The 56,230-nt window shown below is 60.1% G+C and carries 52 protein-coding genes and 2 pseudogenes (2 of these 54 cut by a window edge); 23 read left to right on the forward strand and 31 right to left on the reverse strand.

All coding sequences use genetic code 11. The features are described 5' to 3' along the window. The 5 genes from ACZ9DP_RS19020 to ACZ9DP_RS19040 all read right to left on the reverse strand — a co-directional run. Positions 1-1,774: the 5' portion of an adenylate/guanylate cyclase domain-containing protein gene (locus ACZ9DP_RS19020; RefSeq protein WP_476203265.1), read on the reverse strand. The gene continues 137 nt to the left of window position 1, outside the view; only the first 1,774 of its 1,911 coding nucleotides appear in the window; the start codon lies at positions 1,772-1,774; the stop codon falls past the left edge of the window. Between the two features lie 190 nt (positions 1,775-1,964). Further along, positions 1,965-2,738, reverse strand: a complete 774-nt coding sequence (locus ACZ9DP_RS19025) for a FadR/GntR family transcriptional regulator (protein WP_476203266.1) — start codon at positions 2,736-2,738, stop codon at positions 1,965-1,967. A 9-nt stretch (positions 2,739-2,747) separates the two neighbouring features. Further along, positions 2,748-4,028 (reverse strand): TRAP transporter large permease, encoded by a 1,281-nt coding sequence (locus tag ACZ9DP_RS19030; protein WP_074069371.1) that lies wholly within the window; start codon positions 4,026-4,028, stop codon positions 2,748-2,750. A gap of 4 nt (positions 4,029-4,032) precedes the next feature. Further along, positions 4,033-4,611 carry a TRAP transporter small permease gene (locus tag ACZ9DP_RS19035; RefSeq protein WP_476203267.1) on the reverse strand — a complete coding sequence of 193 codons (579 nt, stop codon included), beginning with the start codon at positions 4,609-4,611 and terminating at the stop codon, positions 4,033-4,035. A 150-nt stretch (positions 4,612-4,761) separates the two neighbouring features. Next, entirely contained in the window at positions 4,762-5,739 is a 978-nt protein-coding gene (locus ACZ9DP_RS19040; RefSeq protein WP_476203268.1) for a TRAP transporter substrate-binding protein, read from the reverse strand. Positions 5,740-6,274: 535 nt separating this feature from the next. On the opposite strand from ACZ9DP_RS19040, the gene ACZ9DP_RS19045 reads away from it, so the two are divergent. From ACZ9DP_RS19045 to ACZ9DP_RS19060, 4 genes are all read left to right on the forward strand, one after another. Then, the gene (locus ACZ9DP_RS19045) at positions 6,275-7,294 is read left to right on the forward strand and encodes a Gfo/Idh/MocA family protein (protein ID WP_476203269.1); all 1,020 of its coding nucleotides are present in this window, start codon (positions 6,275-6,277) and stop codon (positions 7,292-7,294) included. Positions 7,295-7,407: 113 nt separating this feature from the next. Then, on the forward strand, positions 7,408-7,599 hold the full coding sequence (locus tag ACZ9DP_RS19050; protein WP_022716877.1) for a DUF3008 family protein: 192 nt from the start codon (positions 7,408-7,410) through the stop codon (positions 7,597-7,599). A gap of 621 nt (positions 7,600-8,220) precedes the next feature. Next, entirely contained in the window at positions 8,221-8,517 is a 297-nt protein-coding gene (locus ACZ9DP_RS19055; protein ID WP_239597681.1) for a type II toxin-antitoxin system RelE/ParE family toxin, read from the forward strand. An 8-nt stretch (positions 8,518-8,525) separates the two neighbouring features. Beyond that, positions 8,526-8,834, forward strand: coding sequence for a HigA family addiction module antitoxin (locus ACZ9DP_RS19060; protein WP_476203270.1), 309 nt, complete (start codon positions 8,526-8,528; stop codon positions 8,832-8,834). Between the two features lie 383 nt (positions 8,835-9,217). On the opposite strand, the gene ACZ9DP_RS19065 is transcribed toward ACZ9DP_RS19060, so the two are convergent. From ACZ9DP_RS19065 to ACZ9DP_RS19080, 4 genes are all read right to left on the reverse strand, one after another. Continuing rightward, positions 9,218-9,673, reverse strand: coding sequence for a hypothetical protein (locus tag ACZ9DP_RS19065; RefSeq protein ID WP_476203271.1), 456 nt, complete (start codon positions 9,671-9,673; stop codon positions 9,218-9,220). Then, a complete protein-coding gene (locus ACZ9DP_RS19070; RefSeq protein ID WP_476203272.1) occupies positions 9,630-10,409 on the reverse strand; it encodes an alpha/beta fold hydrolase in 780 nt (259 codons plus the stop codon). The genes ACZ9DP_RS19065 and ACZ9DP_RS19070 overlap by 44 nt, the downstream gene beginning before the upstream one ends. A gap of 61 nt (positions 10,410-10,470) precedes the next feature. After that, complete coding sequence (locus ACZ9DP_RS19075; protein WP_476203273.1) at positions 10,471-11,238, reverse strand: SDR family NAD(P)-dependent oxidoreductase; 768 nt, start codon at positions 11,236-11,238, stop codon at positions 10,471-10,473. A 269-nt stretch (positions 11,239-11,507) separates the two neighbouring features. Beyond that, positions 11,508-12,575 (reverse strand): IS110 family RNA-guided transposase, encoded by a 1,068-nt coding sequence (locus ACZ9DP_RS19080; protein ID WP_476199890.1) that lies wholly within the window; start codon positions 12,573-12,575, stop codon positions 11,508-11,510. A gap of 261 nt (positions 12,576-12,836) precedes the next feature. Between ACZ9DP_RS19080 and ACZ9DP_RS19085 the strand changes: the two genes are divergently transcribed. Both ACZ9DP_RS19085 and ACZ9DP_RS19090 read left to right on the forward strand, forming a co-directional pair. Then, on the forward strand, positions 12,837-13,472 hold the full coding sequence (locus ACZ9DP_RS19085) for an AraC family transcriptional regulator (protein WP_476203274.1): 636 nt from the start codon (positions 12,837-12,839) through the stop codon (positions 13,470-13,472). A 55-nt stretch (positions 13,473-13,527) separates the two neighbouring features. After that, positions 13,528-13,728 carry a helix-turn-helix domain-containing protein gene (locus ACZ9DP_RS19090; RefSeq protein WP_476205409.1) on the forward strand — a complete coding sequence of 67 codons (201 nt, stop codon included), beginning with the start codon at positions 13,528-13,530 and terminating at the stop codon, positions 13,726-13,728. A gap of 434 nt (positions 13,729-14,162) precedes the next feature. On the opposite strand, the pseudogene ACZ9DP_RS19095 reads toward ACZ9DP_RS19090, so the two are convergent. Both ACZ9DP_RS19095 and ACZ9DP_RS19100 read right to left on the reverse strand, forming a co-directional pair. Then, positions 14,163-14,338: pseudogene (locus ACZ9DP_RS19095) on the reverse strand (ISAzo13-like element transposase-related protein); the annotation flags it as partial. Positions 14,339-14,341: 3 nt separating this feature from the next. Further along, positions 14,342-17,584 carry an AAA family ATPase gene (locus ACZ9DP_RS19100; protein ID WP_476205411.1) on the reverse strand — a complete coding sequence of 1,081 codons (3,243 nt, stop codon included), beginning with the start codon at positions 17,582-17,584 and terminating at the stop codon, positions 14,342-14,344. A 412-nt stretch (positions 17,585-17,996) separates the two neighbouring features. Between ACZ9DP_RS19100 and ACZ9DP_RS19105 the strand changes: the two genes are divergently transcribed. Beyond that, complete coding sequence (locus ACZ9DP_RS19105; RefSeq protein ID WP_476203275.1) at positions 17,997-18,566, forward strand: nuclear transport factor 2 family protein; 570 nt, start codon at positions 17,997-17,999, stop codon at positions 18,564-18,566. 83 nt (positions 18,567-18,649) lie between these two features. Then, on the forward strand, positions 18,650-20,485 hold the full coding sequence (locus ACZ9DP_RS19110) for a hypothetical protein (RefSeq protein ID WP_476203276.1): 1,836 nt from the start codon (positions 18,650-18,652) through the stop codon (positions 20,483-20,485). 34 nt (positions 20,486-20,519) lie between these two features. Here the strand turns inward: ACZ9DP_RS19110 and ACZ9DP_RS19115 are convergent, their stop codons facing one another. Continuing rightward, the gene (locus ACZ9DP_RS19115; protein WP_476203277.1) at positions 20,520-21,959 is read right to left on the reverse strand and encodes an MFS transporter; all 1,440 of its coding nucleotides are present in this window, start codon (positions 21,957-21,959) and stop codon (positions 20,520-20,522) included. A gap of 97 nt (positions 21,960-22,056) precedes the next feature. Between ACZ9DP_RS19115 and ACZ9DP_RS19120 the strand changes: the two genes are divergently transcribed. The 7 genes from ACZ9DP_RS19120 (at position 22,057) to ACZ9DP_RS19150 (ending at position 28,536) form a co-directional block, all read left to right on the forward strand. Further along, the gene (locus ACZ9DP_RS19120) at positions 22,057-22,488 is read left to right on the forward strand and encodes a winged helix-turn-helix transcriptional regulator (RefSeq protein ID WP_039845766.1); all 432 of its coding nucleotides are present in this window, start codon (positions 22,057-22,059) and stop codon (positions 22,486-22,488) included. A gap of 14 nt (positions 22,489-22,502) precedes the next feature. Next, entirely contained in the window at positions 22,503-23,579 is a 1,077-nt protein-coding gene (locus ACZ9DP_RS19125) for an Ldh family oxidoreductase (protein ID WP_476203278.1), read from the forward strand. Between the two features lie 113 nt (positions 23,580-23,692). After that, positions 23,693-24,445: a FadR/GntR family transcriptional regulator gene (locus tag ACZ9DP_RS19130; protein WP_476203279.1), complete on the forward strand. Its 753-nt coding sequence runs from the start codon at positions 23,693-23,695 to the stop codon at positions 24,443-24,445. A gap of 23 nt (positions 24,446-24,468) precedes the next feature. Beyond that, entirely contained in the window at positions 24,469-25,443 is a 975-nt protein-coding gene (locus ACZ9DP_RS19135) for a sialic acid TRAP transporter substrate-binding protein SiaP (protein WP_476203280.1), read from the forward strand. A 63-nt stretch (positions 25,444-25,506) separates the two neighbouring features. Next, complete coding sequence (locus tag ACZ9DP_RS19140; RefSeq protein WP_476203281.1) at positions 25,507-26,079, forward strand: TRAP transporter small permease; 573 nt, start codon at positions 25,507-25,509, stop codon at positions 26,077-26,079. Positions 26,080-26,083: 4 nt separating this feature from the next. Next, the gene (locus ACZ9DP_RS19145; RefSeq protein WP_476203282.1) at positions 26,084-27,490 is read left to right on the forward strand and encodes a TRAP transporter large permease; all 1,407 of its coding nucleotides are present in this window, start codon (positions 26,084-26,086) and stop codon (positions 27,488-27,490) included. Between the two features lie 14 nt (positions 27,491-27,504). Further along, entirely contained in the window at positions 27,505-28,536 is a 1,032-nt protein-coding gene (locus ACZ9DP_RS19150) for an L-idonate 5-dehydrogenase (protein WP_476203283.1), read from the forward strand. Here ACZ9DP_RS19150 and ACZ9DP_RS19155 read toward each other — a convergent pair. The 8 genes from ACZ9DP_RS19155 to ACZ9DP_RS19190 are packed head-to-tail and all read right to left on the reverse strand — an operon-like array spanning position 28,533 to position 36,616. After that, a complete protein-coding gene (locus ACZ9DP_RS19155; RefSeq protein WP_476203284.1) occupies positions 28,533-29,471 on the reverse strand; it encodes a dihydrodipicolinate synthase family protein in 939 nt (312 codons plus the stop codon). The genes ACZ9DP_RS19150 and ACZ9DP_RS19155 overlap by 4 nt on opposite strands. A gap of 19 nt (positions 29,472-29,490) precedes the next feature. Continuing rightward, positions 29,491-30,444 carry an ABC transporter ATP-binding protein gene (locus ACZ9DP_RS19160; protein WP_476203285.1) on the reverse strand — a complete coding sequence of 318 codons (954 nt, stop codon included), beginning with the start codon at positions 30,442-30,444 and terminating at the stop codon, positions 29,491-29,493. Beyond that, positions 30,445-31,461, reverse strand: a complete 1,017-nt coding sequence (locus tag ACZ9DP_RS19165; RefSeq protein ID WP_283069061.1) for an ABC transporter ATP-binding protein — start codon at positions 31,459-31,461, stop codon at positions 30,445-30,447. 8 nt (positions 31,462-31,469) lie between these two features. Continuing rightward, positions 31,470-32,387, reverse strand: coding sequence for a dihydrodipicolinate synthase family protein (locus ACZ9DP_RS19170; protein WP_074069355.1), 918 nt, complete (start codon positions 32,385-32,387; stop codon positions 31,470-31,472). Between the two features lie 19 nt (positions 32,388-32,406). Continuing rightward, a complete protein-coding gene (locus ACZ9DP_RS19175; protein WP_092586343.1) occupies positions 32,407-33,282 on the reverse strand; it encodes an ABC transporter permease in 876 nt (291 codons plus the stop codon). Between the two features lie 3 nt (positions 33,283-33,285). After that, complete coding sequence (locus ACZ9DP_RS19180) at positions 33,286-34,245, reverse strand: ABC transporter permease (protein WP_476203286.1); 960 nt, start codon at positions 34,243-34,245, stop codon at positions 33,286-33,288. Positions 34,246-34,304: 59 nt separating this feature from the next. Further along, positions 34,305-35,888 carry an ABC transporter substrate-binding protein gene (locus tag ACZ9DP_RS19185; protein ID WP_476203287.1) on the reverse strand — a complete coding sequence of 528 codons (1,584 nt, stop codon included), beginning with the start codon at positions 35,886-35,888 and terminating at the stop codon, positions 34,305-34,307. Next, a complete protein-coding gene (locus tag ACZ9DP_RS19190; protein ID WP_039845753.1) occupies positions 35,885-36,616 on the reverse strand; it encodes a FadR/GntR family transcriptional regulator in 732 nt (243 codons plus the stop codon). The genes ACZ9DP_RS19185 and ACZ9DP_RS19190 overlap by 4 nt, the downstream gene beginning before the upstream one ends. Positions 36,617-36,942: 326 nt before the next feature. Here ACZ9DP_RS19190 and ACZ9DP_RS19195 point away from each other — a divergent pair, with 326 nt between their 5' ends. Then, positions 36,943-37,410, forward strand: a complete 468-nt coding sequence (locus ACZ9DP_RS19195; protein WP_476203288.1) for an RrF2 family transcriptional regulator — start codon at positions 36,943-36,945, stop codon at positions 37,408-37,410. Between the two features lies 1 nt (position 37,411). On the opposite strand, the gene ACZ9DP_RS19200 is transcribed toward ACZ9DP_RS19195, so the two are convergent. Further along, positions 37,412-38,488 carry an acyl-CoA dehydrogenase family protein gene (locus tag ACZ9DP_RS19200; protein ID WP_476203289.1) on the reverse strand — a complete coding sequence of 359 codons (1,077 nt, stop codon included), beginning with the start codon at positions 38,486-38,488 and terminating at the stop codon, positions 37,412-37,414. Positions 38,489-38,712: 224 nt separating this feature from the next. Here ACZ9DP_RS19200 and ACZ9DP_RS19205 point away from each other — a divergent pair, with 224 nt between their 5' ends. Next, positions 38,713-39,450, forward strand: coding sequence for a metallophosphoesterase (locus tag ACZ9DP_RS19205; RefSeq protein WP_476205413.1), 738 nt, complete (start codon positions 38,713-38,715; stop codon positions 39,448-39,450). On the opposite strand, the gene ACZ9DP_RS19210 is transcribed toward ACZ9DP_RS19205, so the two are convergent. The 7 genes and pseudogenes from ACZ9DP_RS19210 to ACZ9DP_RS19240 all read right to left on the reverse strand — a co-directional run bounded on the left by ACZ9DP_RS19210 (position 39,451) and on the right by ACZ9DP_RS19240 (position 47,888). Then, the gene (locus tag ACZ9DP_RS19210) at positions 39,451-41,799 is read right to left on the reverse strand and encodes a polysaccharide biosynthesis tyrosine autokinase (protein WP_476203290.1); all 2,349 of its coding nucleotides are present in this window, start codon (positions 41,797-41,799) and stop codon (positions 39,451-39,453) included. Between the two features lie 4 nt (positions 41,800-41,803). Beyond that, positions 41,804-42,811 carry a glycosyltransferase family 2 protein gene (locus ACZ9DP_RS19215; RefSeq protein WP_476203291.1) on the reverse strand — a complete coding sequence of 336 codons (1,008 nt, stop codon included), beginning with the start codon at positions 42,809-42,811 and terminating at the stop codon, positions 41,804-41,806. After that, positions 42,808-43,734, reverse strand: coding sequence for a glycosyltransferase family 2 protein (locus tag ACZ9DP_RS19220; protein WP_476203292.1), 927 nt, complete (start codon positions 43,732-43,734; stop codon positions 42,808-42,810). The genes ACZ9DP_RS19215 and ACZ9DP_RS19220 overlap by 4 nt, the downstream gene beginning before the upstream one ends. Further along, the gene (locus ACZ9DP_RS19225; protein ID WP_476205415.1) at positions 43,734-44,729 is read right to left on the reverse strand and encodes a glycosyltransferase family 2 protein; all 996 of its coding nucleotides are present in this window, start codon (positions 44,727-44,729) and stop codon (positions 43,734-43,736) included. The genes ACZ9DP_RS19220 and ACZ9DP_RS19225 overlap by 1 nt, the downstream gene beginning before the upstream one ends. 60 nt (positions 44,730-44,789) lie before the next feature. Beyond that, positions 44,790-45,932 (reverse strand): annotated as a pseudogene (locus tag ACZ9DP_RS19230) (glycosyltransferase); the annotation flags it as partial. An 81-nt stretch (positions 45,933-46,013) separates the two neighbouring features. Beyond that, the gene (gene exoK / locus ACZ9DP_RS19235) at positions 46,014-46,805 is read right to left on the reverse strand and encodes an endo-1,3-1,4-beta-glycanase ExoK (RefSeq protein ID WP_476203293.1); all 792 of its coding nucleotides are present in this window, start codon (positions 46,803-46,805) and stop codon (positions 46,014-46,016) included. Positions 46,806-46,808: 3 nt separating this feature from the next. Next, on the reverse strand, positions 46,809-47,888 hold the full coding sequence (locus tag ACZ9DP_RS19240; protein WP_476203294.1) for an acyltransferase family protein: 1,080 nt from the start codon (positions 47,886-47,888) through the stop codon (positions 46,809-46,811). Between ACZ9DP_RS19240 and ACZ9DP_RS19245 the strand changes: the two genes are divergently transcribed. Together ACZ9DP_RS19245 and ACZ9DP_RS19250 are read left to right on the forward strand one after the other, a co-directional pair. Beyond that, positions 47,872-48,327, forward strand: coding sequence for a hypothetical protein (locus tag ACZ9DP_RS19245; protein ID WP_194730276.1), 456 nt, complete (start codon positions 47,872-47,874; stop codon positions 48,325-48,327). The two genes, ACZ9DP_RS19240 and ACZ9DP_RS19245, sit on opposite strands and share 17 nt — an antisense overlap. 123 nt (positions 48,328-48,450) lie before the next feature. Next, positions 48,451-49,410: a glycosyltransferase family 2 protein gene (locus tag ACZ9DP_RS19250; protein ID WP_476203295.1), complete on the forward strand. Its 960-nt coding sequence runs from the start codon at positions 48,451-48,453 to the stop codon at positions 49,408-49,410. 6 nt (positions 49,411-49,416) lie between these two features. On the opposite strand, the gene ACZ9DP_RS19255 is transcribed toward ACZ9DP_RS19250, so the two are convergent. Together ACZ9DP_RS19255 and ACZ9DP_RS19260 are read right to left on the reverse strand one after the other, a co-directional pair. Then, positions 49,417-50,418 (reverse strand): glycosyltransferase family 2 protein, encoded by a 1,002-nt coding sequence (locus ACZ9DP_RS19255; protein ID WP_476205416.1) that lies wholly within the window; start codon positions 50,416-50,418, stop codon positions 49,417-49,419. A gap of 134 nt (positions 50,419-50,552) precedes the next feature. Further along, positions 50,553-50,840, reverse strand: a complete 288-nt coding sequence (locus ACZ9DP_RS19260; protein ID WP_074069343.1) for an exopolysaccharide production repressor protein — start codon at positions 50,838-50,840, stop codon at positions 50,553-50,555. A gap of 772 nt (positions 50,841-51,612) precedes the next feature. Here ACZ9DP_RS19260 and ACZ9DP_RS19265 point away from each other — a divergent pair. From ACZ9DP_RS19265 to ACZ9DP_RS19280, 4 genes are all read left to right on the forward strand, one after another. After that, complete coding sequence (locus tag ACZ9DP_RS19265) at positions 51,613-52,293, forward strand: sugar transferase (protein WP_022716912.1); 681 nt, start codon at positions 51,613-51,615, stop codon at positions 52,291-52,293. A gap of 76 nt (positions 52,294-52,369) precedes the next feature. Next, positions 52,370-53,635, forward strand: a complete 1,266-nt coding sequence (locus tag ACZ9DP_RS19270) for a polysaccharide biosynthesis/export family protein (RefSeq protein ID WP_194727838.1) — start codon at positions 52,370-52,372, stop codon at positions 53,633-53,635. 11 nt (positions 53,636-53,646) lie between these two features. After that, complete coding sequence (locus ACZ9DP_RS19275) at positions 53,647-54,912, forward strand: O-antigen ligase family protein (RefSeq protein ID WP_476203296.1); 1,266 nt, start codon at positions 53,647-53,649, stop codon at positions 54,910-54,912. A gap of 44 nt (positions 54,913-54,956) precedes the next feature. Next, positions 54,957-55,964 carry an acyltransferase family protein gene (locus tag ACZ9DP_RS19280; RefSeq protein ID WP_476203297.1) on the forward strand — a complete coding sequence of 336 codons (1,008 nt, stop codon included), beginning with the start codon at positions 54,957-54,959 and terminating at the stop codon, positions 55,962-55,964. Positions 55,965-55,967: 3 nt separating this feature from the next. Here ACZ9DP_RS19280 and ACZ9DP_RS19285 read toward each other — a convergent pair whose 3' ends face one another. After that, positions 55,968-56,230, reverse strand: the 3' end of a protein-coding gene (locus tag ACZ9DP_RS19285; RefSeq protein WP_476203298.1) for an efflux RND transporter permease subunit. Its footprint extends 2,911 nt past the window's final position; only the last 263 of its 3,174 coding nucleotides appear in the window; the start codon falls outside the window, past its right edge; the stop codon is at positions 55,968-55,970.

The following is a 56,230-nucleotide window of genomic DNA, read 5'->3' on the forward strand; positions in this document are numbered from 1 at the left end:
ACTCGGGTTTGGTTTGCACCAATCGCGCCATTGCAACCTGGGCTTCCGCCACATCCCCGCGACCTGCCAACAATGCGGTTCGGATCAGCAGGCAATCGGCGTCCTGCGGCGCACGGATCAGGCACTCTCCAATGACGCTGTCTGCCTCTTCCAGACGACCAGCGGCATAAAGTGCCTGGCCGTGGACATAGGTGTAGTATTCCGGCGCCATAGGGTGTAGGCGCCGCGCGCGCTCGGCATTGCTGACTGCCTCGCGGTAAGCTCCGAAACGGACCTGCGCCTTTGCCAAGGCCATCAGGCTGTCAGGGTCGTTGGGGTTGAATTCCACCGCGCGACGCGCGGCCTGCATGGCGCCGGGATAATCACCGCTGGCTGCAAGACCGAAGCTCAACACCTGGTAACCAATGGCAAGGTTGGGATCGAGACGGATCGCCTGTCGCGCCTCGCTCAAGCCCGTTTCCACGTCCGCCATCGTGGCTCGCCCGCTTACGGCTTGCGTCATGTCGATGATGTAGGTCATGCCGAGGTAGGCTCGTGCCAACGCATATCCCGGATCCAGTTCCAACGCGCGATGATAGAGTGCTCGCGCGGCAAGAAGCGCTTCTTTGTCTTTCGACCCATGTTTGTAACGGTCGCGCGCCTGGAGGACGAGATCATAGGCCTGCAGGTTTTCGGTTGGCCGCTTTGAGGCGTCGGCAACTTCAGATTCGCGAACATACGATACGAGGTGCGAAACAATCTCGGTCGTGAGTTCCGTCTGTACGGCAAAGACGTCTTCAACGCGGCGATCATAGCTTTTCGACCACAGATGGGCGCCGCTGCGCGTATCAATCAGCTGCGCGACGACGCGAAGCTGATCACCCACTCGCCGCGCGCTGCCTTCCACGATATAGCCGGCATCCAACTTTTCGCCGACTTCGCGAATATCGGCCGCCTCTCCACGCAATGCGAATGTGGAATTGCGAGCGATCACCTGAAGCTCGGGATTGCGTGCCAGTTCCGTGATGATGTCTTCCGTGAGTCCATCGGCAAAATAGTTCTGTCCCGTATCGCCACTCATATTGTCGAAGGGAAGTACGGCAACTGAGGGACGCCGATCCATGTCTCCGACGCCGGACAGCCAAGTAACCCTGTCGGCGATCGTTTCTGTCATCGCTTTCAATCCAAGAACCTGGCTTGCTGCGATGAAAAGCAGGAGGACGCTTAGGCCAATCGCATAGGGCACCGCCCCGCGCGACCGGTGCAGGGCACGCGTGAGCCACCTGGATCCGCTACCGCTGGCGCCGTCTAACCTGACCGCATATACCTCAAGTTGCTCCGGGATGTTCTTGACTTGCCGTAATCCGATTCTGTGGAAAAGGTCACTACGACCGCGGTCGGCGCTCCGCACGACCGCAGCGCTCACAAATATGCTGCCTGGCTCGGCCATGGCTTCAAGCCGCGACGCGACGTTGACGCCATCACCAAACATGTCGCCATCATCCTCGATGACATCTCCAAGATTTATACCGAGACGCAGATTGAAAGGACTTTCGGCAAAGCCGAGCTGGATGCCGATAGCCGCATCAAGGGCCTCATTCACGCTTGGAAATGCGGCAAGGAACCCGTCGCCGGCGCTCTTGAAAATTCGGCCACCGTGGCGCTCGACCGACGGCTTGATTATATCGTCGAAAACGGAACGCAGCTCGGCATAGGTCGTCGCCTCATCCTCGGCCATGAGGCGGCTATATCCGGCGATGTCGCCGGCCATGATTGCAGCGAGCTTTCGTTCCACGTTCACTCCTCGTTACTCCGGCTGAAGATTACAGCATGGTCGCGATTTCAGCCATTCACAGTTGAGTGCGCACAAGGTTTCAGCCGTGGATGCGATCTGCATGGCCCTTTGAAACAGACGCCAGATTTTGAGCTCGGTGTGAGCGTGGCTCTGCCAACACCGGCTGCCTTCGGGTTGGAAGAAAAGGATATCAGCCCTTGCGCTTTGCCGTTCCTGAAATCCATTTTGCCTGCTGACCGCTCATGAGCGCGCGATAGCGTTCCTGGCTGGCGGTCAGGTGGGCGCGCATGGCGGCGCGGGCAGCTTCCGGGTCGCTTGTGGAAATCGCCTTCAGGATTGCCAGATGCTCGCGCTGCAGACCTTCCTGGTAGTTGCGCGATAGCGTGCTGTCGGTACCCCAGGGCGAAGCGACGTCACAGGGGATTGCCCGCATGCCGAGTGCATCGAGAACCTCGACATAATAGGAGTTGTTCGTGGCAGCTGCAATTGCGCGGTGGAAAGCGAAATCGCTCTTGCCCGTTGCCTCGCCACGCTCAAGCAGCCGGTCGAATTCGAAGAAAGCTTCGTGGATCTGTGCCTCCTGGGCGGCATTGCGCCGGAGCGCAGCAAGCCCCGCACTTTCGATCTCGAGCCCCATGCGCACCTCGATCATGTTAAGCGCATGGGAGATCTTGTTGCCGACGTCAAGCGTGATCGAACCGAAGGCAAGCGTCGGGTGGTCCTTGACGAAGACCCCAGCGCCTTGCCGCGCCTCGACGAGTCCATCGGCGGCAAGGGTCGCAATCGCCTCGCGGACAACGGTGCGGCTGACGCCGAAGAGCTCGCCCATCCGGCTCTCCGTCGGCAGCTTCTGGCCGGGCGCGTATTCCCCAGACAAGACCTGCGCGCGGATGGCCGAAACCACGCTTTCGGAGAGTTTCGGCCTGCGCTCGATCCTCAAATCAACGACTGCATCGGCCGCCATGTCGCTCTCCTACTTGAACGCAGCCGGCAGCCACAGCGAAATGGCCGGGATGTAGGTGACCAGTCCGAGCACCACGAGGCCTGCACCGTAGAACGGCCAGATCGAGCGCATAGCCTCCCAGACGGAAATCTTGCCGACCGCACAAGCCACGAATTGCACCGCGCCGACTGGAGGCGTGTTCAGCCCGATGCCGAAATTCAGGATCATGATCACGCCGAAATGCACCGGATCGACGCCGTAGGCCTGCGCCACCGGCAGGAAGATCGGCGTGCAGATGATGATCGTCGGTCCCATGTCCATGAAGGTGCCGAGCACAAGCATCAAAACATTGAGCAGGAGCAGCACAGTCAGTGGATCGTCGGCTACGGCCTTCATCCAGACCACCAGCGACGCAGGCACCTTAAGAAAGGCCATCAGCCAGGAGAAAGCGGCGGCGGTGCCGATGATCAAAAGCACCATTGCCGTTGTGCGCACGGCGCCTTGCGTGGCGTGGACGAAGTCTTTCCAGCTCATCTGGCGGTAGACGAAGACGGTTACCAGCAGCGCGTAGAGCACAGCGATGCACGAGCTTTCCGTCGCCGTGAAGATGCCGGACCTCACCCCGCCGAAGATGATGGCGATCAAAAGGAGCCCGGGCAACGCGACAGCGAGCAGATGCGCCACCATGGTAAAGCCGGGGAACGGCTCCGTCGGATAGCCGCGCGAGCGCGCGACGATGTAGGCAGTCACCATGAGTGCAGCTGCAAGCAAAAGGCCTGGCAGGATGCCGGCGGTGAACAGGTCGGCGATGGATATCTTGCCGCCGGCAGAGATCGAATAGATGATCATGTTGTGGGAGGGTGGCAGAAGCAGCGCGATCAGCGCCGCCATCGAAGTGACGTTGACGGCGTAGTCGGCGCCATAGCCGCGCTGCTTCATCTGCGGGATCATCAGGCCACCGACAGCTGCGGCCTCCGCCACCGCCGAACCGGAAATGCCGCCGAACAAGGTCGCAGTGACGATGTTCACTTGGCCGAGGCCGCCGCGCACGTGGCCGACGAGGGAAGCAGCGAAGGAGACGATGCGGCTCGCGATGCCACCGCGCACCATGAGGTCGCCGGCGTAGATGAAGAAGGGGATGGCGAGCAGCGAAAACACGCTCATGCCGGAATTGAGCCGCTGGAAGACGACCAGCGGCGGCAGTCCCATGTAGACTACCGTGGCGAAGCTGGCGACCCCGAGGCAAAAAGCGATCGGCGTGCCTATCAGCATCAGAGTGGTGAAGACACCGAACAGGATCCAGAGTTCCATCGTACTACACTTTCAAATTCACGTTCGGGTCGGCATTGATGTTTTCGATCTCGACGGCGATCTCGGCCGGCAAAACCTCGTCCAGCGCATCGTCGATCGGTTCGCCGGCGAGGCGGAGCACGATGCGCTCCAGCGAGAAGATCACGGCCAGCACACCGCCGCCGGCGAGCGGCAGATAGTCGAACGCGCCGGAAATACCCAAGGACGGCAAGGTGGTGTTCCAGGTCAGGCTCATGAGCGCACCGCCGTACCAGATCATGCCGGCGCCGAAGGCGAGAATGACCACGTCCGAGATCATGCGCAGGACGCGCTTGCCGGATTTCGGCAGCACGTAGAGCAATACGTCGAAACCAAGGTGGTTGTTCTCCCGGATACCGACGGCAGCGCCGAGGAAGATGAACCAACTCATCAGCATGACGGAGCCCGGCTCCGTCCAACTCGGCGAGTCGTTCAGCACGTAGCGGCAAAATACCTGCCAGGCGACGAAGGCCGTCATCAACACCAGGCCGCCGCCGGCGAGCCACAGGGCGGCGTTGCTCAGACGGGCCAGGAAGTTGACGGCGGGTGTCAGGCTATTCGACATAAAGAACCTCGTCGAATTGGGTGTTTACTCTCCCTTATCGGGAGCATCGATGAAGATATGCGGGAAACGGCGGATGATCCGGGGTGGAGATCACTACCCACCCCGGGAGCTTACGTCGCCTTCCCGCAAACAAAGGAAGGCAAGGTGCGGCTACTGCACCGCCTTTACATCCTCGACCATCTTCTTCAGCACGTCGTCTTTGACGTGCTTTTCGTAAACCGGGGCCATGGCGTCGATGAAGCCCTGCTTGTCCGGCGTTGTGATCTGGGCGCCGAGCTTTTCGACATTGGCGCGCGATTCAGCGACTTTGGCTGCCCAAAGCTCGCGCTGCTTGGCGACGCTGTCTTTGCCTGCCTGCTTGAAGATCTCCTGATCCTCCGGCGTCAGCTTGTCGAACGCGACCTTGTTCATGACGAACACCTCCGGCAGGATCGTGTGTTCGTCAAGCGAGTAGTTCTTCGCCACTTCGGCGTGCTTGGCGGTGTCGTAGCTCGGGAAGTTGTTTTCCGCGCCGTCGATGACGCCCGTTTCGATCGCCGAGTACACTTCGCCATAGGGCATCGGCGTGGCGTTGGCGCCCAGCGCCGCCACCATGTCAACGAAGATGTCGGACTGGATAACGCGGAACTTTAAGCCTTTCATGTCGGCAACCGTGCTGATCGGCTTCGTCTTGTTATAGAACGACCGCGCGCCGGCGTCATAATATGCCAGTACCACGAGGCCGGCCGGTTCGAACGCCTTCTTGATCTGGTCGCCGATCGCGCCGTCCATGACCTTGTGCATGTGGTCTTCCGAACGGAAGACATAGGGCAGCGCCGGAACGATGGTTTCCTTCACCGTCCCGTTGAACGGCGCCATCGAGATGCGGTTCAGCTCAATCACGCCCGAACGCACCTGCTCGATCGTGTCCTTCTCCTCGCCGAGCTGGGCGGAATGATAAACTTCGACCGAATAGCGGCCCTTTGTGCGCTCCTTCACCAGCTCGCCGAAATATTTGACGCCCTCGACGGTCGGATAGCCGTCCGGATGCGTATCGGACGACTTCAGCACCGTTTGAGCTCTGGCCGCGCTGCTCATGAATGAGGCGGCAACCATAAGACCCGCTGCCAGTTTAACTAAGTTTTTCATGCTTTCCTCCCGTTTTGCATGACGCTTTAAAGTTTTAAAGCCGGTACGCCTTCTTTGGCGCCTAAGGAAGGCCGTCGCAAAGCTTTCGTCCTCCTTCCGGCGATCTCCCGCGATCGGACGCCGGTGGTCCGCCACGATTGAGAAGCTGCGCGGAATTAGAAAAGGGCTCATCGAGGACCTGCCGACATATCTCGGTGCCCATCGGGCTCACGATGGCGCGCACTGCATACCTCTGCATAGAGGCGCGTGCGTTCTTCTCCTGGATACAGAAGATTTGGATCGAAAAGCCCCCTCATTCTTGCCGCTCCTCCAACCGGCTCATTATGGCTAGAACCAGCAAGGTGTAATGTCAACATACAAAACCTACGCACTTGTATGATGAATTTTTGCGCCGCCGCGCCGGGCTCTCGTCGTCAAGGCGCGGGACAACTCAGGCAGGGGAAGATGGAGACCGGCCACATCGAGGACGTTGACAAGCAGCTGAATGCGGGCATTCCTGTATCGACCGACTGAACGAGCTGACGGAGAGACTGAGATGGCAAAATTGCGCATCGGGCTGATCGGTCTCGGCATGGCAGCGGCGCCGCATGCCAAAGGGCTGCTCGATCTTAAAGATAAGGTGGAGGTCGCTGCCGCCTTCAGCCCGACGCCTGCGAAGCGGCAAGTATTTTCAGAAACTTACGGTTTTGCGACTTGCGAGGAGGCCGAGACAATATTTGCCGACCCGTCGATAGCCGCGGTCATGATCCTGACGCCGCCCAATACGCATCTTGAGCTGGTGAGGCGGGCAGCCGAAGCAAACAAGCATGTGCTTCTCGAAAAGCCGCTGGAGATCACACAGGAGCGGGCGAGGGCGCTGGTCGAGGTAACGGAGCAGGCCGGCATAAAGCTTGGCATCGTGCTTCAGCATCGCTTTCGCCCGGTCAGTATTGCACTTGCCGCACTGATCCATGAAGGGCGCCTCGGCGAGATCGTCAGCGCTTCGGCGCGTCTCCACAACTGGCGGCCGCAAAGCTACTATGAGCAGCCGGGACGCGGCACGCGGGCTCGCGATGGTGGCGGGGTGCTTCTGACCCAGGCCATCCATACACTTGACCTTCTGGTTGCGCTCGCCGGCCTTCCGGAGGAGGTCAGAGCCTATACGACAACCAGCAAGGTGCACCGCATGGAAACGGAAGATCTGGCGATGGCGGCCATTCGCTTTAAAAGCGGAGCAATTGGCGCGGTAAGCGCTACCACCTGTGCCTACCCCGGTTATCCGGACGAGATCGACGTCATCGGCACGCGCGGCATGGCCCGCCTTGACGGGCGCTGTCTTGCCGCTTCCTTCCACGATGGAACCGAAATCTCAATCGAAGACGAAGCAGCAGGCGGTGCCGGCGCCGATCCCATGGCCTTCCCGCACGACCATCATCGCTCCGTGCTTGCCGATTTTCTCGATGCCGTTGAGGATGGACGCGAGCCGTGCGTCAGCGGGCGCGAGGCACTGAAGGTTCACCGCCTCATTGACGCCATTCTCGCCGCCGCCCAAAGCGGCCAGCCGGAACGTCCGTAAAGCGTTTCCGGAAGCACCCAGCCGGCATCGGCAAGCCCCGTCTGGTGCTCCTTAACACTGGCTCAGGAACTATCCTTCTTCGCCGGAGTTGAGCGTGGAAAGGAGAAACCGACATGCCAGCAAAATCCAAGGCACAGCAGAAGGCGGCTGGAGCAGCCCTTTCCGCAAAGCGAGGCGAAACGCCGAAAAGCGAACTCAAGGGGGCTTCCAAGCAGATGGTCAAATCCATGAGCGAAAAACAGCTCGAGGAGTTTGCCGCGACCAAGACCAAAGGAAAGCCAGAACACGCCTCCCGGAAGGGGTAGGAAAACTGCGTCAAAGACGACCATCGGTCAGAACGCAAACGAGGCTCTATTTTCGTCCCTGGGCCATGTTTCTGCGCTTCGGCTGCCGGTGTTCCGGTCGAGCAGTGCCGGTGGCCTTCATCCCCGGCATCTCCGGCGAGCTGTTCCGCTAGTTCGCCGTGTCGGTAGCCATCGTCGGCTGGCCTGCTTGACGGCCAGGTGAAGTCGAACCGCCTTGCTCGTGATGACACTCGAGCCTTTGCGGAGCGCACGACGTCCGAGCTTCCCGTAGATGGCCTGTGCGGCAAGGTTGGAATGTCCGTTTGGGCGCAAAGTAGAAACGTCACATCCAGCGTCTTCATCCATTAGAATGCGACACTCGACCTCTCCGCTTGCGCTGACGAAAGCCCCCGACCTGAGCGGCTGGGCCGGGTTGCAAGGGAAGGGCGGGTGAGACGCGCCACTGCTTCAAGTTTTGAGGGTGTCAGATCAGTCGCTCATTCCCCTGCATCAGGCGAGAGGGGGCAACTGCGAAGTTCAGATCAGTGACCTTCAGTAAGACCAGCAAAGGGTACACGATTATTTCCCGCGCTTGCAGAATGAGGCATAGAGTGGTACATTCACTCGAAATCGGAGATATGAATGATCGTCGGTTTTCGGGACGAATGGTTGCGGGCCTACTTTGTGGAGGATGTCCACTCCCGGAACATTCCAGCCGACCTCGAAAGCCGGTTGTTCCGCAAACTCCAAATGATCGACGACGCGACGACCGATCAGGACTTGCGTGTGCCGCCCAGTAACCATTTCGAGAAACTACGCGGCAATCTCGAGGGTTTGCATTCAATCCGCGTCAACAGGCAATGGCGGGTTGTCTTTCGATGGGATGGCAGTCGTGGCGAGGCGTCCGAGGTCTATCTTGACGACCATAGCTATCGATGAGGTGACAGATGCTGATGACCAAGCGTAAGCCGGCGACGGTCGGCGAAATCCTGATGGAAGAATTCATGCAGCCGCTCGACTTGACGCAGGCGGCCTTGGCCGAGGCAATGGGCGTCCAGCGCAAGCATGTGAACGAATTGTGCAACGACCGGCGTAACGTGACGGCGGCAACCGCCCTGATCCTGGCGCGCGTGTTTGGTAACAGCCCGGACTTCTGGCTCAACGTGCAGCGGCGCAGCGACTTATGGGATGCCATGCATAGCCCCAAGGAACTGGCGCGGATCGAGCGCGCGAAGCCGCTGGCGACAGCGGCATAGCCCGAAAGCACCTCTAGGCTTTGTGCTTGAGGGAATCCGCCGTGGCAGCGCATCACTCGGCGGGCGAGAGAGCGCCTTCTCCCGTTTTGCAATGACATCAGGATCATTAACGAGATCAGTCTTCCCGCCCGGCTTGCGACCCCGCGGCTTGTAACCATTCTTCTCTCTGTTGATCTTGACCTTGGGCGTCGGTAGCTGCTCCTGTCGCTCCTTGATGTAGAGCGGAACATCGGAAAGCCACTTGTTCTTGCCACAAGGACCGTTCCTTCGTCCGTGGTTTGTGTGCTCATCGAAGAAGGTTACCTTGACGACACCTAGAGCTGACATTGGTTGACATGCTGCAAATGTTCTCTTGAGGTTACTTTACGGCACATAAGGAGCTTTCAAGGTATCATGGAAAAGCGCATTACATTGCCGATGTCGCCCTGCTTTTGGCATATGGCCTTACGGAACACCTCCCGCACGTTGCCGATCCCGAAACAGATCAGGAAGGGAAAGCTTTCGAAAGGGCACGAACACCTCAGCGGCAGGTCAGCACGACAGAAAGAACATTGGATGACAATTTCTAAAGACGGTCCGATGAACGGTGCGTTCTGGGCTAGGTATTCCTCGATGCCGATCTCGTTTGTCGACTCCAACTCTAGCTTCAGGCTTTGATATCCGCGCCGCAATTCGTCATCCTTCGCGGCCATCCGGGCCGGCGTTTTTCCGAGTGCCTCGGCGATCTCCCCGTTGGCCTTGCCGGCAGCGGTCAGGCTCGGAATATCGGCTCGCCCGGCGTCAGGGGATCCAATGTCATGATTGCCCGGCAGCTTCCAGAATGAGCTTGGTGATCTCATTCGGATGCGAAATGAGCGACAGATGGCTGGATTTGAGTTCGATGGCTTTAGCGCCCATGCGTCTGGCCATGAAACGCTGCAGGTCTGGATTTATCGTCCCATCTTGCGTCGAAACGGCGTAGTAGCTTGGCTTGGAGCGCCAAGCAGCGTTTGAGGTTTTGCCGGTGAGCAACGCCTTTCGGAATGGTTGTTGAACGGCATAGAGAACCCTCGCCCTGGCCTCGGGAAGGTCGCCCCCGAAATCGCGCAGGAACGCTTCTTCCGTCAGCCGTCCTTCGTCGCCGTCGAAGACAATGCCCGCGGTTGCGGGTGGTGTCGGGTAGGTTTTTGCCAAAGCTGCATAGTCCTCACCTGCATCCGGTGCTCGGGCAGCGACATAAACCAGTGAAGAGACGTTCGGATGTACGCCTGCTTCGGTGAGGATCATCCCCGAAAAGGAGTGGCCGACAAAGACAGTCGGACCGTCCTGCCGGTCGAGGATGCGCCGGGCGGCCGCCACGGCATCGGGCAGCGTGGTGAGCGGGTTCTGGACCGCCGTGCAGTTTAGGCCCTTCGCTTGCAGCCGGGCGATAACCTCGGTCCAGCATGATCCGTCGGCGAAAAGTCCATGCACGAGAACGACATTGCGCGCCTTTGGAGGCGTGTGTGTGGCGGCCAGGCCGGCATGCGTCGCAACAAATGACGTGGCAGCACCGACGAGCAAAGTTTTCGAAAATGTGCGTCTGTTCATCATCATGATCGAATCTCCATCGTTTGCGAAGCGGTAGGATTATTTCAACTCGGTCCGGAGCGGCATCTCAGATTGACATGCCGCCAGAGACCTCGATGCGTTGGGCATTGACCCAGCGGTTGTCCTCAGAGAGCAGCGAGGCAATCATCGGACCGACATCGTCGGGCAGGCCGGCGCGGCCCAGCGCCGTCATTTCGGCGACACGCTGGTTCAGATCTGGATTGTCGCGGACCATACCGCCGCTAAAGTCGGTCTGGATGGCGCCGGGCGCGACGACATTGACGGCGATGCGACGCGGTCCCAGCTCCTTTGCCATGTATCGGGTCAGCACCTCGACCGCTCCCTTCATCGCACCGTAAGGAGCGCTGCCAGGAACGATGATGCGAGTCAGGCCGCTCGACAGGTTGACGATCCGGCCGCCGTCATTGATCAGCGGCAAAAGCTTCTGCGTCAAGAAGAAAACGCCCTTGAAGTGCACATTGTAAAGCATGTCCAGTTCATCTTCCGTCGTCGCCTCGATGCTGTTGTGGTGCGAGGTTCCGGCATTGTTGACGAGGTAGTCGAAGCGCTCGGCGCCCAGATCGGCAAGCGCCCGCTTTACGGCGTCGACGAAAGGGTCGAAACCGTGGGCGTCGCCGGTGTCGAGCTTGAGGGCAATGGCTTTGGCGCCGGCTTCAGCAACCAGGGCCACGACCTTTTCGGCTTCCGCCCTGCTGGAATTGTAGGTGAGGATCGAGTCGACACCGCGTCTGGCAAGGTTGAGCACGGTGTTGCGGCCCAGCCCGCGGCTGCCGCCGGTGACGATTGCGATTTTGCGTTCGGAATTCTGTGTCATCGCCGTTCTCCAATGAAAGAACACAAGGGGCAAAAAGCCTTCAACTGGCGGCTTTCCTTGGGTTCGGTTAGGTTTTGACCGGCTTTCTTCGCCGATCGGCTAAGTCTCTTCCTTCCGCTGGACAGAGTATTGCCGTCCGTCGGTTCTCGTACCAATCTCCAATGCGTGACCTAATGCGTTAGCTTCGGTCACAGAGTGACGTTCGGCTCCCGGTTTCCCATTCTCCTTCAGGAGCGCAGCCCAGTCCTGCCGGGCTCGCTAAACGGCCATCAGGACAACCGGGATATCGTCGACGCGCTTTCCATGGGGCTGTCACCGCGCCGCTCGTAAGCGCGCTGGTCACGCAGAATCTGGAAGGCGATCGTCAAAAGCTTGCGCGCGATGGCAACACGCGCCTTGTTCACTCCTCTGAACTTCAATTGCTCATACTGGGCGCGCAGCTGCGCATCGCTGGCGATGGCCGGGGCGACCGCCTCGACGAAAGCCCAGCGTAGCCACTTGTTGCCCTGCTTGATGATCTTGCCGTGAAAGGTCTTGCCGCCGGAGGAATAGGTCGACGGCACCAGTCCGGCATAGGCGGCAAGCTTCTTCGGGTTGCGAAACCGCGCTAGGTCGTCGATCTCGGCGTCGATCAGCCGGGCGAAGAACTCGCCAATGCCAGGGATCGTCTTCAACAGCCTCACATTGGTATTGGCCTTGGTCATTGCCCGGATCGTTGCTTCCGACTGCTTGATCCGCACGTCGATGTCGCCGATGAAGTCGAGGCCACGGTCGATCTGGATGCGGTCGATCTCCGAGACCTTCACCTGCGCCAGCTGAATGCGGCCGGCCTTGCCGAACAGGTCGCCGAGCTTCTTCAACTGTGCCGTCTGCTCCGGATAGCGATCAAACACCGTGACGATACGGTTCTTCGTCATCGTCCGCAGCCGCACGTAAAACATCCGCTCACGAAGGGCGACGCGCAGCTCGCGGGCTCGCTCTCCAGGAGCCCAGGCCTCCGGCACCAGGTCGGCTCTGAGCAGATGCGCCAGCACCGTCGCATCGATCTTGTCGGTCTTGATCTTGGCGTCGGCGATCGCCTTGACCTTCCAGGGATGGGCGAGAACGACATCATCACAAATGTCGTCGAGCCAATCGTAGATCACCATCCAGTTGCGGGTGGCCTCGACAACCGCATGCGAATTCTCCCGGTAGCGTTCCAGAAACCCACCCAGAGACTGGCGGTCGTTCTTCACCCGGCCGGATCTCAGCGTCTTGCCATTGCTGTCCTGCACCACCAGGTGGCTATAGGATTTGTGGTAGTCGACGCCGATATGGTAATTATAAGAGGCAGTCATGCTTCCAACTCCTTTATTGAGATCTTGCGAACCCCAACAAGGTAAGCCGAAAGGCTCGAAGCGTGACTGTCCCTCGACCATCACCTGCATCTCAGTGATCCGTTCTATCGGTGAAGGCGGCCTCTTTCATGTCACCTCCTTTGATTGATGACGGTGAACATAAGAGGGCGAAGCACGGGCGAACATGCCGGAACCGGCTTCTTTCTTGCCTGATCCTGCCTCCGGCGTTAATTTGGAATTCCAGATTTGCGGGGAATCCGATTGAGCACTCTTTCGATGTTGCATGATGCCGTCGTCGCCGCGTTTGCGGCTCATGGAAACGGGAGCCCCTATTTCACCGCGATCGACGGACTGGCCTTGCTCCGATCCTTCTCCGAGCGGCATCCGAACCACCTGATCCACCGGCCGGCGCTCTGCATCGTGGTGCAGGGCGCGAAATGGACGACGTTCGGCGAACGGAGGCTCCATTATCGCACCAGCCAGGCCATGGTCGTCAGCGTCGAGATGCCGGGTGCAAGCCAGGTGGTGCACGGCGCGCCGGATGCGCCCTATCTCAGCGCCGTCATCGAACTCGACCAGGCAATCCTACGCGAAGTCTATGAAAGCATGGAGGCACCGCCCACTCCGGCCTCCGACGAGCATGCCGCCGCCTTCGTTATGGAGCTCAACGAGGCGATCCTCGGCTGCGCCGCGCGTGCCGTCAGCCTGCTTGGCGAGCCGCAGGCAATCCCGCTGCTCTATCCCGGCGTCAAGCGCGAACTCTGCTACCGCCTGCTGGCCGGGCCACATGGCGCTGTCTTCGCCCGCATGGTCGTCGGCGCGGAGCGAAACCGGCGTTTGGTCGAAGCGATCCACGCATTGCGGGGCAATTTCGACAAGCAGGTGGCGCGTCGATGATCTTGCCGCGCTCGCCGGCCTGAGCCCAACCGCCTTCCATCGTCAGTTCAAGGCAATGACCGCGATGACACCGGTGCAGTTTCAAAAGCAGATCCGCCTGATGGAGGCGCGCCGGCTGATGCTTTCGCGCGAAATGTCGGCGGAAACGGTCGCCTTTGAGGTGGGCTATGCCAGCCCCTCACAGTTCAGCCGGGAATATTCCCGGCTGTTCGGGGCTCCGCCACGCCGAGACATCGGAAAGCTTCTGTCGGCCTGACTGTTTCAGCGCGCACGCTGAAACAGCGGCTGACAAATCTTTCCGTCGTTCGAACGCCGACGGTCCGGCCGAATATATGCCCTCGAAAGCACTGTGGGTCTCGCCCGGCTACACCGCCGGGTTTTGCCTAGTCGCCAATAATGCCGCCCGCATCAGCATCTTTGCAAAGTCCGGTATTGGCCGCGAAGCAGCCGTCCCGTTATGGCGGCAATCCTCGAAACTACCTAAAGCATCTTGGTCAAGGTGCGACCGGGACACCGCTTACGACGGTCCTTCGGATTGCTTTGTTTATAAGCCTTCCACAAAAGTCCAAGCCGGTAACCGCTGGCCGCTTTTCGCTAAAGCAGGATCGGCGAGGCACAAACGTGGGGCAGTTTGTCTACGGTCGGAGCTATCGGGAAAACCCGGAATCCGTTGAGATTGACCCTGCTGAACTTGGTGTTGACCGAGATCGCCGGCTCAGCTACCGCCAGCGCCTCTTTCACCCGATCGTTGATGTAGCCAAACTGCGCATCGCGGGCGGGATGGTTTATTCCCTCGCGGGCCTTGCGGTTGGCCCGCAGAATGTAACCCATCTGCCGCAACAGATAGCCACCACGTTGTGGCCGAGGGATTACATCCTTGCCGTTTTGTTCTGCCCTTCGAACCATCCGGTAATGGCGTCGAGGCGCCGTTCCACTCTCGTTTTGCGGCCCGTCGAGCGGTGGAGCTCGGCAAGGCTTTGCGTGGCCTTCAGTTCCCAGGTCTTTGCGCCCTGTTTTTGAGCGAAGGCGGCCGACTTGCGGAACGCGCGCTCGGCGAAGTGAGCATCGCCTTTAAGGTAGAGGCCGGCCACGCCTCCGAGGCGGAGCAGCTCCGCTGTAAAATAATGCTCACCTGTCTTCTTGGTCAGCGCCAGCGCCTCATCGATGACGCGGGCGGCAGCTTCGAATTCGCCAAGCGCGAGGTTTGCTTCTGCCAGCAGGCCGAGATAGCAGGGCTTGTCTATCTGCTGTTCGCCGAGGTTGTCGCAGGTGCCGCGCATCTGCTGCAAGCCCCGGCCGTCGTGATGCGCATGAACCATCGCCCAGCCCTGAAAGAATGATGCCAGGTTCGCCCATAGCTGAAAGCCGTTCGCCTTGGCGAGCGGGCCCAACTCGTCCACCATTGCCTGCAAGGCGGCCACGTCCTTGCGCAGAGCCATCAGAACGCAGCCGTTTCCAAGCCAGCCCGCCAACTGGTAATCGGATTGCTGGCGCGCGCCCTGCTCGGCCTCGTGATAAAGCATGATGGCGCGCTCGTGATGTCCAAGCAGATGCAGTGTCCATGACAGATAGATCATCGTCATGTTCGGAAAATCGCTGCCGACCTCATCGGCCTTCGCGCGATAATCGAGAGCCTCCTCCAGATATTGCCGGGCCTCTTCGAGCTTGCCCTGCGAAAAGAGGCACATGCCCTTGAATTGCATGCCGAGGACGAGCGCTTTCAAATTCTGTTGCTGACGCCCCATATCGAGCAGCTGGTCGCTTGCCCATTCCGCATCGGCGAACCGCGCTGAATTCAAGGCGGTACCAAACAGCCCGTCCAGGGCGCGGATACCCGCTTCCGGATCGCCGAGACTTTCGCTCAAAGACATGACATTGCGATAGGCCGCGCTCCCTTCGGGCGTGACGTGGCCGAACGTGGCATAAAGGACATCGCCGCGTTCGAGCTCGAGCTTGAGGCATTTCCGGTCGCGTTCCCGCGATGGCGGCAATTTTTGAAGGCACTCCAGCCCGTTTGCGAACATATTGGCGGCCTCGACCTTCGCCCAGGTGGCGCCCGTCTTGAGGCCGGCGGTGAGCCAGCAATCGGCTGCCCGTTGGTAAAGCCCGGCCGCAGCGAGATGTTGCGCAAGGACTTCCGGATGCTCGGCCGCCTGTCTTGGATAGAGCTTTTCGATCCCTTCGGCGACAAGATGGTGCAATTGTCGGCGGCGCTCGCGTAGGAGGGTTGCCTGGGCCGCCTCTTGCAGGAGGGCATGGGTAAAACTGTAGCTCGGCCAGTTGATCGCCGGTTGCGGCGCGATCAGTCCGGCTTGGATCAGGCGATCCAGGATCGAAACGAGAGCCTCTTCGGACAGACCGGAAAGATGCGCAAGCAGCCCGATGTTGAACACTCTGCCGATGACCGCCGCCATTTGCGCGATCATCTTGCCGTTCCCCAGCTTGTCGAGGCGCGAGAGCAGGAAAGACTGCAACGTCACCGGTATGCCCGCCGCCGTATCCGGTCCTTCCTTCAATATGCTGGCAGCATGGCCGTCGGCGACCGCGCGGCACAGTTCCTCGACGTAGAGCGGCACTCCTTCGGCCCTGGCGAGAACGAAATCGTTGGCGTCATCGGTCATAGCGCTGCCGGCTGCCAGCACGCGGCAAAGCGTCTGGGCTTCGAAGCGGGTCAGCCGCTTTAGCCGGAGCCCGTGCAGCGATGGATTTTTCACAGGCGCCTGCAGCGTTGCCTCACGCGAGGTGACGACGACCAGCATGGGCGCGAACCGCACTTCATCGATCAGCATTTTCAGCACGTCGCCGGAGGAGGGGTCGATCCACTGTTCGTCCTCGATCGTCAGCCACAGCGGGTTGGTCTGCGACATGCCCTGCAGCCATTCGACGAAAAAGCGGCGCACGATCGTCTGCTGCTCTTTCGATGTCAGGTCCGGCAAGGAATAGTCCGTTTGCTCGATTGCCAGCAGTCGCGAAAACACGGGCAGCGTTTGGGAAAGCGGAATATCGCTGGAGGCCAGGATCGTCTCCAACAGTTCCGCATTCGCCTTTGCCGGCGCGGCATCGTTGATCCCCGCATGACGCTTCAGCAGATCCAGAAACGGATACAAGGCGCTGTTGGAATAGGCAGGCGCGCATTGAAGCGTCAAAGCTGTAAAGTGCGAAGCGCGTGAGCGCGCCTCGAAAATCAGCCGCGATTTGCCGATGCCCGCTTCGCCCGAGATCAGGATCGCCCGTCCGCTCTTTTCAGCCCCAATCCCATCTGCAAGTTCACGCAGGCGGTCGAGTTCGGCGCGCCTGCCGACAAGCTTCGTCAAGTGGGTTCTTTTTGCGAACCGGTTTTCCAGCGTTCGCGCCTTGTCGACACGCCAGATTCGCACCGGATCGCCGAACCCCTTCAACGACTTCGCACCAAGATCGACAAAATCGAAGGCTCCGTTGGCGGCGTCGCGGGTCTTCTGGTCGGCAAGAATTGTCTGAGCGGCGGCCAATGTCTGCAGCCGCTGGGCGAGGTTTGGCACAGGTCCAAAGGCGACAGTCGACACGCCGGCGGGCGCTCCAGCGAAATCGCCGACAACCACAAGCCCGCTTGCAATCCCGATGCGGATCTGCAACCGGGATCCGTCAGGCGTTTCAATCTGCGGCATCGCCTGTATGAGGCTGAAGCCGAGCCTGATTGCGCGTTCCGCGTCATCCTCTTCCGCTGTCGGATAGCCGAACAATGCCTGCAGCGCGTCGCCGATATAGTTGGCGGTGAACCCGCCGTGCGCATGCACGAGTGCGGCGCATCGGTTGAGATAGGTTTGTGTCAGCTTGCTGAAGTCTTCGGGATCGAGGCGCGCGGCATATTCTGTCGAACCGACGAGGTCGCAGAACAGGATGGTCAGCGGCCTTCGTTCCACGGGCACCATCGGCCGCTGACGCGGTTCGTGCGCATCGTCCAGCTGTGCGATGGCGGAGAGGATTTTTCGGCGCGGACCGAGAGGGATTCCAAGCTCTTTGAGGTCATCGTCGGACAAGAGACGAAGCGTGTCGAAATCGATCTGCGCCTGCGCAAAAGCTTCCCCAAGCCGACTAAGGCCGAGCGTGTTCAACCATTTTGAAACCTCGTCCATCGTATTCCCTGCGAGAAATCCGTTCTTCGGCATTCACGGTGATCTGCTGAGGTCAATCGCAATCACGCCGCCGGTGTCGTCGTCCCGCGGCGTCCGAACCATGTTACATGGAGCACTGAGTAAAGCGGAACATGCAGCTCTTCTAAATTTAGCAATTTCTTTCTTACTATTTCAATATAATGTATTCTACCGTCAGTTGGGGACTTCATCAAACAGTGCGTCGCGACTGCGGCGGCTTCGATTTCAGTCGAACGACTATGCTGATCCGGAGAGAAAAGCCGTTCGGCAATAATCTCGCAAAGTCCGGTGCCCAAGGCATCTGCCGATCTTCAATCGAGGCGCGATCAACAGGAGGGAAACGTGGCTATTCTTCGAATAAGAGAAATGGGCGACAAATATACCTGCTGCATTCATGCTGGCGGCCGCTGCGGCGATCTGGCTGATATCCGATCGACCGGCGTTGGCAGTGGACCCAGTATGTGACGATCCCACCGCCAGGAACTGGAAATACCCGATTACGAATCCCGAACCGGCCGAACGGCAAGCGATTATGGATCTGATCCACCGCTACTATTGGGCACTGGACGAAAAGAATGCATCGGCCATTGTCGAGATGTTTACCCGCGATGCGGAGTATCAGGTCTGCAGCGGAGGCGGAGGGCTCAAACGCGAGAAGAGTGACGATCCTGAGCAATTGGAGAACTATTTCAAAGGCCTTTTTCTCGATCTCAATGATGCGCAATCGCGTATCCGCCACTTTGAAAGCAATACGCTCCTGAACATTGTCGATCCGAATGCCCCGGGGACGGTCGAAGCAAAGTCTGCCATGCTGGCAGTCATCCAGCGGGCTGACAACGAAGTGCCCACGCTCGACTATGCTGCGGTTTTAAGGGCGGTTTTCTTCAAGGAGAACGGTGCCTGGAAGTTCAAAATGCTGACGCTGATTACTGACGAGCCGAAGGTTATGACGCGGGCGCGGTGAAGGTCAGGTTTCTGACGGTTTTAGATTTTGCGTGTTCAGGCGCCGGCCAACCGGGCGAAGCATCTGTGCCGGAGGAGTGCGGAATGGGTGTGAAGGGTATCGGCTTCGCATTCATGATCGGGGCTTTAGCGCTTGCCTCGGCGAATGCCCTGGATCGGCCGAAGGCGGATGACGTTTTCAATCCAGAGTCGGCCGACGAAAAGTTCGCCGAAACCGTTGATCGGTGGAACGGCGCCTTCCTCTGGGAGCCGGCATCTGCCAGCACCAACATCACGACCCGGTTCGGTGACGAGGCCCGTGCGGTTTTCGGTCCGATCCCGGACGCAGATTGCGCCGGCGGGGGTGCGAAAACGATCCCGCTTGAAGTCGACGGCAATATCGTCGACCTGCAACCAAACCCCAGCAAAGCGGGCAATCCGCTGGAATTCGAACACCGGGATGCGGACGGCGCCGTGGTCAAGTGGACGGCAAGCATTCCAAAATGCGATAAGCCGTCGCTTGCCGGCAACGTCACTTATTGCGGCCTGAACTCGCGTCTGAACCGCGTCGTGAAAGGCAATGTGGAATGGCTCTTCCTGTGCCGCAAGTCCAATGCCAGCCTGGAGCTTGAGCCTGATCCTTATTGGCAGCGGTCAAATCCGAAGTTCTCGCGCTTCGGCTCGATCGGGTTCAACAGGGGCACCGGCGAGATCGTGTTCTTCGACGGCCGCAAGGACCAGGAGGTGTTCGACTGGTCGAAGCCGTTCGTTCCGCCGGGCGGTCGGTCATATTCCGACACAGCCGGGCGGGCGGCGGCAGAAGTGCTTTACGATCCGACGTTTCAAATTCAATGTTCGGCATGCCACGACAACAAGAATCCCTACGTCATCAATCCGCATATCGGACAGGCAAGAATTGGCTATCCAGACGGCAGAAATGATCCGAGAGCCCGGGCCTTCAGCCTCGGCGCCTATCTCCCGAGACTACCCCGCAATGAGAGGACGCCCTTTCGCGTCATCGGGTCCGGCTATACCAGCACCTACGCGGCCGAACTGAAGAACGCGAGCACGGTACGAGATCCGAACGGCGACTGCACGGAGTGCCACACGCTGACGACGCAGACGACCGGGCAGCGTCTCGCGCCTGACGCGGTTGGGCGTGAGCCGTTCATTTCCAATCCCAGCTGGGCACAGCTTCTGGAGCTTCGCGCCGAGACGGAAAACTTCCGGCAGGTGGATATGCACCGGACGGAATGGGCACGGCGCTCCGGCGGCGGCAGGATTCACCCCTGGATGGTTCCGGCAAACGGTAACGATGTATCCGGGCACTCATCGCAGATCAGCCTTGACGCGTGGCGCGAGCTCAGCGATTGCCTATGGGGCGGTGGCGGACCGGAATGCGGCTACCGCCCGCTCTACACGCCCTGTCCCGCTCCGGCAAAAGGGGCGGGCGGTGACGGATCGGCTCCGGGCGATCTCGCCGTCACCGTTTTGCCGCCGGACCCCGACGCGCCCGCGGAGCGGCGTATTCGTGTGAGCTGGAAGTACCTCAACAGCTACGGCGAGGTCCCCGGCAGAGACGATGTGCGATTCAACATGGCCGTCAGGGAGAGCCTCATTCCTGCGGCAGGCGAGGAACCGCATGCGAAGGACTATCCAATTTTGGATGAAGCTATGGGCAACGATTTCCGGGCGCTTCGCCCGAAGGTCGGGTTGTCCGGTTCGGCACGGCTGATGCAGAACGCCTCCTATTTCGGACACGCACAATATTCCGAGGCGTCGAGTTCAATGGAACGCCGGGAATACCGGCTGGACTTTCCCGGCACCTGCAATCGCCGATATGCGATCCGCATCCTTCCGAAGAGATTTTGCTTCGACCAAAGCGATGTTGCCTATGGCTCGGAGGACTATCTGCTTTTAGCGGATGTCCGATGCGATTGATGGCCGCGACTGGAGCCGCGGCCATCTCTTGGGTTCAGGATGGCATGACCTGATCGCAGGGCAGATCGCGGCAGCGCCTGATGCCCATGGCAGTGATCAGCGCGCCAGCCACAGCGGCTGCGACCGGGACGATCAGCGCCGTTTGAAGCGATACCAGCCGGGCTTCGGCAGATGTAGCTTCGCCAAGAACATAGGCGCCGATGGCACTTGCACCCGACAGGCCGAGGGCTGCGCCGAACTGAAAGGCGGTATTGACCAGCCCGCCGGCCAGCCCCTGTTCGTCTTCATGAATGCCATCGGTGGCGGCGATTGTCAGCGGGCTATAGGCGATAGAGAAGGCCAGTCCGAGCAAAAGCATGCTTGGGAAGATTGCGGCATATGTCCGGTCGAGCTCCATCCCCAACAGCAATGCGTAGGAGATGGCGGCAAGAACGAAGCCTGCGAAGATAACGCGGTCGTTTCCGAAGCGATCGACAAGCCTGGGCGTCAGGATGGGAGCGACGACCGCGTCGATGCCGATCACAAGCATCGCAATGCTGGTCTCAATCGGCGTCCAGCCAAGCAATTCCTGGAGATAGAGCGTCGCGATAAACTGGAAGCCGAAGAACGACCCGGCAAACAGCAGCGCTCCGAGGTTCGACCGGACGAGGGAGCCGGAGCGGAATATTCCGAAACGCACGAGCGGCGCGGCGGACAGACGCTCGATCAGGAAGAAGGCAAGCCACAGGGCCGTGCTCACGCCGAAGATGCCGAGCGTCCATGCCAGGTTCTGGTCCGGATGTTCGAGGCGGGTCACGCCATGAACCACAAGCAGCATCGCTGCTGTGAGCGTAACGGCGCCTGGAATGTCGAAGCGCTCCCTGGTGGTTCTAGACTGTCTGTCGGCGATGAGCCTGATTGCGGCGACAAAGATGAGGAGCGCCAGGATCACCGGCGCAAAGAACACCCAGCGCCAGTCGATTGCAGCAAGCAATCCGCCCAGGACGAGCCCGAGCGAGAAACCGGCGGAAGCTGTGGAGGCGTAGATGGTCACTGCGCGGTTGCGCTGGGGACCCTCCGGAAAATTCGTCGCGACGAGCGCCAGGCCGGCCGGTGTCATGAATGCCGAGGCGGCGCCTGTGACGAAGCGGGCCAACAGGAGCATCCAGCCTTCCGTCGCAAGGCCGCCGAGTCCGGAGAATGCAATGAAGACGGCAAGTGCGGAAAGGAAGACCCGGCGTTTGCCGAAAATGTCCGCAGCACGGCCGCCGAGCAGCATGAAACCGGCATAGCCCAGCACATAGGCGCTCACCACGCCGCTCAGCGTGGTTGTCGTCAGATTAAGATCGGCCCGGATTGCCGGAAGCGCGATATTCAGCATGGCAACATCGATGCCCTCAAGAAAGATGGCTCCGCAGAGGACGATCAGCGTCACTGCGGCACGCGGCGTCATAGGTGCGGCGCCGGCTTCGGAAGAAGAAAGGGTCGTGGACATAGCCTTGGTCCTTCTTTGACGATGAAGGGAGCGAGTGACTTTTCGTCAGTCAGTTCCCTCTTGTAACCATCAAACAATTAGGCCATGCTCCGGACCCATGAAAGAAGGCACTTTAAACTCACCGAGTAACCTTTGCAGCAGCGAGGCGGATTACGACGTCCTGCAATGGGATGTGCGCGAAGGCTGCGAGGTGCGGCAGATCCTCGATCGGATCGCCGATAAATGGTCGCTGCTGGTGATCGCTCTTCTGGAAAAGCGCACGCTCCGCTTCACGCAATTACGCAATAGCATCGAAGGCATCAGCCAGCGCATGCTGACGACCACCTTGCGCAACCTCGAACGCGACGGAATTATCGAGCGAACGGTCTATCCCGTCGTGCCGCCGCGCGTTGAATATGCGCTGTCGCCGCTCGGCTGCACTCTGCACGAAACCATCCGCGCGCTGGTGGGGTGGACGGAATCGAACCAGGCTGAAATTCTGGCGGCCCGAGCCCGTTACGACGCCAAGGCAGCCAGCGAGCGCTGGTGAAAGGTGATTTTCCGATGCCGACTGAACATCCGACTTCGCCTGTAAGGGCGACGCTTGCTTCCATCGATCGCTTCTGCCGCGCCGTCTTCATTGCAGCGGGTGCTGACGAGGCGACCTGCGATGGAGCGACGCGGGCGATGATGCATGGGACGCGGCTCGGCATCGACAGCCACGGCGTCCGGCTTTTGCCGCACTATGTCGAAGGCTTGATCAAGGGCCGCATCAACCGGCAGCCGAAAGTGGCGCTTGCTTCGGCATTCGGAGCGGTCGGTGTGCTCGACGCCGATAATGGCCATGGAGGGCTTGCTACCTTCGTGGCGATGGATCATGCGATCGAATTGGCGGACCGCCATGGCATCGGCGCCGTGGCCATCCGCAATTCCTCGCATTTCGGGCCGGCCGGCGCCTATGCGCTTCAGGCGGCCCGGCGGAGCTTCATCGGTTTTGCGTTCTGCAATTCCGACAGTTTTGTCCGCTTGCATGACGGCGCGATGCGCTTTCACGGCACCAATCCGATCGCCTGTGCGGTGCCGGTTCAAAACGACAATCCCTGGCTCTTCGACATGGCCACCAGCGCGGTGCCTTATAATCGCGTTCAGCTTTACAGGAGCCTTGGCAAGAGTTTGCCGGCCGGTACGGCTTCGGATAGCCACGGCTACGATACCACCGACCCGGATGAGGCCGATATGCTGGCGCCGCTTGGCGGTGAATTCGGCTTCAAGGGGGCTGGGTTGGCCGGATTGGCCGAAATCCTCAGCGCCGTCCTGACCGGCATGAAATTGAGCTTCGACATCGCGCCAATGCCCGGTCCGGACTTCTCGACACCGCGCGGACTGGGTGCCTTCGTGCTGGCGATGAAGCCTGAGGCTTTCCTGGACAGACACCGGTTCGACGCTGCCATGACGCGTTATCTGGAGACGCTGCGCAATTCGCCGGCCCGCGATGACTTGAACGTCATGGCGCCAGGCGACCGCGAATGGAAAGTCGCCGAAGACCGCGAGAAAAATGGTGTCGAACTCGACCCTGCGACAGCGGCATCCTTTGCGGCGCTTGCCGCACGTTACGCTCTGCAATCGCCGTTCGGTCCATAGAGCCCGTCCTTGCGGCGGATTGACGCATAAGACGATCAATGTTACGAATGGATGAATTGGTCAGGCCACTTGGCCAATTGCGCGTTTGAGGAGAAACGCGCCGGGGAGGCTAGATGTTTTCGGCTGTTGAATCGCGCCGCCTTTACAGGCAGGTGGCTGACCAAATTCGTTCGATGATCGCGACTGGCGAGCTTGCCGTTGGCCAGCGCCTCCCGCCGGAGCGCGAACTGGCCGAAAAGCTGGCGGTCTCGCGTCCGACCATTCGCGAAGCATTGATCGTGCTCGAAGTGGAAGGGCTCGTGCATATCCGCATGGGCTCGGGAATATATGTCGCCCGCAAGGACACCGTTCAGCCCGCTCAGCCGGAGCGCGAACCGTTCGAAGGGCCGTTCGAGCTGCTGCAGGCCCGCTCCATCATCGAATGCGCGATCGCCGAGGAGGCTGCGCAGCGCGCAACCGCCAGCCACATTGCAGTGCTCGACGTGAACCTGCAGCAGATGGCAAGCGTTGTGAACGATACCGATGCGGCGCTCGAAATCGACCGCGCCTTCCACACGGCAATTGCCGGCATCGTCGGAAATGCCGCGCTCATCCGCTTCACCGGCGAAATCTACGATCAGCGCATGACGCCGTATTTCGAGATGCTGGCGAGCCATTTCGAGGGACCTGATTCCTGGACGCGCGCGATGGAGGAGCATCGCGCCATCAGAGATGCGATCGCCGCCAATGACCCCGCAGCCGCCAAACAGGCCATGCGGACGCATCTCGACAGATCGCAGAAGAGATTTTCCGAAAGCTTCGGGGAGGAGCTTTTCGGGGAAGACGAAGGCGGCCGCGCTGCGGCCCGGAGGAATGCAAAGATCTAACGCAAGCTCGGGAGGAAAGAGCGATGAAGATCAGACTGGCTACGATAGTTTGCACCGCAGCCGCCATCATGGCGACGACAATTGCCGCACATGCACAGACGGTCCTGAAATGGGCCCATGTCTATGAAACGTCCGAACCCTTCCACACGGATTCGGTCTGGGCATCCGAGGAGATCAACAAGCGCACCGGCGGGCGCTACAAGATCGAGGTCTATCCCGCTTCACAGCTCGGCAAGGAAGCGGACATCAACCAGGGACTGAAGCTCGGCACCGTCGATATCATCATTTCCGGCTCGAGCTTTGCCGCCCGCGATTACAAGCCGATCGGCGTCACCTACTATCCCTATATCTTCCGCGGCCCGGCACATCTGATCGCCTACACCAAGAGCGATGTTTTCAAGCGCCTTGCCCAGGGCTACGAAGACAAGACCGGCAACCATATTGCTGCCGTCAGCTATTACGGCACGCGCCAGACGACCTCGAACAAGCCGATCGCCAAGTGCGCCGACATGCAGGGTCTCAAAATCCGCGTTCCCGACGTTCCGGCCTATCTCGCCATGCCGCGCGCCTGCGGCGCAAACACGACACCGATCGCCTTTGCCGAGGTCTATCTTGCGCTTCAGAACGGCACGGTCGAGGCACAGGAAAATCCGCTGACGACGATTGAGGCGAAGAAGTTCTACGAAGTTCAGAAGAACATCATCCTGACCGGCCATATCGTCGATCATCTGAACACCGTGGTTTCCAAGACCCTGTGGTCGAGCCTTTCTGCCGAGGACAAGACAATCTTCGAGACCGTGATGCGGGCAGCTGCAGAGCGCACCACGAAGACAATCGAAGGACGGGAAAAAGGCCTCATCGCCACCTTCAAGGAGAAGGGGCTCAACGTGACGGAAGTCGACAAGGCCGACTTCGAGAAGGCAGTTGCCGAGAAAGTGGCCTTCGAGGATTTCGGCTACGAAAAGACCGACTGGGAAGCCATCCGCGCTATCCAATAATCGCAAAGGATGCGGCTCCATTGAGCGCCGCATCCTCCTTTCCGGCGAAAACGGACGTTCCCCATGTCGCAAGAAGTCCACACGCAGATCACCCCAGACGAGATTGCCCATACTTTTGAAGGCGCGGCTCCGACCGCAAAAGCCTCGGATTATGCCCCGGAGGACTGGATCACCCTGATCGTCTTCTGGCTCATGACCGGCTGCGTCTTTCTGCAGTTCTTCACGCGCTATGTATTGAACGACAGCTATGCCTGGACGGAAGAGATCGCCATCAACTGCCTGATCGGTGTCGTCTTCCTCGGTTCGGTCTTGTGCGTGCGCACCTCGCGCCACATCCAGGTGGACGTGTTCTACCACTACATGCCGCAGCGGATGGCGAGGATCCTTGCCAGCTTTGTCGATGTCGTCCGTATCGGCTTCTTTGCCTACGGCTGCCATCTGATGTGGCGCTATGTGCAGATCGTCGCCGGGGAGGAGATGGTGACCATCGCGCTGCCGCGCAACATCGTTTTTTACAGCGTCTTTGCCGCATTCGTCCTGATGCTGCTGCGCGCCGTCCTGGTCTTCGTTGCCAATATGCGCCGCGGCTATTCCGTTCTGGAGCGGCCCGAGGAATTCCAGAAAATCGAGGATTGATCACATGCTCCTGCTTGTCGGCTCGTTTCTCCTGCTGATGGTCATCGGCGTGCCTGTCGCGATCTCGATGGCGACCGCCTCGGTGCTCTATATCGTCCTCTACGGTGTCGCGCCCGACATCATCGTCGCCCAGCGAATGATCGCCGGCGTCGAGAGCTTTCCGCTGCTTGCCGTTCCCTTCTTCATTCTCGCTGGCAACCTGATGAATTCGGCAGGCGTGACCGGACGTATCTATTCGTTTGCGGTCGCCCTCGTCGGCTGGATGAAGGGCGGCCTCGCGCAGGTCAACATCATCGGCTCTGTGATCTTCTCCGGCATGTCGGGAACCGCGCTTGCGGATGCCGCCGGGATCGGCACCATCGAGATCAAGGCGATGAAGGACCACGGCTATCCGGTTGAAGCAGCCGTCGGCGTCACCGCGGCCTCGGCGACGCTCGGCCCGATCTTCCCGCCGTCTCTGCCCTTCGTCATCTACGGCATGATGGCGAACGTCTCGATCGGCGCCCTGTTCATGGCCGGCATTCTACCCGGCATCGTCATGACCGTTCTGATGATGGTGACCGTTGCCGCATTCGCCTATGCGCGGAGCTGGGGTTCGGACGCACCCTTCGATGTAAAGCAGCTTCTGTCGGCGTCGCTGGAAATCGTCGTGGTGCTGCTCGTTCCCGTCGCGATCTACCTCATGATGCTTGCCGGCTTGTCGATGAACGTGTCGGCCGGCATCGCGCTTGCCGCGCTTCTGGCACTGGACTGGTATTTCTCCTTTTCAGCCGTCATGGCCCTGATGACGCCGGTCATTCTCATCGGCGGCATGACAATGGGCTGGTTTACGCCGACGGAAGCGGCAGTCGCGGCTGTGCTCTGGTCGCTTTTCCTGGGGCTGGTGCGCTACCGCACCATGACACTCTCGACGCTCGCCAAGGCGAGCTTCGATACGATCGAGACCACGGCCTCGGTTCTCTTCATCGTCACCGCGGCCTCGGTCTTTGCCTGGCTGCTGACGGTCAGCCAGGCCGCACAGCTCTTGTCGACGGCGATCCTTTCGATCACCGACAACAAGTGGGTTTTCCTGATCCTCGTCAATCTGCTGATGCTTTTCGTGGGCTGCTTCCTGGATACGATCGCGGCGATCACCATCCTTGTTCCGATCCTGCTGCCGATTGTGACGCAATTCCAGATCGATCCCGTGCAGTTCGGCCTGATCATGACGCTCAATTTGATGATCGGCTTGCTTCATCCGCCGCTCGGAATGGTATTGTTCGTCCTTTCGCGGGTGGCAAAGCTCTCCGTCGAGCGCACGACCATGGCGATCCTGCCCTGGCTCGCGCCGCTGTTCGTCGCACTGATCCTGATCACCTTTATCCCGTCGGTCTCGCTCTGGCTGCCGCAGCAGCTCGGGTTGCTGAAGTAATGGGGAGGAAGCTTATGCAGACGCGATTTGCCCGGCTTTACGGAGCGCGGGACCTGAGGGTCGAGGCAGGCTCCGTGCGGGAACCGGGCGAAGGCGAAGTGCTCTTGCGCATGGCGGCTGCAGGGATCTGCGGCTCCGACCTGCATTACTACCAGGACGGCGGTTTTGGGCCGGTGCGCGTGCGCGAGCCGATCATTCCCGGACACGAGGCGTCGGGCTTCGTCGAGACGGCGGGCGCCGGAGTGGCCCTGCCTGAGGGCGCCCTGGTCGCCGTCAATCCGAGCCAGCCGTGCGGATCGTGCGAATATTGCAAGCGTGGGCAGCCGATCCACTGCCTCGACATGCGCTTCATGGGAAGCGCCATGCGGCTTCCCCATGAGCAAGGCATGTTTCGCCAGTGGCTGGTCGTGCCGGCGGTGCAATGCGTTGCTGTTTCCGGTGATGTCAGCGCGGCCGAAGCGGCATGCGCCGAACCGCTGGCCGTCTGCCTGCATGCAGCTTCACGCGCGGGCGAGATCGCGGGAAAAAAGGTGCTGATCACCGGCGCCGGCCCGATAGGATGCCTTGCCGTTGCCGCGGCGCGTTATCGTCAGGCTGCGGAAATCGTCGTCACCGACCTTGCTGACGCCGCGCTCCGGCGCGCAAGCGCAATGGGAGCGGACAAAACGATCAATGCAAAAGATCAGGATGCGCTCGCGCCCTACGAAGCCGGCAAAGGCTATTTCGACCTTGCATTCGAATGCTCTGCCGCAGCGCCGGCAATCCGCTTTGCGATCGCGTCGGTCAAGCCGCGCGGCACGATCGTGCAGGTGGGCGTGACCGGCGACATAGCCATTCCGCTCAATGCCCTGGTCGGCAAGGAACTGCATATCCACGGTTCGCAACGCTTTCACAGCGAATTCAAAGATGCGGTGGCATTGATCGCCAGCCGGCAGATCGACATCCGTCCGATCATCAGCCACAGCTTCCCCCTCGAACGCGCTTTGGAGGCTTTCGAGCAGGCCGGCGACCGCTCGGCTGCGTGCAAGGTGCAGCTGGTGTTTTAGGGCGCAAAAAAGAGCTCGCCGAGCTCCTCGCGCGCGATCTCCCGGAGCCGCGCCGCCTCCGTCTCGTCGATGGCGCGGTAGGGCCACCGCAGCCGTGTTCCGACAGGTCCCCAATTGCCGATTGCGCTCAGCAGTTTATCAAGCGCGGCATTCGAATAACCGGCCTTCTGGCGGAAGGGGACGATGTGTTCGTCCATGAATCGGCAGATCCGGCGTTCCGTTTCCAATGCGGCCTCGAGGTTGGTCTCAATCAGATCGGTCCATCGCTGCGCGCCGCGCGGGCTGAGGCAGGCGACATTGGAAAATGCGCCTGCAGCCACGCCTTCTCTCATGCCGGTCGCCAGATGATGGCCGGGTACGAAGAGCGAGAATTCCTGGAGGTGTTTCCGCGCTTCGCCATACCAGTCCGCGCCGCCATCGGAAAGCTTGATGCCGACGATATCAGGGCAGGGGATGCAGATATTTGCGAGCTCTCTGGGCGTTAGAACGCGTTTGGCATGCGGCGGATTGTAGAGGATCAGCGCAATCCCATCGGCGACCTTAGATGCCCTCGCCAGGAAATCGGCAGCTTCGAGATCGTTGAGCGGCCACCAGTCCGGCAGGATCACCTGAATGGCAAGCGGCCTGAACGAGGCTGCACGCCGGACGCGGTCCAGCTGGATCATCGCATCCGGCTGGCATGCGCCGATGACGAAGGGCATTCCGGCTTTCGTGCAACGCTTCGCCAGCATGGACTGGATGCGGTCGAATTCCGCTTCGGTCTGGTTGTGGAATTCGCCTGCCGTGCCGTTCGAATAAATGCCGTCGACGCGGGCTGCGATCAGAATATCGATTTCCTCGCCGAGCTTATCGAAATTTATGCTGTCGTCTGTCTCGATCGGCAAGAGAAGGCTTGCCCAGTTCCCGCCGATCGGATGCCGCCTTTTTTCTGTCACCGAATGCTCCTTTTGCCGATCAATTGAGGTCGTCTCGAATGCAGGCCTTGAAATGCCCAGGGGCCACTTCGCGCAGTTCCGGCACGGTCCGGGCGCAGGCATCCAGCGCCTTTGGACAGCGCGTCCGGAAGACGCAGCCGCTTGGAGGGTTGGCGGGGCTTGGAATGTCGCCCTTCAATATCTGCCGGTTACGCCGGGCATCCGGGTCAGGCGAGGGGATCGCCGAGAGCAGGGCGCGGGTATAGGGATGCTGCGGCCTGGCATAGAGATCGGCGCTCGTTGCGATCTCCATGATCCGCCCGAGATAGAGCACGATCACGCGGTCGCAGATATATTCGACCACCGCCAGGTCATGCGAAATGAACAGCATGGTGAGGCCAAGGCGCTGCTGCAGATCGCGCAGCAGGTTGATGACCTGCGCCTGGATGGAGACGTCGAGCGCCGAAACGGGCTCGTCGGCAACGATGAATTCCGGCGACAGCGTCAAGGCGCGGGCAATACCGATGCGTTGGCGCTGTCCGCCGGAAAATTCATGCGCATAGCGATTGAGTGCGTCGGCCGGAAGATCGACCTTTTCGAGGGCGGACCGCGCCCGGTCGAGCCTTTCCTCGCGCTTTCCGATGCCCTGGATCTTCAGCCCCTCCGTCAGGATTTCGCCGATCGTCATGCGCGGCGAGAGGCTGGCATAGGGGTCCTGGAAAATATACTGCATGCGCGGCCGCGCGCGCCGCATGGCGGAGGCGGACAGCGCGGTGAGTTCGGTTCCGTCAAAGCGCACGCTTCCGGAGGAGGGCTCGACCAGCCGTAGCACCGAGCGGCCGATCGTCGTCTTGCCGCTGCCGGATTCGCCGACGAGGCCGACGACCTCGCCCTTGCCGATATCGAAGGAGATATCCTGCAGGATCGTAAGTTTCGTGCCGCGCGACGTATAATGTTTCGCGAGACCGCGAACGGAAAGCAAAGGCTCGTTCATCTAAATCTCCCGCCAGCGGATGCAGCGGCTTCGATGCTGCGGATTGACGTCTTCGAGCGGCGGGACAGCCGCGCGGCACGCGTCTATGGCGAACTTGCATCGAGGCGAGAAGGCGCAGCCCGGCGGCATTTTCATCAGGCTCGGCACCATGCCGGGAATGGCGGCGAGCTTTTCGCCGGCGAGCTTCATGCGGGTTGCGTCGCCGAGCCGCGGCATCGAGGCGAGCAGGCCGATCGTATAGGGGTGCTTCGGATGACGGAAAACCTCGCCGACGGGCCCCTGCTCGACGATCCGCCCGGCATACATGACCGCGACGCGGTGGGCGATTTCCGCGACGACGCCGAGATTGTGGGTGACGAAGAGCATCGCCATGCCGCGCTCGCGCTGCAGCTTCAAGAGCAGGTCGAGGATCTGTGCCTGGATCGTTACGTCGAGCGCCGTCGTCGGCTCGTCGGCAATCAGCAGCACCGGATCGCAGGCGAGCGCCATGGCGATCGTCGCGCGCTGGCGCATGCCGCCGGAAAGTTCATGCGGATATTGGCCGGCACGGCGCTTCGCATCCGGAATGCCAACGCTTTCGAGCAGGGCAATGGCCGCATTCATCGCGGCCTTCCGATCCGCCCCGCGATGAATGCGGATCGGCTCCGATATCTGGTCGCCGATGGTGAAGACGGGATTGAGGCTCGACATCGGCTCCTGAAACACCATGCCGATATCGTCGCCGCGGACTTTTCGCATGTCGTGCTCGTCAAGCAGGACGAGGTCGGCGACGGCGCCGCTCTTCCGCTTCAGCCGAATGCTGCCGGCGGCGATCGCGCCGATATTGCGGGTCAGTAGCCGCATGACCGAAAGGCTCGTTACCGACTTGCCCGAGCCGGATTCGCCGACGAGTGCCAGCGTCTCGCCGGCGGCGACGGTCAGGTCGATGCCATTGACCGCCGTCACCTCGCCGCCGCGGATGCGAAAGATCGTCCGCAGTCCGCGAATGTCGAGAATGGGATCGGCGGTCTGTTGCATGGCGATCATCAGCCAAGCAGCTCGGTCGCGCGCAGGATCTCGTCGATCTTGGCGGTCTCGGCTTCGTTGAGGGGAGCACGCGGACGCGGCATGAAGGCAGTGTCGATGATGCCAAGCCGCTTCATGGCGGTCTTGAAGGCGCCGATGCCCGAGGCGCCGCCGCTGACACGGCCCTGCGCGATCCAGACGATTTCGAAGAGCCGGCAAAGACGTTCCTGCTCCTTCTTCGCGAGAGCCCAGTCGCCACGCTGCGCCGCATCCCAAAGGCGGACATAACCGTGCGGGTCGACATTGGCGATGCCGGGAACGACGCCGTGGGCCCCCATCAGCAGCGCGGTATCAACAACGATTTCCGAGCCTGTCATCAGGAAAATGTCCTTGTGCGCGGCGAGATCCAGAAGCGCATAGCGGAAATTGCCGTCGTCGCCGCTTGAATCCTTCAAGCCGATGATCGTGCCTTCCTTGGCGAGCGTCACCGTCGTTTGGCGTTGCAGCTTCACGTTGACGCAGACGGGAATGTCATAGGCGATGAGCGGCACATCGACGGCGTCGCGGATATAGCGGAAGTGGTCGAGGATCTCGGACTGGCTGGTAACGGTGTAGAAGGGCGCTGTTACGACAACGGCGTCGGCGCCCGCTGCCTTTGCGATCTTCGCATGCGAAATGACCCGATCGGTCGTCGGATCGATGGTGCCGACGATGAGCGGCACGCGGCCGTTTACCACCTTCGCCGAATGTTCGATGATCTCGCGCCGCGTCTTGTCGTCGTAAAAGACCACCTCGCTCGTCGAACCGAGCACGAAGACCCCGTGGCAGCCGGCGCCGATCAGGTGCTCCAGAACGCGCGTATAGGAGGGATAGTCGACGGTGAAATCCGGGTTCAGCGGCGTTACGACAGGAGGAACCACACCCTTGAATTTGCTCATTTTCGCTTTCTTTCGATTGTCAGTTTAATTCGGCGCGAGGATCGAAGGCGTCCCTCAGGCCATCGCCAATGAAATTGATCGCAAGCACGGCAAGGACCAGCGCCCCACCGGGGAAGAGCCATTGCCATGGATATTGTTCGAGAACTGCGGTGGAGCGGGCGGCATTCAACATGTTGCCCCAGCTTGCAGCCGGCGGCGCAATGCCGAGCCCGAGGAAGGAGAGGCCGGCCTCGAGAAGAATGGCATTGGCGATCTGCAGCGTCGCATAGACCATCAGGATATCGATCGAGTTCGGCAGGCCATGACGGAAGAGCAGGTGCGGCAGGCCGGCACCCATGCCGCGCGCCGCCAGGACGAAATCGCGTTCGCGAAGTTCCAGCAGTCGCGAGCGGATCATGCGGGCAAGCAGCGGCCAGGAGAGCAGCGAGATCACCAGCACCGTCGGCCAGATGCCGGTACCGGCAATCGAGGCGAGCACGAGCAGGAAGATGACGGGCGGCAGCGTCATTACCAGGTCGACGAAGCGCATCGAAAGCGCATCAGCCCAACGGCCGGCCAGGGCGGAGACGGCGCCGAAGAGGAAACCGATCATCGCAGAGATCGCAGTCGAGGCGACGGCGACCAGAAGCGAGATGCGGCCGCCCTCCAGAACCCGGGCAAAGACATCGCGGCCAACGCCGTCCGTGCCGAACCAATGCGTCGCGGTCGGGCCGCTGTTCATCGCCAGAAGATCGATGTCGTTCGGCAGGAAAGGCCACCAGAGCGGATAGGAGAGGATGATCGCCAGCATCGGGATTGCGACGCATAGCCCGAAGACGGCTGCCCGGTTGAGAAGGAAGCGGTCAAAGGCGCGGGCGAGAGGGCCGGGGCTGCGGGTTGCGGTGCGGGCCAGCATGGATTAGCCCACCTTGATGCGCGGATCGATGACCGCATAGGCGATATCGGTCAGCAGATTGACGATGATGACGCAGGTGCCGATGACGAGCGTCGCACCCATAATGACGGGATAGTCGCGCGTCTCCACGGCATCGACGAGCAGCAGGCCCATGCCCGGCCAGTTGAAGACGCTTTCAATGAAGATCGCCCCGCCAATCGCAAGGCCGATGGTCGAACCGATCAGCGTGACGACGGGAAGCAGCGCGTTTCTGAGAGCATGCTTGGTGATGACCCAGAATTCGACGACGCCTTTGGCGCGGGCGGTGCGCACGTAATCCTGGTTGAGGACTTCGAGCATCGAGGCGCGCGTGTAGCGCATGATCAAGGCAGCCTGGGCGATGGCGAGCAATGCTGCAGGCAGGATCAGATGCCGCAGGAGATCGAGGACGGAGAACTCCTCGCCCGGCGTTAGCATGCCGCCCGATGGCGTCCAGTTCAGCCGGACGGAAAAAATGTAAAGGCCGATCAGCGCGCTCAGAAAGGCCGGGCTGGAAATGCCGGCAAGTGCGAAGACCGAAAAGGAAATGTCGGCGACGGAATTGCGGCGCACGGCGCTGATGACTCCGATCGCAATCCCGGCGACGATCGAGATTACCAGCGCGGTGCCCATGAGGAGCACCGTCGGGCCGATGCGCGAAAGCACGAGGGTCAGGACCGGCTGATCCAGCCGCTTGATCGAATAGCCGAGATTGCCCGCCAGCGCCTGCTGCAGCCATGCGAGATACTGAACCGGTAAAGGTTGGTCGAGCCCGAGCCGGCTGCGCAATTCAGCAAGATCAGACGACGACATTGGGATGTTGGGATCGATATAGGCATCGATCGGATCGCCGGGGGCAAGGCGCAGCAGCAGGAAGATCAGCGCGCTCAAGGCAAGGAGCATGCCCATCCCGATGATCACGCGCCGGAGGCTGTATCTGAGCATTGGGAAATCCATTCCGTGAGGGTGGCCGAAGCCACCCTCGATAGTTCAAGAAGAGCGCCTTATTCGGCGATCGACCACTGCTGCGGATTGGCCTGGTATGGCCCGCCGCCCGGAGCCGGCGTCCAGACGAAATCCTTGACCTTGGTCGACACCACGCCGTAGCGGTTCGCGACCCAGAGTGTTCCCCAGGGCAACTCGGTGTTCATCACCTTGCAGACCTGCTGATAGCGGGCATCGCGCTTGCTGCTGTCGGTCTCGGCAAGGGCAGCATCGAGCGCTGAGGTCAGATCCGGCATGCGGGCGCGCACGACGTTCGGGCCTGCCGGCGGTATCTGCTTTTCGTTGAGGCCAGGATTGATGCTGCCGGCATCCGGGCCGTTTTGCAGGCCGGCATAGACCATCTGGAACTGCGAGATGTCGGCATCTGCCTTCAGCACGATGCTGTTGTAGGTCGGCGCATCGACGGCGCGCGGCACGACATTGATGCCGACCTGGGCGAGCATCGCCTGCACGGCCGCGAGCACGTTGGTCGCAAGCGGCGTCGTGTAGTAGGTCAAGAGCGTGATCGGCTTGGCGCCGTTGATCTGATCCCAGCCGGCTTCCTTCAGCAGTTCCTTGGCCTTTTGCGGGTCGTAGGCGTAGGCTTCGATATCCTTCGGCACCAGCCGATCGGCGATATAGGCGCAATTGGCCGGCGTCGCAGCGCCGCTGTAAAGGCTCTTGATGATGGCGTCGCGATCGATGGCATACATCACCGCCTGACGGACGCGCACATCCTTCCAGATCGGCGAATCGTGGTTGAAGCCCAGATAGTTGACGACGAAGGAGTTGCCTTCGATGACTTTGAAGGACTTGTCGTCATTGAAGGTCGGCACATCGTTGGAATCGACATAGGTGAACTGGATTTCACCGGACCGGAGGGCGGCGATCGCTGCCGCCGGATCGGCGAAATATCGATTGATGACCTTTTCCAGCGCCGGCCTGCCGCCGCGATAATCGATGTTGGCAGCGAGCTCGACATATTGATCGGTGACGTATTTGGTGAACTTGAACGGGCCAGTACCGATCGGCGACGTCGACCACCAGGTGCTCTTTGCAAGCTGGTCGGCGGGGGTGGAGGCGAGCGCGTGCTCGGGCAGCATCATCACCTTGGTCATCGTATCCAGGATACTGGCGCTCGGTGCGCTCAGCTTGACGACGAGCGTATGGTCATCGGGTGCCTCGACCGCGGAAACCGGCTTGAGGCGCGCGGCAAGCACCGAGCCCGTCTTGGCATTTGTGGCCAGTTCAATGGTGAATTTCGCATCCTTCGCCGTGAAGGACTTGCCGTCATGCCACTTCGCATCCGCGAGCTTGAAGGTGTAGGTCTTCTGGTCCTCGCTGACCTCATAAGACGAGGCAAGCACGCCGACGACCTTCTGCAGCTTCTCGTCATAGGCGACGAGCGGCTCATAATAGATGCTGAGCCAGGTGAAGCCGGCGGTCGCGGCCAGCGGATTGAAATTGCCCTGAAAGCCGCCGGGGCCGACGTCGAAGCCGCCGGAAAGCGTTGCCGCTTCAGCCGGCGTCGTGAAGGCTGGAATGGCGGTCGTCGCCATCATCGCGGTAAGTGCGATGGCCGATAATCTGGACAGTCGTTTCATTGTGTTCCTCCCACATTTGAACTTGTCTTGTTATTTGCGATCACCCGGGAGATGCCGGCATAATGGCGATCCAGGCGTATGCGCGCTTCCTCCAGGTTCTTCGCTTCCACTGCATCGACGATGGCCTCGTGGTCCCTCCAGGTGGCCATGGGATCGACATTGTCGAGATTGACGAAGTCGGACGCCTTGTAAAAAGCCAGCCAGAAAACATCGATCAGCCGCACGAGCGTCTCGTTGTTCTGGCAGCGGAAAAGCAGGCGGTGGAAAAGCTGGTCGTCTTCGGCGAAGGATTCGCCGCGCTCGGCATGGAGGCGCATCCTGTTTGCCGTGGCACGCAGCTCGGCGATATCCTCATCGCTGATCATCTCCAGCGTCTTGCCGATGAGGCCGACTTCGAGCGTGCGGCGGATCTCGAGGACTTCCTCGATCTGGCGAAGCGCGCCGCCGAGGCCGTAAGCCAGATTGTCGAGCAGCGGCTCGAAGGAGAAGGCCTTGACGAAGATGCCGACACCGCGCCGCGATTCCAGAACGCCAAGCGACTCCAGTGCCTTGATGCCCTCGCGTAGCGAATTCCGGCTAACGCCGAGTTGGCTGGCAAGCTCTCCCTCGGCCGGTAGCAGAGTTCCGGGAGCAAGGCCGTTGTCGGCGATATAGGCGCGAAGGCTCTCTTGCACCGAAACGTGCAGCAAAGGCGCCCGCGTCAGAGGCTTCATCGTCTTAAGCGTCATGCCGTTCTCGCCATGCATGAATTCAGAATATGATAGACATATCCACTTGTAGGATATCTGTCAATTGGACATAGACCACGCCTTGAGTAAAAGCGGCATCGGTTGCATCCATTGTGGTTGAAATCGTTGGGAGAGCCAGGCGTGACCGTTCTCGCGATCTGCCAATTATTCCGCCGAAAATCTTAAGGCAAGATCATGATTTTTGGGGAGAGCCATAAAGTTGAACTTAACCTATATAAATAATAGCTATTTATTGTGCGTTCATGCTTTCGGCGCTATTTGCATGGATAAAAGAAAGCAGCGCGCGGATCTGCGGGACGATCGAAATGCTGACTAAAAAGGGAAAATACGGATTGAAGGCACTGGTGGATCTGGCGCGTCTGGCGCCGGGAGAAACCGCCTTTATCAACGATGTCGCCGCACGCAACAATATCCCGAAAAAGTTCCTCGATACGATCCTTCTGGAGCTACGCAATGTCGGCATTCTTCGCTCCAAGAAGGGGCCGGGCGGCGGCTATTCGCTGTCGCGGCCGGCGTCGGAGATCCGCATCGGCCATGTCATCCGCACGCTTGACGGGCCGCTCGCTCCCATTCGCTGCGCAAGCCGCACCGCTTATGAAGCCTGCGACGACTGTTCGGATCCGGAAACCTGTCATGTGCGCCGCTCGATGACCGAAGTGCGGGATGCGATCGCCGATATCCTCGACAACATGACGCTCGAGCAATTCGTTGCGAAGGGCGGCAAGCTTAGCGATGGAGAGGACGAGACGTCGCCGGTTTTCGCGTCAGGCTGATCTAGCGATCCTTACGCAGATGATGGGCGGCGCGCTGATGAAGAACATCGGCGGATGTTCTCAGCGCGCGGATGCGGGCGTTCCGCCAATGCCGGTCGAGATTGAGGCCGATACTCGCGGTGTTTCCCCCCATTAGTTCGAAAATCAGGTTCGAGGCATCTATTGCCACCTTACTTGCGACGGCGCGCGCCGCAGTAGCGGAGAAATAGGCATCTTCGGCCGCCGGGCCGCTCATATTGATCTGCGCGATGTCGAGCTTGCGGCCCGCCCTTTCCAGAAGCGAGGCTACCGTCTCTATGCCGATCGCGAGCTTGCCAACGTCGTTTGCCTGTGCTGCGCCGGCATCGGCGGAAAGAACCGCACGCGCGATCCCGAGATCGACGGCGGCATGCAGCAGTTCGCCGATCGCCGATGGCGCGTGCGCGACAAGCGCGACTGCATCGGCGTCGACATGCAAGTCGCTGACTACGATGGCGGCTGTGCCGTTGGTGCGCTGGCCAAGGCCGTCCCAATCATCGACAAGTTGAAGGCCTTCGCTGTCGCAGGGGAGGTAAAGCGCGGTCTGATCATGTCCGACCGCGATCCAATCGGCAAAGAGCACCGCCGGCGAAGACCTGCTGCGGCCATTCAGTCGATACCCGAGACCGTGGGAACTGACTGCGGCAGCATCCGCAAAAGTGGCCGCGGCAAAACGATCGCCGGCAAGTACTCGCGCAAAGAGGGCGCGCTGCAGCTCTTCGCCAGCCTGCTGCCGAAGTCCGTCGAGGACTGTAAAATGGACTTCGAGAAACTCGCCGATCGAAGGATCGCCCTCAGCGATGATCGCAACGATTTCGGCGAGCAGCGAATTGGTAACGTCCAGTCCTTCATATTCGGGCGGAACGGTGATCGCGCCAAGGCCGGATTGCGAGAGGGCGTCGATTTCCTGATAGGGTAGGATGCGATTGATGTCGCGCTCGCTCGACTGCCGCTGAAAGGCGGCGGCAAGGGTGCGCGCTGTGCTGATCGCCTCTTCCTCGCTTCCGATGCGCTGTGCGACCGGTCGCGCCCGGTCGTGAAATTGCGATACGGTTCCCATCGATCGTACTCTTGTTCCGTGATGATAGGAGTGATGGATCACCACCGGGATGATAAGGCCGGTTTTTCTACAAAGTCGGTGTGGTTTGAATTTTCTTACCAGCTTGATAGAGATGGCCATGCTTGACCATCCCACAAACCTTTCAATTCTCAACCGCGCAGCTTTCAGTCAGGCACAGGATTGATTATGGCTCATCCATTGAAGATGACCAAGAGGTTCCCATGATGCTATCGCCCGCCCGGCAACGCCTTCAGCTCGATCCCGGCGACAGGCCGATCTATGCCGTCGGCGACATCCATGGGCGGCATGATCTGCTGCAGATGGCCGAATATACGATCGTGCGGGATGCAGCACGCCTGCCCGGGCGCAAGCTCATCATCATGCTTGGCGATTACATCGACCGCGGCCCGTCATCTGCGCAGGTGATCTCGCATCTGATGGGGCCGGTGCCGGACGGTTTCGACCGCATCTGCCTGACCGGCAACCACGAAATCATGATGCTCGACTATATCGACGGGAAGATTTCGTTTTCCGAATGGATGCGCATGGGCGCCGATTCGCTGCTGCGCTCCTATGGTCTCGACGCCGAGCATCTGCCGCTTATCTTTCCGACGGCTTCCAAGCTTGACGGCTTCATCCGCCAATCGCTGCCGCGCCAGCATATCGATTTCATGCGGGCGCTGCCGATCCTCGTCGATACGCCCGACGTTTTGTTCGTCCATGCCGGCATCGACCCAAATTTTACGATCGACAAGCAGAGCGACGAGGACCTCGTCTTCATCCGCGAGCGCTTCCTCGACAGCGGCATCGCGCTGCCGAAGCTTGTCGTTCATGGCCATACGCCCTGCAGCGAGCCGGACGTCCAGCCGCGGAGGCTCAATCTGGATACGCGGGCCTTCAAGAGCGGGAGGCTGACCGTCGCCCGCCTGTGGCAGGGTCGGGTTCACCTCTTCTCCACCTGATCAAGCTTCGGCAGACTGCCGCTTTGGGGGAATTTCCTCCGTGTAGTAGCTGACATATTTGTGGTGGTAGCGTTCCGTTGCGCCGAAGTTGCTGAATTTGCCGAGCTCGGTCATATCCGTCTTGTTGAGGATGACGCCGAGGATCTTCTGCTTGATCTGCGGTTCGGCATTCACGATATCGCGGACCATGCTGGTCGGCGTCTGGCCCCATTCCGTCACGAACAGGAAGCCATCGACCTGGGGGGCGAAGGCCTTCGCGTCAATGACCGGGCCGAGCGGTGCAAGGTCGACGACGATGTAGTCGAACATCTTGCGGGCATGTTCCATCAAATTGAACATGCCCTGCGAGGCAAGAAGCTCGCTGGTGTGCATCAGGTTGTCGTTCGAAACGACCGGCAGGATCGCAAGCTTGGTGCGGCTGTCGACCCTAACTGCGCTTGCCCACGGTACTTCGCCAAGCACCGCTTCGACCAGACCATGCTGCGGCGGGGTCTTGAGCATGCGCGTCAGGCCCGGGTTGCGAAGGTCGGCGTCGATTAGCAACGTGCGCTTGCCGCTGGAGGCAAGCAGTGCTGCGAAGTTCGCGGCGGTCGTCGACTTACCTTCGCCGGGAAGGGCGGAGACGACACCGATGACGCGGTCGCTCTTGCCCTGGAACATGACGTCGCTTGCAAGCTTGGCGTTGCGTAGCGTTTCGGCAAAGACCGAGCGGGGCGCTTCGAGAACGATACGCATGATGCGCTCGAAACTCGCGCCGTCTTCTGGCACTTCTGGGGTCTCGGGTAGCGGGGTCTTGCGCGGTTGGAAGACCTTGCGCTCCTTCGGCAATTTGCCGACCAGCGGCAGATAGCCGAGGAACTTCAGGCCCAGGATAGAGCGAACGTCACCCTCGACGCGGAAGAAGCGCTCGCGGAATTCCTGGAATGCCGTCAACGCGCCGCCAGCCATCAGGCCGAGGACGATCGCCAGACCGAGCGTCATCGTCTTCTTGGGGCTCGACGGTGACGTCGGGATACCGGCTTCGGAAATCACACGCGCCTTGGCGATCGGGAAGGACTGTTGCTGTGCTGCCTCCTCGTAACGGCCGAGATAGGCTTCATAAAGCGTCTTCAGCGCGGTTGCCCGCTGTTCGAGATCGTTGAGCTTGACGATCGACTTGTCGGATTCGGAGTTCTTTCCGGTCAGATGCCGGATGTTTTCCTGCAGCGACTCCTGACGCGATTTCGCCACCTCGAACTCATTACGGTAGCTGGAGGTAAGCTGCTGGAGTTCTTGGAAGATCTGACGCGTCAGGTCTTCCTTTTCCGTGCGGAGCTGCACCGCCTGCGGATGGTCGGCACCGAAATTGGTGGTGATCTCCTGCTCGCGGCGGGTAACCCCGATATAACGTGTGCGCAGGTCCTGGATCACCGAATTGTCGGTCTGGCCGGAGGAAATTGCGGCGTTGTTGACCGCACCTTCCGGACCCTGATCGACAATCGACTTGAACTGGTTGTAACGGGCCGAGGCGCTGGCCGCATCAGCCTGCGCGACGATGAGCTGCTTGTTGAGGTCGGCAAGCTGCTGCTCGGACATCAGTTCGCCGTTCGCCGACGTCAGGCCGTTTTCGGTCTTGAACTTTGCGACTTCGAGCGCAGCCTGCTGCGAACGGTCGCGCAGGTCGGCAAGACGTTCCTGCAACCAGACGGAGGCGCGTTCGGTTGCGTCGAAATTCGCGTTGAGCTGGTCGTTCAGATAGGCGTCGGCATAGGCCTTCGTGACCCTTGCCGCCAGCATCTTGTCCGTAGAGCGGAAGGCGACGGCGATCACAGAACTGCGGGAAACGCGTTCCACGGACAGCGCCTGCTGCAGCATGGCCGCAGCCTTTTGACGGCGGCCATTGCGAGCATTCTCCTCCGAGACCGGCGGGCCGCCCGGTGTCAGGGCGCTGGCAATGAGTTTCACGCCGGATTTCACCAGTTCGGCAGGCCCCTGGCCGGGATCGAGGATGGTATCGTTCTCGGAGAGGTTTTGAGCATCGACGACGCTCAGCGCCAACTCGTTCGACTTCAGAATCTCGACGGCGCTCGCGATCTGCATATCCACCTGCTGGGCACTGGCGGCAGGCGCCTCATCCTCGGCATATTTGGTCATGCTGTCATCGAGCAGGATCTGCGTCATCGATGTGTAGACGGGTGTCGAAAGGATCAGATAGATGGCAGCAAGCGCCACGAACGCGACGACGCAAAGCGCGATCGAACCGGCGCGGCGAAACAGGATCGCAATCAGCCGATCGATATCGATGAAGCTGTCGGAATCGTCGGACGCTTTCGGTACCGTGCTGTGCAGGGTCAGGTTTCGTTGGTTCATGAGGTCATCCTTTGGGCGAGCGCGGCGCGCCGCCGAACGTTGGAATGTCTGTCTTGAGGCCGGCGCGATTGCGCAATGCCGCGGCCAATCTGTTGATGCGGACAGCGATCGGCATCTTGAGGTGGCGCAGCGCAATCGGATCGCTCCATGCTGCCTTGATCGTGCCGGAGATCGATCTGTTCTTCATGCTGTCGACAAGGAGAAGGAACGATCTCGCCTGCCGCAGGCTGCGTGTCCGGAATTTCTGCGCAGAGGAGGCCTCCACATCGAGCGTATGCTTGCCAAGGAAGACCCTGTCTCCCTCCATCATCGCCTCGATATGCCGGAGTTCCAGCACCCGGGAGATGGAACCCTCGCGGATATTGTAGTCATAGCCGGCAACGGGCTCGACCACGCAGCGCGCGCCAAGCGCCAGTGCGGAGGCGAGGAATTGATAGTCCTCGCCGATCCGCAGATTTTCGTCGAAGCGCAGTGCGTGCCGCTCGATGAAGGCTCGTTCGAAAACAGGCTTGAGATAACCAAAATTATGCGTCGTCTGGAAGAGCGCATTGGAGCGAATGAAATCGGCCAGCGTCAGTTCCGGCATGGCTGCCAGCGCGCTCTCGGAAAACATGGTTTCCGGCGGCGTGCCATCGGCGCGGATCACCCGCAGATTGTCGACCGCGATCTGCGCCCCAGCTTTCTCGGCGCGGGCAATCAGCCTGGCCAGCCGCCCCGGTTCGATCGCATCGTCGGAATCGAGTACGGCAAGCCACCGGCCCGTTGCCGCGGCAATGGCTGCGTTGCGCGCTGCGGCCGGTCCGCCGTTCGTTTCGAGCGCGAGCAGACGGACATTCCTGTCCGAATAGCTGCGGGCCACCTCGCGCGTGTCATCGCCCGAGCAATCGTCTGCAATAATGACCTCGACGCTCACGCCGGTCTGCGCCAGCGCGCTTTCGATTGCCTTCGAAAGCGTTTCGGCTGCGTTATATGCAGCCATGATGAAGCTGATGTCCGGCAGCTCTTTCGTCATGCCGTCCCCTCTGCTGCGCCATATTGGCGAATCTCGCGCACGCCGAGCAGGCCGCTGACGACGCCGAGATGCATCGTGCCGCGAAGTGCATAGCGATAGCGTGGAATGGGCACCAAGATGCAGACGAGCGCAACGCCCAGGCAATAAACGGCCTTTGCGGTGGCAAGTCCGATCTGTTTCAGGCGGTTAAGGCCCCTATGCCTCTCCTGCAATAGACGTCCATGCGTCTGGCCGAAACGGAAACGGCGTTTTGCGAGCCATGAAAGCTCCGCCCGTTTTTCCGGCACCGCCTCATAGACATGTGCTTCGGGAGCATAGGCGATGCGTCCTCCGTCCCGGTGCATATGGCTGAAGAATTCGGTGTCTTCGCCGCCCGTCTTTCCAAGCGCTAGGTTGAAGCGGCGGCCCTTCACATGTTCGGAGCCGAGACGGAGCAGCACGTTGCAGGTGTAGCCCGTGCGGATTTCCTCGCCCACCCAGACCGGCAGCGTCGAATGAAAATCACCTTCGCGCATCCAGGCAGGAGCGGTCGATGCATAGACGCTGCGGACCGGGCCGAGGATCGCATCGGCGCCGGTCTTTTTCGCCGCATTCAGCAGCTCCACCAGCCAGTTTTCCGAGGCATCCTCGTCGTCGTCGATGAAGGCCAGGAAATCGCCCTTGGCATTTTCGAGGCAGGCGTTGCGGGCAATCGAGATGTTCGATGCCGGGCAGTGCACATAGGCGATCTCGTGCGGGATCGTCGAGCGGAGCGCGTCGACGCGTTCCTGCGCGCTCGCCGTCACATCGTTGTCGGCAACGATGATGCGCAGGGTGACGTTTTCAGGAACCGCAAGCACGCCAAGCGAGAGCAGCGCCTCGTCCAACGAGGCGCGGCGATAGGTGCAAACGCCGATATCGATCTGCATGCGTTGGTCCTTCATCAAGACGCCTTGCGGTTGCGGAAGCTCAGGAGCTCCATCCAGAAACCGGCCGACCAGGCGAAATGCATCACCATGGCCGAGAGTGCGGCAAGCGGCCCGTATGGATTGCGCTGGCCGACCGCCATCCAGAAACCGTAGCCGACGCAGGCGACGGCCCATAGGCTGAACGGAATGACCGCAATCCAGCTCAGCACAGCCAGAAACGCGCCGATAAAGACCGGAACCACCGCGAGCGGCAGCATCTGGCGAAGGTTCGGCATGCTGCCGTGCTTCAGAATGTTCTTCGCGCGGCCCCGGCCATAGCCGAGATATTGCCGGAAAAGCGTTCCAACGGTTGATCTTGGATAATAGATCATCCGTGTCTTGTCGGTCATCCAGATGCCAAAGCCCGCCTTTTTCAGACGGTAATCCAATTCCGCGTCCTCATTATGACTGAATGTTTCATCGTAGCCGCCGACGGTCTCGAAGGCTGCGACGCGCATCAGCGCATGGTGGCCGTGATCGGTCCAATGGCCCTTGGCTCCCTCGCGATGCTTCGAGCCGCCGTTGCCGAGTTTGGAGTTCTGCGCGAAAGCGGTGGCCTTCTGGAAAATGCCGAATCCGATCGTCTCCATGGCGACCACGACCGAATCCGCCTGAGTAAGCTCGGCCTCTTCGACGAGCCGCTGGCAGTAGTCCGCCGGGTAGTCGCCGTGGGCGTCGATCCGGATCAGGTATTCGTAATCGCGGCCGAAGGTCGCGACCGCGAGATTGATGGCTGCGCTCTGGATGCGGCGGGGATTGTCGAGCAGGATGACGCGCGGGTCGGTTTGGCTGATACGGCCGACGATCTCACGCGTGCCGTCGGTGCTTCCGCCGTCTGCGACGACGATGCGGGCGTTCAACTGATCAAGCGCCGGGCCGAGTTTTTCGATCAAGGCTTTGATGTGCTTTGCCTCGTTCAGGCAAGGAATGATGATGAGGCTGGCGACGCTGGAACAAACGTCAGTCTTCATTGCAGTCGACCCTTCTGGAACTGCGGTTGCGGGGTTAGAGGCATCGGCCGTCTGCGCTTCGGCGGCGGACGGTACAAGGCGGGACAGATTGTCGACCAAGGCGCGGCAATCGCTGCGGTCGGCGAGCCAGCTCTTCCGATCCTCGGCGGCGACTGCCGCAGCGAGTGTGCCGTATCGTTCACCGGTGAGGTCCTCGAAAAGTGCTTCGAGGCCTTCGACAGAGGCGTCGTGCAGCGTCAGGCCGATATCCTTGCGGGAGAGGAAGCGAGCCGTCTCGGTGCCCGCGAGCGCAATGGGGATGCTGCCATGGAGGCAACCCTCATAGATCCGGTTGGGAAGCAGCCAGCTGGAATTGAGGCCCTCCTCGAAGAAGTCGATCGCCCAGGAGAAGTGGACGTCGCTGTAGATCGCCGGCAGGTCTTCCGGGTTCTTATACGGCCCCTCGAAGCTCAGGTAGGGTTCATTGGCGACGAAGGCGTCGAAATCCTCGAATTCGGAATAGGCCGGCCGGCCGCGCAGCACGATGCGGACACGGCCGTTCATCCGGCTGGAGAAATCGGCAAGCAGTTGCAACGACTTGCGGCAGCGGAGCGCACCGAACCAGCCAATCTTCCAGGGCTCGCCCTCGTTCGGCGGCAAGCGGAGCGGGGTTGCTTGCGGCATGCCGTTCAGCGCGAGCACCTTGTTCTCGACAAGCATGATAGGCGCCTTGAGAGCCGAGCGCGGAACGAAGTAGTTCGCGATGAAGGCGGGCGAACTCGTCAGGATCAGTTTCGCATCTCGCCCGAAATAGGCTTCGGCACGGCGCACAGCCCTGCCGGCTATGCCGTCATTTACGAGAAGGCGATGGATATCGAGGCACTCGTAGACGATCGGCACGCCGCCGAAGAGGTGGCTGGCTCGTTCGGCGACTGCCAGCGCTTCCAGATTGCGCCCGATGATCACGTCCGGCCGTTCGACACCGTTCAGCAGGCCCCGCAGGCCGGCGACCGCCTTTGCGACAGCGCCCATGCGCTGGCCGAATTTGGCATCGACGGTCCGGCCAAGTTCGATCGGCGTGAGACCGTTGACAGCGGCAAGCGCGTTCTCGCCGCGCCGGAAGCCGGAAAGCGTCACCGAGGCGCCGCCTTCTGTCAACATCAGCACGCGGCGGCGCACGGCAGGATCGGCCAGATCATGCGCCAGATAGAGGACTTTGAGCATCAATACTCCTTGCGCTATCCCGGATGTCACCGGAGTCCGTTTCGGGTGTGCTGTGCAATGGTTTCGGCGGTTTAAGAAGGCTTAGTTGAGCGTGCAGGCGATCGAATCCTGGAACTGGCATTTGTCACCCGGCGCCGTGTAGGCCACCCGATCGATTTCCATCGTCGTGGGTTGGGTGTAGGCGAATTTGCCCATCCAGTCCGAAAGTTTGTCCGTTCCCCAGAGGCTGAAGAAGATCTTCTGCGGGTTCTGGGGAATCTTGGACGGGTCGGTGACGTCCTGGACAAGCTTGCCGTTCAGGTAATAGCGAAGCCTGCCCGACTCCCAGACGAATGCATAGTCATTGAAGCCCTGATCGGCGCCTTGGCCGACGGGCACGAGCTTTTCGTTACCGCCCTTGGCCTTGATGTATTGGTTCACCTGGACAGTCGACGTGTCTTTGCCGAGCACCTCGAAGTCGATTTCGTCATGCTGCTGCTTATCGGCAGGGCCGATATAGGTGAAGAAGGCGGAGTTCAGGCCCTTGCCGGTTGCAGACTTGATCCGCGCTTCATAGGTGCCGTAGCTGAAGCGTTTTTTCGTCTGGATCTCGCCACAGAGATAATTGCGGTCCTTGGATTTACCCTCGGCGAAGGTCAGCTGCAGCATGCCGCCCTCGGCCTTCACCTGGTTCTTAGACCACGTGCAGTTCTGGTGGGCGCCGTTGTTCCAGCCGTCGGAAACGTACCAGACGCTGCGGTCGATCTTATCGAAATCGTCGACGAAGGATTTGCCCTTTGCCTGCTGGGCTTGGGCGGGGAGGGCGCCGAGGATAAGGGCGCCGATCGTCAAACTCTGGCAAAGCAGTCGCGCATGCGCGATTTTGGCCGTCATGTCTCACCTTTGCTGTGGAACGAATTCTGCCGGGACATCCCGGCGGGAAGCGGATTGAGAGCTCTTTTTGGTCCGGCCGCCGGTCAAAACGGCGTAGAGACGCGGTGCGTTGCTGCGGACAAAGCTGTTGGAAAGCGCAAGCACTGGAAAGAGCACCAGAAGCGAGCCGCAGAAGAAGAGCGGATAGAAGCCGATGCCTGTCTTTCCCCAAATCATGAAGAATAGGACGAGCAGCGGATAATGGGCGCAGAAGATCCAGAAGCTCAAGCTTCCGGTCTTTGCAAGACGCTGGCCGAGAGGGGTCTTGATCAGCGGTGCCGAGAGCATCCAGAAGCCGGCAGCCCCGCCGATTGCCAGTGCATTGCGGCATAGTTCCACCCAGTCCGGCATCGATGGGCCGGTCATGTAGATCGCGGTTGCAAGCAGAGCCGAAGCGGCAAGCAGCAGCGCCACGCCAAGTGGTGCAAAGCGGTCGAGCGCCTTGATGTCGATGTTGTAGAGGCTCGCATAGATGCCGAAAGCGAAGCTGAAGAGGATCGAGCGCTTGATCACGATATAGAGCGACATTTCCGGAATGAGCGCGAGCAGCAACAAAGTCGACAATGTCAGCAGGGGGATGCGCCGGATGAGCCAGGCGAGCAGCGGCGAAAGCAGGATGCAGACGAAGAGGTCGCGCAGGAAGTAAAGCGGGATGTTGGTGGGAAATTCCTCGGCCGCAAAGAGCTGACTGAGAAGGCCACGCACCGATGCGGTCCACGGGCTTACCACATAGCCGTCACCGATGCCGACGCTAAGCATCGCAAGCGCGGCGATGAAAAATGCCGTGTTCCAGATGAGGAACGGCAGGAAAACGGTCTGCGCTTTCGTGCGCACGGTTTTCACATAGTTGAAGCCCTCCGTCCCGCCACGAAACAGCAGGTAGCCGGAAATGGCGCTGAGGCAGGGAACCCCGACACGGAAGAGCGCTTCGCTCAGGAAGACCCGCAGCCAGTCGAAGAAACCGTAGTTTCCGTTGAACGGCGTATTGGCAGGGTCAAACGGTATATGGACGAACACGATGCCCGAAATGAGCACGATGCGCATCAGGTTGATCCGCGAGGATACGTTGGCGTCAACGTTCACGTTATCAGTCACCCCTATTGGGTCGCACCCCCCTTGCGACCGTTTCAACGAGAGCAGACTCGAGCCCGCAGACCAAAAGCTAGAGCGTTTTTGCGGAAGAAAATATGGCACTGCAGCAAAAATGATCGGCGATCCCGTTTCGGGACGGCTGATTCGGACGGCTCAGCGACGGCTCTTATCGGGCTTGGCTTTAAGAGAAGGAACTGAAACGCCGATGGGGCAATGTATATCGGAAAGTCATCATAAATTCAAATTGGGGGGCGATGAAAGCCGCCGCGACGGAAAAGTTTTGTCGTTTGGTGAAGAAGTCCATCGGTTTTCACGCGATGCCGGGTGCCTGAATGTGGCTGAAATGTGGCGTCGCTCCCCAAATGGGTTTATTCGGCACATGGCTATTTGACAACGCGCTGGTGGGCTTTGACAAATTTCGGCCGGAATGACCTACATCATTTCGCAGTGCAGCAACTTGCTCGGGTGCAGTCTCGACCCTATGTGCCCATCACCGGACTCTTCAGGAGAAAGAATGGCGACCTTCACGATCATCATCCCTTTTTATCAGCGCGAGGACGGCATTCTGCGCCGCGCGCTGGCCTCGGTCTTTGCCCAAAGCTTTCAGGACTTCGATGTGATCGTCGTCGATGACCAGTCGCCTTATCCCGCCGAAGACGAGCTGAAGCCGCTTGCCGAAGGCCAGCGATCGCGGATTGCGGTTGTGAAGCAGGCGAATGCGGGACCGGGCGGGGCGCGTAATACAGGCCTCGACAATGTTCCGGCGGCAACGCGCTTTGCAGCCTTCCTCGATTCAGACGACCTGTGGACGCCAAAACATCTACAGAATGCCCATGATGCGCTGCAGACGTTCGATGCCGACTGCTATTGGGCGTCGATCCACGGAGGTGAGGAATTCGACTATCATTTCAGCATCGCCGACCTAGAGGCCAGTGAAAAGGCGGTGCGCCTTTCCGAGCACCCGCTGTTGCTCGAGATTCCCGACATTGCCGGCGTGATGCTCAAGAACTGGGCCTTTCTCCACATGTCGTGCATGGTCATCGGCCGGCCGCTGATCGACAAGGTCCGCTTCGACGCTGCGCTGCGGCTGGCGGCGGAGGACGTGCTGTTCTTTTGCGATTGCATGCTTGCGGCGCGGCGCGTGCTCCTTTGCGTGGAGGCGGGCGCCTTGCGCGGAGAGGGCATCAACATCTTCCACGGCGTGGACAACGATTCACCGCAGTTTCTCAAGCAGCAGTTCATCACCTGGATGGCGCTCGACCGGCTTGAAAGCCGTTTTTCGAAGCGTCCGCAGGAGATCGAGACCATCAAGGCCTACAAGAACCGGGCGCGCAAGCAGGCGCTTTGGAGCCAGGTGCGACTGGTGCGCCGGCGGCGCCTGCCGGACTTCCAAATGCTGGCCCGCTGGGCGTGGCGTGATCCGGCCCTGGTTGCGAGTGCTCTTCAGATCGCCGGCGGCAAGCTTTCGAAGTAGCGCTTCCTATTCGGCTGACGACGGCAGCAGATATCTGAGGCCGCCAGCACCTCTGGTGGCGATCTCGACGCCGCCGGGGCTGCGGAAACGTTCCGTCTTGTCCATGAAGATGCCGCCGGCAATCGCCGGAACGGCGAAAGGATGGGTGAGGGCGTAGCGCAAGGCTGCACCAGCGCCCGACTGCTTCTTGATATCGAGGAAATGGCGAAGTTCGTATTTGCCGCGAGCATGGCTCTCGTGGCGGCGCACGGCGGCGGCGGCTTCCGGCGTCAGGCTGCAGTTCGCTAAGATCGCCTGGTCGGCTTCGTAGAGCTTGCGGAGATCCTCCGTCCGGTGGCTGCCGCTCAACGAGTTGCCACGCACGACAGCACCGTAGCCGCAGCTGTGGATCACCTTGTAGCGCGCGCCGTTGGCCAGGGCCCGGACATAGAGGTCATAGTCCTCCCCAAGACGCATCTCCTCGCGATAGCGCAGTCTGTGAGTGTCGAGAAACGCGCGCCGCATCACCGGCTTCAGGAAGCCGATTTCGCCGCGCCGGACGCCGCGCTTCGAAACATTGCCGTCGACGAAGGCCACCAGGTCGAGAAACAGCGGACGGTCCAGGAAATGATCGAGTTGCTGGGGCGCACGCGTCACGGTCTCCGCCTCGACGAAAGCGATATTGTCGGCGACGAAATCCCAGTCGTCGTCCGCAAGCATCCGGCTGAACCGGCCTTCAAAGAAGAAGTCGTCGGCATCGAGTATGCTGATTAGTGGGGCGGAGGAGATTTCGATCGCGTGATTGCGGGCGGCCGATGGGCCCCTGTTCTTTTCGAAAGAAACGACATTCAGGCGATTGCTGCCGTCATCGGCAGCTCTGGCAGCGCCGGCGGTTCCATCGCCGGATCCGTCGTCGATGACGACGACTTCAGCCACCTGTTTTTCCCGTAAAGCCGAAGCGACAGCCATTCCGATCGTATCGGCCGCGTTCTTGGCGGCGATGATCACGCAAACGCTTGCCTTAGCCATTTCAACCACGTCGTACCCTCCGTTGTCTCGCGCAAGAGTTAGGACGTCGCCGCGTCTGCGGCAATGCAAAAGGCTTCAAAAGATATTACGGGATCGGCTGGCCGCTATCCGTGTGCCGCCAACAAGAGTTGCTTTCAACGGTTGAAAGGCTCGGAACCATTGAAGGGCGAGACCGGAATCTTCTCCTTGTCGTCGCTTCGGGCCGGTGTATGGGATACCGCCGTGGTGCCCTGGGTGTTGCGCGCCTTTGCTTCCTTCCACACGAGGAACAAGACGCCGCCGAAATAGCCCAATTGCAGGAGAACGGCACAGATCACCGTGTCTATCAGTGTCGTTGTCAGTGAGCCGTTCAGCCAATAAGTCGCAACCGCAAAAACGGCCAAAGCGCCGATCATGCTAACGAAAACGCGAGGTGCATACATAACCGTGCCTCCCTTGGGGAGGTTCGTTCAATGAACAGTCATTGAATTCGGGCTTCCTCCCTAAGGACCCTTTACTTTGTATATTTTAGAAGGCCCCTTGTTTCAACCGAACGAGAGCATTCTTTTTCATCCGTCGTCTCTTTATCTACAGTATTCGGTTTAAGGTTTCCTTCCGGCTTTGGGTAAAATCAACGAAACCTCGTTAAGGAGTGCCGTGACGAGGATTCGGGGTGCAAATGTGTCGATTTTACTTCAGGTTGTTCGAATTATGACATTGCACGCGGTACTTTGCGTCACATTTGCCTACCGAACCAACGCATGAAAGCCAAATGCGTTCAACTTTTATTACAAAGTTTTCATCTAAACCGATTTGAGTGTGCGGCGCAAAATCGATGGTGCGATGCAATAAATTCCGCGATAAGACAATATAGTTGACCTACTCTCGGCAGTGCCCGCAGTGCTTAGTCAAATGTCACCCGAAAGGCGTAGAAAGATTTATTCTTCAATCTTTTTGCGACGCGAAGCAAACACGAAGACCTTTAGTGCGCCGCACAGAGTCTATTCAAAAACATTGCATGCTTTGCATATGAAATTTAGAGAACCCTTAAAAAAAGAAATGTGATAAAGACACGCCGGAAACGGGCCGTTACACAATCGCCATGAAATTGTGGCTTAAAAAAACAAATTCCACCCATACACTCCTCACTAGTCAGCGCTAGCTTAGCGGCCTGGGCTTACCGACCAAACGGCAAACATAAGTGGAGTTAACTCTATGAAGTCTGCGACGAGATCGGACAGTACGCCATTTTTTGGCGTGGTTCATGCGAATGTGTTTCCGCCGACTGGCGGGATCATGAAGCGGGCATTCGATATCACGGCTGCCTCGCTCGGGCTCCTTTTCCTGAGCCCGATTTTTCTGATGGTGATGCTGCTCGTAAAGCTCTCCGACAAGGGGCCGGCTTTCTATGGGCATCGCCGTATCGGCCACAACGGCCAGGAGTTCCGTTGCCTGAAGTTCCGGACCATGGTCGTCAACGGCGACAAGGTCCTGCAGGAGCATCTGCGCAACAATCCGAAGGCGATGGAAGAATGGCGTGAAACGCGAAAACTGCAGGACGATCCGCGGGTCACCACGGTCGGAAGCGTGCTTCGCAAGCTCAGCCTTGATGAACTGCCACAGCTCATCAACATCCTTCGCGGCGAAATGAGCGTTGTCGGGCCGCGGCCCGTCGTTCTTGATGAACTGGAACTCTACGAGTCTTCGGCCGTCTACTATCTACAGGCGCGTCCGGGTCTTACCGGACTTTGGCAGATCAGCGGGCGCAACGACGTGTCCTATGCTGCCCGCGTGGCTTTCGACACACACTACGTCGAAAACTGGTCGCTCATCCGCGATGTGAAGATCATTGCACAGACGATCCCCGCCGTCTGCATGCAGCGTGGCAGCTACTGACAAGCCGCTTCCATATACGCCAAGTAACGTACGGTACTGCTTTTGGCTTGCCGTGCCGATTTACGAGGAAGACTGAATGAGAGAAATCCTGTTGCGCCGCAACCTGCTTGGAAATTCCTTTATGCACGGCCTCGCTTTCGTTGCGGGGCTTAGCATATTGATCGGGTCCTCCGGCTTTGCCCGGGCTGCCGACTACCAGCTCGGCACCATGGACAAGCTGCGCATCCGCGTTGCCGAATGGCAAACGGCGGAAGGCGCGATTCGCGACTGGTCAGTGGTGAGCGGCGATTACACGATCGGCCCCTCAGGAAGTCTTTCACTGCCGTTCGTCGGCGACCTCCCGGCCTCCGGAAAGACGACGGATGCAATCGCGCAGGAAATCGGCGTCGCGCTGCAGAAGCAGTTCGGCCTCAAGGACCGGCCGTCGGCGTCCGTCGAACTTGCCCAGTTCCGGCCGGTCTTTCTGACCGGCGATGTGGAAAACCCCGGCGAGTATCCCTTCGCACCCAATCTGACAGTCGTGAAGGCCGTCAGCATCGCTGGCGGCCTGCGGCGGGCTGATGCCGGCCAGCGCTTTGCCCGCGATTTCATAAACGCCAAGGGCGACGCCGTCGTCTATACGACGGAGCGCAACCGGCTCATTGCCCGCAAGGCGCGGCTGCAGGCGGAAACCTCCAAGAGCGACACGATCGAAATGCCGCAGGAGCTCAAGGATCTGCCCGAGGCAAAAGCCCTGCTCGCCAGCGAAATGGCGTTGATGAACACGCGCAAGAAGCGGCTCACGCTGCAGCTTCAGGCGCTGGACGACCTGAAATCGCTGTTGCAGGCCGAAATCGAATCTCTCGGCAAAAAGACCGAGACACAGACGCGCCAGCTCGAGCTTGCCAAGGAGGACCGCGACAAGGTCGAAAACCTGGCCGAGAAGGGCCTTGCGCTCAGCGCCCGAAAAATGGCCGCCGAACAGCGCGCCGCCGATACCGAGGCGACCCTTCTCGATATCGATACCAACATCTTGAAGGCCAAGCAGGACATCAGCCAGGCCAATCAGGACGAGATCACCCTGCGCAACGACTGGGACGCCAAGCTGTCACAGGAACTGCAGGACACCGAATCCGAACTCGACACGCTCAACCTGAAGATTGCCACCAGCGATGCGCTGATGTCGGAAGCATTGGCGCAATCGAACGACGCCGCTCGTTTCGACCCTCAGAATGCCGCGAGCATCAGCTATTCCATCGTGCGGGAGGTTGACGGCCAGTCGAAGGAAGTTCCGGTCACGGAAAATAGCACATTGCAACCGGGCGACCTGATCAGGGTCACGGCCGGGGTTGCGATGAGATAGCGGAGACCCGCATGCGGATCGCCAAATCGGTGCTGATAAAGCCAGGTGAGAACGAGCTTTACGCCATTCCGGCGGTTGCGCTTTCTCTCTTCTGCTTTGCTTACTCGATCCGCTTCGGGCAGGTGGCGATCCTGTTTTATTATGCCTTGTGGCTGCCACTCGTCGCCGTCAATTATCGCAAGGTGCTCGGCAGCTACAGCCGCTTCATCTGGCTATTCGCCTTCGCCGGTTTCGCCTTCCTCTCCGTCTTCTGGTCCGCCGTGCCGAGCGTGTCGCTGAGGGCGAGCATCCAGTATCTGACGCAGGTGGTCTGTGCGCTGATTGCCGTGCGCGTGCTTGATGTCCGGACGCTGACGCTCGGGGTCGTGGCAGGCGCGGCGGTCGTGCTGCTTTATTCGATCCTCTTCGGCTACTACGAATATGACGCGCTGGATGGGACTTACAGTTTCGTTGGCGCCTTCGCATCGAAGAACCAGCTCGGCTTTTATGCGTCGCTGGGCATCATCTTCGCCTTTGCCGCCGTCTTCATTTACGGCGAGCGCCGTTTCTGGATGATGGCGTCGGGCATAGTCGGTCTTATGGCGGCCTATTGCCTGCTTGCCTCGCAATCGGCCACCTCGGTCATCACGACGGCGGCGGTCGTTGCCCTGCTGATAGGGTTTCGCGTCGTGCTCATGCTGTCGCCGCAACAACGCAAGCTGCTGGTGGTCGGCGGCGGCGTCGCGGCTGTCATCCTGGTGGTGGCGGGCGTCTATCTAGGCGCTGTCGACGCGGTCTTGGGCATCTTCGGCAAGGATTCGACCCTGACGGGCCGCACCTATCTCTGGCAACAGGGTATTGCGGCTGCGGCGCAGAACCCGGCCATCGGCATCGGCTATCAGGCTTATTGGGTTCAGGGCTTCGCAGAGCCTGAGCGGCTATGGAAGGAATTCTTCATCGCCTCGCGAGCCGGTTTCCATTTTCATAATACCTACATCGAGACGGCCGTGGAACTCGGTCTGATCGGCGTGCTCATCCTTGCTGTTACGATCATCGCGACGCTTTGGGGGCATCTGCGCCGGCTGATTGAGGATGTGCGCAATGATGAATCCTATTTCCTTTTCGGCATCACCGTGCTGCTTCTGATCCGTTCGTTCGTGGAGATCGACGTTTTGACGCCCTATAACGTCGGTACCTTTCTTCTTTATTTTTCCGCAGGCAAGCTTGTCGGCGCGCGCCAGCGCTCGGCGATGGCCGGCCTGCACCATTACCAATCTGCTAAGCCTGTTCGTTCCTGATTTTTGCACGTACGCCGCAAAAAGCGGCGCAACGAGGGATATGCATGAAGACCCTTTACGGGATCCAATATTTGCGTGCCTTTGCGGCACTGGCCGTCGTCGTTTTCCATGCGGCAGAAAGAAGTGGCGGGCACTTTACGATCGGCGCTGCTGGCGTCGACGTCTTCTTCGTCATCAGCGGCTTCATCATGTGGGTGATTAGCGACCGCAAGCCGCTGACGCCGCATCGCTTCCTTGTTGACCGCATCCGCCGCATCGCACCCTCATACTGGCTGGTGACGGTCATCATGATCGGCGGAGCGATGGCAGGATTGTTTCCGAACCTACAGCTCGATGCAGGCCACGTCCTGGGTTCGTTCGTCTTTGTTCCTGTGCACTCGCCGAGCACCGGCGAGATTTGGCCGATCCTGGTTCAGGGCTGGACGCTCAATTTCGAGATGTTCTTCTATGTCCTTTTTGCCGGCGCCTTGTTCTTGCCGCGCCAGTGGCGGCTGCCTTTCCTCTCCGTTGCGTTCGGCTTCTTCGTCGTGGTCGGCCTGATGTGGAAGCCGTCTTCGCCGATGCTCGCCACCTATACGCGGCCGATCATCCTGGAGTTCCTCGGCGGCGTCTTCATTGCAGAACTGTGGTTGCGGCGCTGGACCGCCGGCAATAGTCTCGGGCTTGGCTGCGTCGGCGCCGCACTCTGCGGTTTTGCGGCGATTCACCTGATGGGTGCCGGGTTCGACGAATTCATATGCGGACCGCTGGCGATGGCGCTGGTGTTCGGCATGGTCTCGCTGGAGGCCGACGGCAGCATCGGCCGCGTGCCGCTGCTCACCTATCTCGGCGATGCGTCCTTTTCCATCTACCTGTGGCATACGTTTGCGATATCGGTCGCCATCAAGGCTGCAGGAATTCTCGGAATTCCGGGCGGCCTTGCCGTCGTTGCGGCCATTTGCGGTGGAACGTTGCTCGGGATTGCGGCCTATGAGATGGTCGAGAAGCCGCTGCGCAAGCTCCTGTCCAACGAAGCACCCAAGCGCCGCCCGCTTGAGCAGCGCCCTTCGTAAAGATCAACCTGTTTCTTCGACCGGTTGCCCTTTCGGCGCGACTTTGCGGCGGCGCGCGCGCAGCACGACGTAGAAGGCCGGCGTCAGGAACAGGCCGAAGATCGTGACGCCGAGCATTCCCGAGAAGACGGCAGTACCGAGCGATTGGCGCATTTCCGCGCCTGGCCCCGTCGCGATCATCAGCGGCACGACGCCGAAGATGAAGGCGAATGCCGTCATCAGGATTGGGCGCAGGCGCAGATGGCTGGCTTCAATCGCCGCCTCCA

It is taken from the genome of Rhizobium sp. USDA 4016, assembly GCF_056279705.1.

Excerpts from the sequence above, each read along its gene's own strand:
- ACZ9DP_RS19280 (WP_476203297.1), top strand. The coding sequence starts at position 54,957 with ATGAAGACCCTTTACGGGATCCAATATTTGCGTGCCTTTGCGGCACTG.
- ACZ9DP_RS19100 (WP_476205411.1), bottom strand. The coding sequence starts at position 17,584 with ATGGACGAGGTTTCAAAATGGTTGAACACGCTCGGCCTTAGTCGGCTT.
- ACZ9DP_RS19030 (WP_074069371.1), bottom strand. The coding sequence starts at position 4,028 with ATGGAACTCTGGATCCTGTTCGGTGTCTTCACCACTCTGATGCTGATA.
- ACZ9DP_RS19200 (WP_476203289.1), bottom strand. The coding sequence starts at position 38,488 with ATGGGAACCGTATCGCAATTTCACGACCGGGCGCGACCGGTCGCACAG.
- ACZ9DP_RS19075 (WP_476203273.1), bottom strand. The coding sequence starts at position 11,238 with ATGACACAGAATTCCGAACGCAAAATCGCAATCGTCACCGGCGGCAGC.
- exoK (WP_476203293.1), bottom strand. The coding sequence starts at position 46,805 with ATGACGGCCAAAATCGCGCATGCGCGACTGCTTTGCCAGAGTTTGACG.
- ACZ9DP_RS19115 (WP_476203277.1), bottom strand. The coding sequence starts at position 21,959 with ATGTCCACGACCCTTTCTTCTTCCGAAGCCGGCGCCGCACCTATGACG.
- ACZ9DP_RS19080 (WP_476199890.1), bottom strand. The coding sequence starts at position 12,575 with ATGACTGCCTCTTATAATTACCATATCGGCGTCGACTACCACAAATCC.
- ACZ9DP_RS19050 (WP_022716877.1), top strand. The coding sequence starts at position 7,408 with ATGCCAGCAAAATCCAAGGCACAGCAGAAGGCGGCTGGAGCAGCCCTT.
- ACZ9DP_RS19245 (WP_194730276.1), top strand. The coding sequence starts at position 47,872 with ATGAGCACGATGCGCATCAGGTTGATCCGCGAGGATACGTTGGCGTCA.
- ACZ9DP_RS19190 (WP_039845753.1), bottom strand. The coding sequence starts at position 36,616 with ATGACGCTTAAGACGATGAAGCCTCTGACGCGGGCGCCTTTGCTGCAC.
- ACZ9DP_RS19255 (WP_476205416.1), bottom strand. The coding sequence starts at position 50,418 with ATGGCTAAGGCAAGCGTTTGCGTGATCATCGCCGCCAAGAACGCGGCC.
- ACZ9DP_RS19165 (WP_283069061.1), bottom strand. The coding sequence starts at position 31,461 with ATGCAACAGACCGCCGATCCCATTCTCGACATTCGCGGACTGCGGACG.
- ACZ9DP_RS19105 (WP_476203275.1), top strand. The coding sequence starts at position 17,997 with ATGCTGGCGGCCGCTGCGGCGATCTGGCTGATATCCGATCGACCGGCG.
- ACZ9DP_RS19055 (WP_239597681.1), top strand. The coding sequence starts at position 8,221 with ATGATCGTCGGTTTTCGGGACGAATGGTTGCGGGCCTACTTTGTGGAG.
- ACZ9DP_RS19275 (WP_476203296.1), top strand. The coding sequence starts at position 53,647 with ATGCGGATCGCCAAATCGGTGCTGATAAAGCCAGGTGAGAACGAGCTT.
- ACZ9DP_RS19120 (WP_039845766.1), top strand. The coding sequence starts at position 22,057 with ATGAAAGAAGGCACTTTAAACTCACCGAGTAACCTTTGCAGCAGCGAG.
- ACZ9DP_RS19110 (WP_476203276.1), top strand. The coding sequence starts at position 18,650 with ATGGGTGTGAAGGGTATCGGCTTCGCATTCATGATCGGGGCTTTAGCG.
- ACZ9DP_RS19145 (WP_476203282.1), top strand. The coding sequence starts at position 26,084 with ATGCTCCTGCTTGTCGGCTCGTTTCTCCTGCTGATGGTCATCGGCGTG.
- ACZ9DP_RS19215 (WP_476203291.1), bottom strand. The coding sequence starts at position 42,811 with ATGACGAAAGAGCTGCCGGACATCAGCTTCATCATGGCTGCATATAAC.
- ACZ9DP_RS19175 (WP_092586343.1), bottom strand. The coding sequence starts at position 33,282 with ATGCTGGCCCGCACCGCAACCCGCAGCCCCGGCCCTCTCGCCCGCGCC.
- ACZ9DP_RS19205 (WP_476205413.1), top strand. The coding sequence starts at position 38,713 with ATGCTATCGCCCGCCCGGCAACGCCTTCAGCTCGATCCCGGCGACAGG.
- ACZ9DP_RS19240 (WP_476203294.1), bottom strand. The coding sequence starts at position 47,888 with ATGCGCATCGTGCTCATTTCGGGCATCGTGTTCGTCCATATACCGTTT.
- ACZ9DP_RS19045 (WP_476203269.1), top strand. The coding sequence starts at position 6,275 with ATGGCAAAATTGCGCATCGGGCTGATCGGTCTCGGCATGGCAGCGGCG.
- ACZ9DP_RS19090 (WP_476205409.1), top strand. The coding sequence starts at position 13,528 with ATGACCGCGATGACACCGGTGCAGTTTCAAAAGCAGATCCGCCTGATG.
- ACZ9DP_RS19130 (WP_476203279.1), top strand. The coding sequence starts at position 23,693 with ATGTTTTCGGCTGTTGAATCGCGCCGCCTTTACAGGCAGGTGGCTGAC.
- ACZ9DP_RS19250 (WP_476203295.1), top strand. The coding sequence starts at position 48,451 with ATGGCGACCTTCACGATCATCATCCCTTTTTATCAGCGCGAGGACGGC.
- ACZ9DP_RS19180 (WP_476203286.1), bottom strand. The coding sequence starts at position 34,245 with ATGCTCAGATACAGCCTCCGGCGCGTGATCATCGGGATGGGCATGCTC.
- ACZ9DP_RS19270 (WP_194727838.1), top strand. The coding sequence starts at position 52,370 with ATGAGAGAAATCCTGTTGCGCCGCAACCTGCTTGGAAATTCCTTTATG.
- ACZ9DP_RS19210 (WP_476203290.1), bottom strand. The coding sequence starts at position 41,799 with ATGAACCAACGAAACCTGACCCTGCACAGCACGGTACCGAAAGCGTCC.
- ACZ9DP_RS19150 (WP_476203283.1), top strand. The coding sequence starts at position 27,505 with ATGCAGACGCGATTTGCCCGGCTTTACGGAGCGCGGGACCTGAGGGTC.
- ACZ9DP_RS19025 (WP_476203266.1), bottom strand. The coding sequence starts at position 2,738 with ATGGCGGCCGATGCAGTCGTTGATTTGAGGATCGAGCGCAGGCCGAAA.
- ACZ9DP_RS19265 (WP_022716912.1), top strand. The coding sequence starts at position 51,613 with ATGAAGTCTGCGACGAGATCGGACAGTACGCCATTTTTTGGCGTGGTT.
- ACZ9DP_RS19185 (WP_476203287.1), bottom strand. The coding sequence starts at position 35,888 with ATGAAACGACTGTCCAGATTATCGGCCATCGCACTTACCGCGATGATG.
- ACZ9DP_RS19160 (WP_476203285.1), bottom strand. The coding sequence starts at position 30,444 with ATGAACGAGCCTTTGCTTTCCGTTCGCGGTCTCGCGAAACATTATACG.
- ACZ9DP_RS19260 (WP_074069343.1), bottom strand. The coding sequence starts at position 50,840 with ATGTATGCACCTCGCGTTTTCGTTAGCATGATCGGCGCTTTGGCCGTT.
- ACZ9DP_RS19225 (WP_476205415.1), bottom strand. The coding sequence starts at position 44,729 with ATGAAGACTGACGTTTGTTCCAGCGTCGCCAGCCTCATCATCATTCCT.
- ACZ9DP_RS19035 (WP_476203267.1), bottom strand. The coding sequence starts at position 4,611 with ATGTCGAATAGCCTGACACCCGCCGTCAACTTCCTGGCCCGTCTGAGC.
- ACZ9DP_RS19065 (WP_476203271.1), bottom strand. The coding sequence starts at position 9,673 with ATGAGATCACCAAGCTCATTCTGGAAGCTGCCGGGCAATCATGACATT.
- ACZ9DP_RS19170 (WP_074069355.1), bottom strand. The coding sequence starts at position 32,387 with ATGAGCAAATTCAAGGGTGTGGTTCCTCCTGTCGTAACGCCGCTGAAC.
- ACZ9DP_RS19220 (WP_476203292.1), bottom strand. The coding sequence starts at position 43,734 with ATGAAGGACCAACGCATGCAGATCGATATCGGCGTTTGCACCTATCGC.
- ACZ9DP_RS19140 (WP_476203281.1), top strand. The coding sequence starts at position 25,507 with ATGTCGCAAGAAGTCCACACGCAGATCACCCCAGACGAGATTGCCCAT.
- ACZ9DP_RS19135 (WP_476203280.1), top strand. The coding sequence starts at position 24,469 with ATGAAGATCAGACTGGCTACGATAGTTTGCACCGCAGCCGCCATCATG.
- ACZ9DP_RS19040 (WP_476203268.1), bottom strand. The coding sequence starts at position 5,739 with ATGAAAAACTTAGTTAAACTGGCAGCGGGTCTTATGGTTGCCGCCTCA.
- ACZ9DP_RS19060 (WP_476203270.1), top strand. The coding sequence starts at position 8,526 with ATGCTGATGACCAAGCGTAAGCCGGCGACGGTCGGCGAAATCCTGATG.
- ACZ9DP_RS19195 (WP_476203288.1), top strand. The coding sequence starts at position 36,943 with ATGCTGACTAAAAAGGGAAAATACGGATTGAAGGCACTGGTGGATCTG.
- ACZ9DP_RS19125 (WP_476203278.1), top strand. The coding sequence starts at position 22,503 with ATGCCGACTGAACATCCGACTTCGCCTGTAAGGGCGACGCTTGCTTCC.
- ACZ9DP_RS19070 (WP_476203272.1), bottom strand. The coding sequence starts at position 10,409 with ATGATGATGAACAGACGCACATTTTCGAAAACTTTGCTCGTCGGTGCT.